Raw genomic sequence first — 56807 nt, forward strand, 5'->3', positions numbered from 1 at the left:
TCATCCGTGGGCGTCAGGGGGAATGCAGAGAGGCCGGTGAACAGGCTCATCGAACAGCTTTCCTATTCTGGCAAATGGCAGTTCTGCACACCGTCCTGCCATCTGGCATGATGTGCAATCACTGCCGCTAGCACGAGGGGATCTGATCAGGCATCGTCACGAAAGTCCCGCCGGCTTACTGCACAGCGGTCAGCACCGGTCTTCCCTCCTCGCGCCACTCCGGCAAACCGCCCTCCAGCCGCCGCGCGTTGAGGCCGTGGCGGCGCAGGGTGGCGACGGCCTGGTGGGCGTAGACGCAGTACGGACCGCGGCAATAGGCGACGATCTCGGCGTCCGGCGCGAGCGTCGAGAGGAGCCGGTCCAGCTCCGTCGGGGTGGCGTTCAGCGCGCCGGGAATGTGGCCCGCCGCGTATTCGTCGGCAGGCCGGACATCGAGCACGGTGACGGAGCCTTCCGCGAGCCGCGCGGCGAGCTCCGCGCGGCTGACGGGTTCGGGGGCGTCCTCGCCGCCTGAAAGCCCGCGCAGGATGCGCTCGACCTGCGCGAGGTTCCGTTCGGCGACGACGCGGAGCAGGTCCATCAACGTGAGCGTCCTGGCGTCGGTCAGACGATAGATCACTGCCTTGCCATCGCGGCGGCTGGTGACGAGGCCCGAGCGACGCAACTGCTGCAGGTGCTGCGAGCAATTGGCGACGGTGAGGCCGGTCTTTTCGGCCAGCGCCTCCACGCCGCGTTCACCCTGCGCGAGCTGTTCGAGGAGCGACAGCCGGGCCGGAGCCGACAGGGCACGGGCGACGAGGGCGTACTCCTCGAGGAGGAATGTCTTCGGGCTGATTGACACGGAGCGTCTCCGGACGAAAGATCATTCAAGGGAAAGATTGAAGGATAGTGATTCTGTCATGGTCCACAACCCGCAAGCCATGTCCGAGACGATCCTGGCAACCGAAACAGACGTTCAGACTTGCCGCGTTCCGATGTCTTACCGGGGGACCGCGCCGCTGCACAGGCGGACAAAGAATGGCCTGGCCGGTCGTCACCGGACAACTCAACGGAGGAACATCATGAAACACATCTACGCCACAGCACTTTCTGCCTTATGGCCAGCACCGCCTGGGCCGTGGACCTGCCGGGTCCGCTGGTCAGCACCGACTGGCTGGCGGAACATCAGGAAGAGGTGCTGGTCCTCGACGTGCGCAACGATGACGCCAGCTTCCTCGAATCCGGCCACATCATCGGCGCGATCCCCCTGGACTTCCGCAAGGCGCGCGGCAGCGAAGACGAAGGCGGCGTCACGCTCGACAGCATGAACCTGCCACCGGAAGAGTTCTCGGCGCTGATGCAATCGGTGGGCCTCGATCAGGACGAGCCGGTCGTGCTCACCCACCGCGGACGCGGGCCCGACGATGTCGGCTACGCGGCCTACGTCTATTGGCAGCTGAAATACTACGGCCACGACAATGTGGCGCTGCTGGATGGCGGCACCGACCGCTGGATTGCCGAGGACCGCGAGTTCTGGGGTGAAGAGGAAGAGCCGGAGCCCGGCGACTTCGTTGCGGCCGAAGCGGATGACGCCGTCCACGCCACCACCGAGGACGTCAAGGCGATGGTGGATGACCCCGGCCAGGACGTGCTGGATGCGCGGTTCTTCAGTTTCTACGTCGGCATGGACAAGCGTGACACCATCCCGAAGGCCGGCCATATCCCCACTGCCGCGCTGTTCCCCTTCGACGGCGTCTTCACGGCGGATCTGACGTTCCGCCCGACGGAACAACTTGACGCCGCGGCGACCGCCGTGGGGCTGGCAGCGGATCGTCCGGTCGCCGCCTATTGCAACACCGGCCATGTTTCCGCGATCTCCTGGTTCGTGCTCAGCGAATTGCTCGGTTATCAGGGCGCCTCGCTCTATGACGGCTCGATGCTGGCCTGGGCCAAGCACGATCTTCCGACCGAGACCGCGCTGAAATAGCCGATGGCGGATACCCCTGACAGCGGCCGGTCGAACCCCCCGCTGCGTCGTGGCATCCGCGAGAACTGGCAACAGGTGGCCCACCAACTCGTCCAGGTGCTGCTGGTGGGCTTCGCCATCGGCATGACGCGCACGGTGGTGCCGGCGATGGCCGAAAGCGAGTTCGGGCTGGAGCGCGGCTCGTTCCTGCTGCTGGCCTCCTTCGTGGTGGCGTTCGGTGCGGTGAAGGCGGTGATGAACTTCGTCGCCGGCCGCTGGTCCGAGCGGGTCGGACGCAAGCGGGTGCTGTTCTGGGGCTGGATCGTGGCGCTGCCGATCCCGGTGATGATCTGGTACGCGCCGGACTGGAGCTGGATCGTCGGCGACCGTGCTGCTCGGCGTCAACCAGGGCCTCTGCTGGTCGATGACGCAGACCGCGAAGCTCGACATCACGAAAGCCGAGGAACGCGGCCTGACCATGGGGCTCAACGAGTTCTCGGGTTATGTCGGCGTCGCGATCGCGGGCATCCTCACCGCCTACGCCGCCGAATGGCTGGGGGCGCGGACCGGGCTTCTTGTGTTCGGCATGGCCGTGGTCCTGCTGGCGCTGCTGCTCACTGTGGTTTGGGTCAAGGACACGCTGCCCTGGGCCAAGGCCGAGACGGCCGCCCACAAGGCCGCCCCGCCCAAGAACCCGCCGCGCTACCCGCAGGGCGTGTCCGAACACCCCGGCACGGGCGAGGTGTTCGCGCTGATGAGCTGGCGCGACCGGCGTCTCTTCGCAATATCCCAGGCGGGGCTCGTCGAGAAGTTCGTCGATGCCCTCGTCTGGGCGCTGTTCCCCGTCTTTCTCGTGGGCCAGGGCGCGAGCCTGACCGAGGTCGGCTGGATCGTCGGCGTCTACGGCTTCGTCTGGGGCGGCGCGCAGCTCGCCACGGGGCGGCTCTCGGACCATGTCGGCCGGTTCTGGCCCAACGTGCTCGGCATGTGGATCTGCGGCGCAGGCGTGGCGATGGCGGTGCTGGGCGCCGGCACGCTCTGGTGGTCGGTCTCGGCCGGGGTGGCGGGCTTCGGCATGGCGCTGCTCTACCCGAACCTTTCGGCGGCGGTGGCCGACATCACCCCGCCCGCCTGGCGCGGCTCGGCGATCGGCATCTACCGCTTCTGGCGCGACCTCGGCTACGCGATCGGCGCGCTGGGCCTTGGTCTCGCCGCGACCATGACGGGCGCGGCCGAAGCTGCCTTCTGGTTCGTCGCGATCGCGATGTTCCTGTCCGGCGCCGTGCTGTTCTGGCTCGGCGAGGAAACCCATCCGCGCCTCAACCCGGTCCGCGAAAGAGCACCCGCATGAAACACCTGATCCTGCTGAACGACCCGCCCTATGGCACCGACCGCAGCTTCAACGGCCTGCGCATGGCCCACGCGCTGGCCAAGCACGACCCGGAGGCCGAGATCACCGTCTTCCTGATATCCGATGCGGTGCTCTGCGCCAAGACGGGGCAGAAGACGCCGGACGGCTACTACAACCTCGAACGCATGGTCCGTCGCGTCCTGTCAGCAAACGGGCGGGTCCTGATGTGCGGGACGTGCATGGACGCGCGCGGTCTGACCGAGGCCGACATGCTCGAGGGGGCCACCCGCTCGACCATGGACGAACTCGCGCAAGCTGTGCTGGCAGCGGACAAGGTCCTGGTGTTCTGAGGACGGGAATGCTGAGGCTCGCCCGCCTTCGCGGCGCGCCAGGTAGTTCACACCTGACCGTGGTGCGCGACACCGGGCCTGATGACGTAAACGCACGGATCATGCCGGAAACGCCACGACAGGCGGGCGGCACGCTGAAAGGTGCCCTGCCGCCGATCGAGCGCCTCTGTCACGCCGCCGCTGCCGGACGTCGCCCCGGGCTCAGGGGCAGGTCACCTCCGGGAAGCCCAAGGCGCTTCACATTGGCAGTTCAGCCATGGGCGACGTGCCCGATCAGCACTTGTCGCTTACGCTCGGGCGGCTTGTCCCCGGGCTGCGGGAGAATGGCAGCAGCTGCTCGTCGGCCAGCAGAAGTGCCCGCCCATTCCGCGCTCGCGGTTTCGCGATCTGAAGCGCGCAGCAGGCATTGCGTTAAGCAGGTCGATCGGCCCTCGCGGAAGGCTGATCCGGGGCGCGCCCGTCTCCTAAAACGCGGTGGTAGATGCGCAGATCCGGAATGTCCCGCGCAGTTTCGACCTGCACGAGGCAACTGTGCGCAATCGGACCCTGCGCCAGTTTCGACGTACCCTTGTCGAGCGTCAGTGTGTTCGGATTGCCATGCAGGCAGGTTTCACCGTCCGGGTCATACCAAGCCCCCGTGGCAATCTGGATCACGCCGGGCCGGATTGAGTCACTGATCCGCAGGCCTGCGAGACAAGCGCCGCGGGCGTTGAAGATGCGAACGATCTGACCCTCTTTAAGGCCGCGGGCGCTTGCATCAGCGGGATGCATCAGGACCGGCTCACGATCCTGGATACGTTCGGCGCGACTTACCGGCCCATGATCCATCTGCGAGTGCAGCTTGGTCTTGGGCTGGTTGGAGATCATGTGCAGCATTGTGTGCGCTCCGGTCTTCCCAAGCCATTCTGCAGGCTCCAGCCAGACAGGGTGACCGGGGCAATCCTCATAGCCGAAGCCTGCAATCGTTTCGGAGAAGATCTCGATCTTGCCGCTCGGCGTCTTCAAGGGATGACGCTTAGGATACCCGCGGAATTGCTCCAGCAGAATCGTCCGTCGCTCGGGCGCAGGCACACGAGTCCAGCCTTTCTGCTGTAGTTCTTCGAAGGAAGGCAGATCTATGCCCTGCCCTGCGGCCTTCTCGCGCGACAGGTCGTAAAGCCGGCGCACCCAATCCTCGGCGCTGTGGCCTTCGGAGAAGGCCTCCTCCACGCCAAGATGGGCGGCGATGCCTTTGAGGATCGTGTGATCGTCGCGTGCTTCGCCCACGGGTTCGACAGCGCGGTCCATGATCGTTACGTATGGGTCCTTGGGCGACATCGCGATATCGTTGCGTTCCAGGGACGTGGTGCACGGCAGCACGATATCGGCATGCCGTGCCAGACTGTTCCAGCACCAGTCGTTCACGATCACCGTGTCCGGCTTTGCCCAGGCACGACGCAGCCGATTGAGGTCCTGGTGGTGATGGAAAGGATTCCCGCCAGCCCACCAGACCAAACGCACATCCGGATAAGTGAGTTTCTGCCCGTTGTAGTCGACGCTGCCTCCCGGATTTTCCAGCATGTCGGTGATGCGCGCTACAGGGATGAAGCTGCGTACGGGGTTCCGGCCCTGAGGGAGCGCGGCATAAGGCACGATGCGTCGCTCCAGCCCGTTGTTGTTCATGGCCGAATACCCGAAGCCGAAGCCGCCGCCGGGCAGGCCGATCTGGCCCAGCATCGCGGCCAGGGTGATTGCCGCCCAATAGGGCTGTTCCCCGTGATCCTGCCGGGTCAGGGAATAGGACATCGAAATCATCGTGCGCTTCCGTGCCATCTCGCGGGCAAGCGCACGCAGTCGCTCGGCCGGCACTTCGCATATCGCAGCCGTCCATTCGGCGGTCTTTGGCGTGCCATCCATCTCGCCGTGAAGGTAGTCGGCGAAGCGATCGAAGCCGACCGTGTGACTGTCGAGAAAGCCCCGGTCATGCAGGCCTTCCTCCAACAGCACATGCGCAAGACCCAGCATCATCGCCACGTCGGTCGACGGCCGCAGAGCCAGCCATTCTGCGTCCAACTCCTCGAGCATATCCGACCGCAACGGGGAAATGTTCACGAAGCGTGTTCCATTCGAATGCGCAGCCAGCATACCCCCGCGCTGCACATGCGCGCCTGTTCCTCCCTGACCGATCTGCCCGTTGGAGACGGGCAATCCGCCGAAGGCCACGAACAGCTCGCAGCTCTCGGCGAGCGCCTCCCAAGAGGTAGCGCGCTCCAGCTGTTCGAAGAAATCGCCCAGAACGTGCGGCACCACCACCTCAGCTGCGGCGAAGCTGTAGGTATTGACCGAATAGGAAAAGCCGCCGATGCAGTTGAGGAACCGCTTCAACTGGCTTTGCGCGTGATGGAACCGTCCAGCGCTCGCCCAGCCGTAGCTACCGGCAAATATGGCCTCGTTGCCGTACTCGGCGCGGACCCGGACCAATTCGGCGGCGACGCGCCGTTTCGCCTCGTCCCAGCTGACCGGTACGAACTCATCCGACCCCCGTCGATCGCCATGGCTGCCGGGCCCATGTTCCAGCCAACTGCGCCGTATCGCAGGACGGGTGATCCGCAGGTCGTCGTCAAGCACGTCCACGATGCCGTGACCGATGGGCGACGGGTCGGCGTTCTCCTCGAAATCGCGCAGCCCCGTGACACGGCCGTCTTCCGTCTGCACCCAATAGGTACCCCAATGGCTGTTCGTCAGCAGGTCGCGGGTGTGATCTCTCATGTGAAAGCGCTCCTTGATGGGATCGGGTTTCAGGCCGTCGGGCTTGAATGTCTGGCAAGGTCTGCAGGTTCTGCCAGACAGGCTGACAGAACCATGTGCTGCACCGCGGCAACATAGGTGTCGATCGCCACCTGACGGCGGCGATACTTGGCACGCTTGACATACCAGTCCTGCAGCAGCGGCTTGATGAGGGCAGCCATCAGCGGAGAGGTGTCGGACCGGAACACGCCCCTGGCGATCCCCTCATTGATCGCGGCGGCAAGGTAGCTTTCGGTCAGTTCCTCACTCCTGATGGCCTTGCGCCGTTCAGCCGGTGGGAAGTTCTTGGCTTCCATGAACGCGAAGACGAACCAGGGCTGCATCGCCTCGGTCATGCGCACATGCGCCTCGATCAGCCAGCGTAGATGCGCGGCGGGATCGGTGCCCAACGCCGCGGGAGGAGCGGACAGAACGCGCTCGACCTTCGCCGTGACCTCGGACAGGATCATTTCCAGCAGCGAGTTCTTGCTGTCGAAATAGGCATACAGCCCACCCATCGACACACCCGATGCCCGCGACAGATCGCGCAGCGACATCCTTTGAAAGCCCTTGCTGTTCGACAATTCAAGCGCCGCGAGGATGATGACGCTCAGCTTGCGGAGGGCCACCTCGGTTTTCTGCACGCGAACCGTGTCACGGTGGCGGTCGAGCATGGACCGGCAGAGTGACTCGGTCGTCAGATCCTCGTAGTTCAGCACCTGAGCGGTTCCTTCTGCCTTGCGGTGATGGACCTGGGACAATGACACAGGGAGTGCTTGCCCGAGTTCACTTTCCACTCTAGCCTATCTAACGAGCACTCGCTCGAAAATAGGTTCTGAAGTAGCGGAGGGCTTTGACGACCCTGACAACTCCACCACGCCGGGCGCATTTCACGATCTGCGCCAGAGCCAAGGCCCCCTCCCGGTGTTCCTTTCTGCAACATTCTCCCTCGGCCACCCGGCTTGGCACCGCGTCGCCAGCGTCGTGCCTCGTGACACCATAGCTTCGGCAGGCGCGTCGCGTTCGCGCCCGGCCCGAAGGCCCGTCGATCGCGCGAGCAACAAACCACGGAACAGGACATGATCTTCTTGAGGCTGATTGACCGGATCAACATCGCCATCGGAAAGGGGGTCAGCTATCTGATCTGGGCCGGTATCGTCGTGCTGTGCTACGAGGTTGTGGCTCGCTACGTTTTTGGCCAGCCCACGCTCTGGGCGCATGGGTACACGCAACGCATCTTCGGCGCGTATTTCGTGCTCGTCGGCGCCTATACGCTGATCAAGCGCGATCACGTGCGGGTGGACATCCTGCTCAACACCCGCTCGCCGCGCGTGAACGCCGGGCTCGACCTGTTCAACTACGCCTTCCTGATCCTCTGGGGCGTGATCCTGACACGAGAGGGCTGGCTGTTCTTCGACGACGCCTGGTCCTTCAACGAACGTGACGACAGCGCGCTCGGCCATCCGATGTGGCCCATCAAGCTGGCGCTGTTCCTGGGGGCGGCGCTCATCACCATGCAGGGGATCGCCGAAGCTGTCCGGTCTCTTGTCCTGCTCATCAATCCCCAAGCCGACGTGAAGCGGAGCGAAGCTGCATGAGCCCTGAACTTCTGACCATCGGCATGTTCGGCCTCGTGCTGTTCGCGATCATCACCGGCGTATCCCTGTCCTTCGCGATGGGCGGCACGGCCGTTATCTTCGGCGCGCTCATGTTCGGGCCGAACGGGATGTATTCCATCGTGACCACGCTGTTCGGCAACATGTGGTCCATCCTGCTGTCGGCGGTGCCGCTTTTCGTCTTCATCGGAGTCGCGTTGGCCAAGTCGCGCATCGCCAACGATCTCTACCACGCCTTCTATCTCTGGTCCGGTCGCACGCCCGGCGGGCTTCTGCTCGGCACCTCGGGCTTTGCCGCGACGCTTTCTGCAATGACGGGCAGTTGCGCGGCCTCCACTGTGACGACTGGGCTCGTGGGCATGCCCGCGATGGAGCAGCGCCATTACGATCGTGGCTTCGTTCTGGGCACGATCGGCGCCTCCGGCACGCTCGGGATCATGATTCCGCCCTCGATCACGCTGATCCTGATCGGGATGCAAACGGGTCAGTCAGTGGGGCGCCTTTTCATGGGCGGGCTGATCGCGGGCCTGCTGCTGCTCGCAATTTTCCTGCTTTACATCGGGATTCGTGCGCGGATCCACCCCGAACTGGCCCCGGGTGCCGACGTGCGCGCGCCGCTGTCCGAGCGCATGAGTGCACTGCGCTCCGTCATCCTGCCGCTCATGATCATCCTGTCGGTCCTGATCTCGATCTTCGGAGGCATCGCGACACCCACCGAGGCCGCCGCGCTGGGCGCTGCCGCGGTGGTCTTTTCCGTCGCCGTGCGCGGCGAATTGAACCTGCAATACATCCGCGATGTCAGCCACGCGACGGCCACGATGACAGGCATGGTGATCTGGATCGTCTTCGGGGCTTCTGCCTTCATTGCGATCTATGGCGGTGGCGGCGGAACGGCCTTCATGACAGGTCTGCTGGCGGGCATGGACGTGCATCCGCTGGTGATGATCCTGATCATGCAGGCGATCACCCTGGTGCTGGGCATGTTCCTGGACCCGATCGGGATCATCCTGCTGGTGCTGCCGATCTTCTATCCCATTGTGGTGCAACTGGGCTTCGATCCGATCTGGTTCTGCATCCTGTTCCAGCTGAACCTCTGCATCGGCTACATCTCGCCGCCTTTCGGCTACAACCTGTTCTATCTGAAAAGCCTCAGCCCCGAGACGCCGATCACGGATATCTACCGCGCGGTGATGCCCTTCCTGTTGCTGATGCTTCTGACCGGCGCGCTGATCTTCACGTTCCCTGCCACAATCACCGCTTTCACGGCGATCTGACCCAAGGGCCCGGGAAACCCAAAAATACAGAGGAGGAAACGATCATGACGACCAAGACTGCGAAATCCGCAACACTCTCACGCCGCAAGTTCTTCGCCGCATCCGCAGGAGCGGCGGCCGCGACGACCCTGGCCGCGCCGCCTGCAATCGCGCAGGGAAACGTCACGTGGAGGATGCAGACCCACTGGCCGACCGGTAACTGGTATTACGAAGGTGTCTTCGTCAAATTCTGCAACCGCATAACCGAGGCCACGGGCGGAGAACTGACCATCCAGCCTGTGCAGAACGACGGCATCGTTCCGACAGGCGAGGTGTTGAACGCGGTGCGTCGCGGCCTGCTTGAAAGCGCCTTCATCTACCCGGCCTACTGGATCGGACGCATGCCCGTCGCGGCCCACCTGAACGGACATATCGGCGCTTGGGATCGACATGAGGAGATGCACGCCTTCTTCTACGAGATGGGTGCCCTTGACGTGATCCGCGAAGCGTATGCCGAGCAAGGGGTCTATCAGGCGGGTCCCGTTTCCTATGCGGGTCTGACGATCTATTCGAACCGGCCGCTGCGCACGACATCCGATTTCTCGGGCTGGCGCGTTCGCTCGACGGGGGCGGCGGCGCTCGTTTTCACCAAGATGGGAGCGACGCCCGTGTCGATCCCGGGCGGCGAGCTATATCAGGCACTGCAGACCGGCGTCGTAGAGGGCGCTCACTGGGGCTCGACCTCGACCGGTTGGGGCATGAACTTCCAGGAGGTAAACAAGTACATCATCGAACCGGACCTGCTGGGCCATCTGAACGGCGAGGTCATGGTCGGCATGGAACAGTGGAACGCGATCGGCGACGATCTGAAGGCCACCTTCAACGAAATCGTACGCGCCACTTCGGCCGATGCATCGGCCCATTTCGTGCACCGTGACCTGCTGCGCAAGCAGGACTTCGTGGCCATGGGCGGCGAACTGGTGCAGCTGGACGAGGAGGCCCAGAACAACCTTCGCCGGTATTCGCTGGAAGTGGTGGATGATTTCTCCAAGCAGGACCCGAAGTACAGCGGCCGCGTGGGCGAGATGCTGCACGAGTTCCTCAGGATCACTGGGCGCACCTGATCTCCAAGATCGTGACAAGGCCAGCGCCGCCCCGCGGCGCTGGCCCACCAGAAACAGAACTCTGAAAGTGAGCTTGGATGCAGATCCCCTCCAGCATGACCGCCGTCGAAATCTCTGCCTACGGCGGACCGGAAGTTCTGAAACCAGTAACGGTTCCTGTGCCGCAGCCCGGACCAGGGCAGATCCTGATCCGCATCGCATATGCCGGGGTGAATCGCCCCGATGCTCTGCAGCGCGCAGGAAGTTACGCGCCCCCACCTGATGCCTCGCCGCTTCCGGGTCTGGAAGCCGCAGGACATGTCGCTGCGGTCGGAGTCGGCGTGACCCGTTGGCAGCCAGGCGATGCCGTGACCGCCCTGCTGCCCGGCGGCGGCTATGCCGAATATGCATTGACCGATGCCGAACATGCCCTGCCTGTGCCCGAAGGCATGGCGATGGACCGTGCCGCCGCTCTCTGCGAGACATTCTTTACCGTGTGGACCAATGTCTTCGAGCGGGGCGGGCTGAAGGCAGGGGAGAAATTCCTGGTCCATGGCGGATCATCCGGCATCGGCACCACCGCGATCCAGCTGGCCGCCCTGCACGGCGCCCGCGTCTTTGCCACTGCCGGCGCGGACGAAAAATCCCAGGTCTGCACGGATCTCGGAGCCGAGGCGGCCTTCAACTATCGCGATGTCGATTTTGTCCAGGAGATGAAGGCCCGGGGCGGCGCCGATCTGATCATCGACATGGTTGGTGGATCGTATATTTCCCGCAATCTGGACGCGCTGGCCAATGACGGCCGGCTGGTGCAGATCGCCTTTCTGCAAGGGGCGGACGTGGAACTGAACCTGATGCAGGTGATGACACGTCGTCTGACCATGACGGGGTCCACCCTGCGCCCCCAATCCCCGGCAGCCAAGGCCGCCATCGCCCGAGCGTTGGAGTCACAAGTCTGGCCCCATCTGAGCGATGGATCCATCGGCCCGGTGATGGACAGCGAATTCCCGCTTGTCGATGCGGCGAAGGCGCATGCTCGGATGGAGAGCTCAGTTCACATTGAAAAAGTCGTCCTGAAGGTAGCCTGAGACATGGAGGACGGCCGTGACCTGGATACCTCCGAAAGCCATCTGATCTCATCAACCAGGACGCCCGATCTGAAGCTGCACCTGCGGTCACGAGACGCGGGGAACGGCAGACCGGTGCTGTTCGTGCATGGGGCGACCTTTTCCAGCCGGCTTTTCGATATACCGCATGCGGGCGTGAATTGGCTTGCGGCCGCTGCAGCTGCTGGATTGTCGCCCTATGCGCTGGACATTCGCGGCTACGGTCGTTCGAAACCCGCCGAGTTGTCCGTCGATGCGCCACCTTATGCCACGGGTGATGAGGCCATCTGCGATATTGCAGATGCCGTGGACTGGATTACCGCGCGTCACGGAGGCGCAGCCATAGCGCTGGTCGGCTGGTCCTGGGGCAGCATCACCACGGCGCGCTACATCACCGAACTCCGGTCGGATAAGGTGGCCGCGCTGGTGCTCTACGCCCCGATCTTTGCCGAACGAAACGCCGAGTGGCTCGGAATGCTGGCCGATCCGGCCGATCCTGCACGTATTTCCACCCTGCGCGCATTTCGCCGGGTGGACTTGGCCGCGACACGCACGCGCTGGGACGCTCAGATCCCTGCAGGTGCCGGGGACTGGCGGCAGGAAGCGGTACTTCAAGCCCTTGTTGCGGCTTCTCTGGAGGACGACCCCGCCAGCGACGCCACCGATCCCCCATCCTTCCGGGTACCCAACGGCGCCTTTGTGGATCTGTGGGAGTCGTTCAACGCGCGCGAACCCTACGATCCCTTCCGGCTGACCTGCCCGGTGATGCTCGTGCGCGGCGCACAGGACCCGACCTCAACCCGCACCGATGCGCTGGCTCTTTTCGATCGACTGAGCGCGACCAGACGACAATATGTCGAAATCGCCAATGGCACCCACTTCATCAATGCCGAGGCACAGGCGGGTCGGTTGTTCACCAGCGTGCATGGCTTCCTGCGCGATGTATGATGCCGGCGCGCGCCGCAGCTGCGTGCGGCATCGACCCGGTGCACTTCGGGATTTCTGTGGTCATCAACATCAGGACGGGTCTGCTCACACGTCGCTTGCGGCCAATCCACACGCGGCGTCGTTGACAAACGAATTCCAGTCACGGCTTTGGTGCGCCAGATCGGATTGTTCCCCGTGACCTGCCTGTTGATGCTGGCGGCGATCAGCTATGTGCCCGCCAATGCGCTCTTTCACGACATCCTGCCGGGATAAGGACATGACAAAGGAAGTGCAGATACTCCCCAGAACAATCCTCGTGACCGGTGCATCGAGCGGTCTCGGGGCGCATTTCGCGCAGCTGCTGGCCGCGGACGGCGCGCAAGTGGTCCTGGCCGCACGCAGCGCGGGCAAGACCGCCGGGCAGGTCGAGGCGATCCGGGCCGCGGGCGGAACCGCGCAGGCGGTGGCGATGGACGTGGCCGATCCCGCCTCGGTCGCGCGCGGCTTCGACCAGATCGACGGAGCGATCGACGTGGTGGTCAACAATGCCGGGATCACCGCGACGTCGCCCGCCCTCGACACCGACCCGGCCGAGTTCGGCGCCGTCGTGGACACCAACCTCAAGGGCGTCTTTCATGTCGCCCAGGCGGCGGCGCGGCGGATGCGCGACACCGGCGGGGGCGCGATCGTCAACGTCGCCTCGATCCTGGGCTTTCGGGTCGCGGGCAACGTCGCGGCCTATGCTGCGTCCAAGGCCGCGGTCGTGCAGCTGACGCAGGCGCTGGCGCTGGAATGGGCGCGCTACGGCATCCGCGTGAACGCGCTCTGCCCCGGTTATATCGAGACGCCGCTGAACCGCGACTTCTTCGCGACCGAGGCCGGTCAGGCATTGATCCGGCGCATCCCCAAGCGCAGACTCGGGCAGTTGGCGGATCTCGATGCGCCGCTGCGGCTGCTGTGCTCGGACGAGGCGCGCTACATGACCGGCTCATCCGTCGTCGTCGATGGCGGCCATCTCTGTTCCAGCCTGTGAGGGGTTTCATGGATTTCACCATTTCGCCGCGCATCGAGGATTACCGCCGCCGGATCGCCCGCTTCGTGGAGGACGAGCTGCTGCCGCTGGAGGCGGATCGCGCCAATTACGATCCGCATGAGAACATCCGCCTGGATGTGCTGGAGACCATCCGGGACAAGGCGCGCGCCGAGGGGTTGTGGTGCCTGCAGCTGAAGCGGGAAACCGGCGGCCAGGGCCTGGGCAAGGTCGGCATGGCGGTCTGCTACGAGGAGATGAACCGCTCGATCTTCGGCCCCGTGGTGTTCAATTCGGCCGCGCCGGACGACGGCAACATGATGGTCTTGGAAAAGGCCGGCACGCCCGAACAGAGGGAGCGCTGGCTCGAGCCCATCGTCGAGGGCCGGGTCCGGTCCGCCTTCGTGATGACCGAACCGCATCCCGGCTCGGGCTCGGATCCCGCCGGGATGATGCTGACCACCGCGACACGCGCGGGCGACAAGTACCTGATCCGCGGCCGCAAGTGGTTCATCACCGGGGCCGAGGACGCGCAGCACTTCATGCTGATCGCGCGGACTTCGGACGACCCGCGCAAGGGGCTCAGCGCATTCATGTTCGACCGCGACACCCCGGGCTGGCGGATCGACCGGCGCATCCCGATCATGGGCCCCGAGGAACATGGCGGCCATTGCGAGCTGGTCTTCGAGGACATGGAGATCCCGGCCGAGAACCTGCTGCTGACCGAGGGCGACGGGCTGAAGCTGACCCAGATGCGCTTGGGGCCGGCGCGCCTGACCCACTGCATGCGCTGGCTCGGGCTGTCCAAGCGCTGCGTCGAGATCGCCACCACCTATGCCCATGAGCGCTTCGCCTTCGGCGAGCGGCTGTCGAAGCGCGAGAGCATCCAGATCATGCTGGGCGACCTCGCCATGCAGATCGAGGTCGGCCGCCTGCTGGTGATGAAGGCCGCCTGGGCGCTGGACCAGGGCAGCTATGCCCGCAAGGAGGTGTCCATGGCCAAGGTCCATGTCGCCAACGTGCTGCACAAGGCCGCCGACACCGCGATCCAGATCAACGGCGCGCGGGGCTATTCCAAGGACACGCCGCTGGAATGGATCTACCGCTACGCCCGGCAGGCGCGGCTGGTCGATGGCGCCGACGAGGTCCACAAGATGGTGCTGAGCCGCAACCTGGAAGCCGAGGGCCGGGCCTTCTGGTCCTGGCCGGTCAGCGGAGAACAGGCATGAGCGACGTCACGCCCGAACGGCTCAACCCCTTCCTGGTGGAGCATTTCGGGCCCGGCGCGACGCGCCTGACGCGCATCGGCGGCGGGCAGTCGAACCCGACCTTCATCGTCGATCACGGCGACCGCCGGATGGTGCTGCGAAAGCAGCCCGCGGGCGAGATCCTGAAAGGCGCCCACGCCGTCGACCGCGAATTCCGGGTGATGCGCGCGCTGCAGGGCACCGATGTGCCCGTGCCCCGCACCTTGCTGTTCCATCAGGACAGGGACCTGCTGGGCACGCCCTTCTACCTGATGGACTTCGTCGAGGGCCGGGTCTTCTCCGACTGCCGCCTGCCCGACCTCTCCCCGGCCGAGCGGCGCGCGGTCTATCTGTCGATGGTCCGCACCCTTGCCCGGATGCACCGGATCCGGCCCGACGAGATCGGTCTGGCGGACTTCGGCCGCCCTGGCGACTATTTCGCCCGACAGATCCACCGCTGGACGAGCCAGCTCAGGGCGTCGAGCTTCGCGAATGATAGGGTGCTGCTCGCGCTTTCGGAACGGCTGGCCGAGCTGCAGCCGCCGGATGACGGGCTCTCCTCGATCGCGCATGGCGACTTCCGCCTGGGCAACATGCTCATCCACCCGACCGAGCCGCGGGTGATTGCCGTGCTGGACTGGGAGCTGTCGACGATCGGCCATCCGCTCGCGGATCTCGGCTTCGCCGCGATGCCCTTCCACACCAGTCCCGACGAATATGGCGGCATCCTCGGCGCCCAGACCAAGGGCATCCCCACCGAGGCCGAGTTCTTCGCCGCCTATCGTGAGGTCTACCCCGAGGTCCCACCGCCACAACCATTCCACATCGCTTTCGCGCTGTTCCGGTTCGCGGTGATCTTCGTCGGCATCGCGGACCGCGCCGCCTCCGGCACCGCCGCGGACCCCGACGCTGCCCGCTACGCCCCCCTCGCCGGTCGCTTCGCGGAGAGGGCAGGATGCGCTTGGCGGGTTATTCATTACCGCGAAGGATCGGGGATTGAACGGTGAGTGCCCGGCTATCCATTGGCAGAAAACCCCGTCACGGCGCGACGGCGTAAACCTGCACGGGGCGGCACGGCCACCAGTCAGGCCGAATGGCCCGCGGAACGGCAGATGACACGCGGAATGCTGGCAGCAGCAGGGCCTCGACATCGGCATGATGCCGGGGCCATGCCAGCGTCAGACTGTGGCACGACTTTGGTTTGCTGTTGAAACTGAAGGCGGGCCATAATGCGATTCGACAGCCGCTTCATTCAATCGGTGCATAAGTTAAGCTGCCATCTTCCGCAGCAAAGCCGTCTCCATTCGCAACCAGCGTAATGCACAGTTCGTCGTTCTCACCCGCATTGACGCAGAACGTGCCGTCGCTAAACGTCCATCTGGCATCCCTGACAACGCCGTCGCTATCGTAGGTCATCGTTCCGTCGGCATTATGTATTGTCTCGCCGCCCACACCGGCGACGTGTTTCCATTGGAACCGCTCCCCAAGGAAGCCGTCCCGCAGTTCCGAGCTTGTGATCCCCTGGGCCGCTGCGCTTGTGGTGGCGGCAAGCAAAAATAGTGTGACTATTTTGAACATCTGATTCCCCCCTGAGAGCTAACTTGTAACCTGAAAGTGGTGAAACGCTAAGTGACAACCTGAGTGCGGCCCACATCGGGGAAGCTCTCACATGGGCCTCTGACAAAAAGGGTTCTCGGCATCGAGAGGATGCCGGCGCCACTTGTCGGCGGCAAGAGTCCGCTCATTTCCCCGTGCGTTCCATGCGCGCGGCGCGCCGACCGGCTTCCTTCGGACAGGTGCTGCGCAGGCTGACTGCGAAATGTCCGGGTGCTCCGATCCGGGTGTCGCCGGTCTCCGTGCCGGTCATGTCAGTGCCACGGGAAACTTGCGGAAGCGTTAAGACGGGCCTGCGCCGGCGCCAGAAGAACATGTTTCCGCGCTTCACCAGGTAGGGTGATCTGGGCGTTGTCGTGCGTCTCCGGGCACAGCCGCGGGCACAGCAATGGGCACAGAGGACGATTAGAGTTGAGTCGCAGTGACCCCGGATAACTCTAAGAATTCGCAGGATTTTCTTGAGTATTGGCTCCGGCGGTAGGGATCGAACCTACGACCAATTGATTAACAGTCAACTGCTCTACCGCTGAGCTACGCCGGAACACGGGGGCGATGTAGCATCCGGGATTCCGGGCGTCCAGTCCCCCGGAGGGGAAAATGACGGTCCCGCGCGGTCAGCCGTGCTGCCAGCGCACGTCGCTGTGCAGCGCGCCGAGCGGCAGCACGGCGCCGAGGTCCTGAAGGGCCAGCAGATGTGCCAGGACGTTCCGCGTGGCGGCGGGCATCAGCCCCGGTGCCACGTCGTAGATGCGGGCGGCCAGGTCGGCGGCGCTGCCGGGGCGGTCGCGCAGGGCGGCCAGGATCTGTCCGGTCCGGGCCCGGCGGTGGGCCGCCAGCTCGGCCAGCCGGGGCGCCACCGCCTCGACTGCGTCCCCGTGCGCGGGCCGCAGCCGGGTCGCGCCGGTCGCCGCCAGCCGGTCCAGGGTGCGGAAGTAGTCGGCCAGATCCCCGTCGGGGGGCGAGATCAGGGTGGTCGACCATCCCATCACGACGTCGCCGCAATAGATCGTGTCGTCCGCCTGGAAACTCAGATGGTTGCCCATGTGGCCGGGGGTGTGGATCGCGGTCAGGCGCCAGTCCGGGCCCTCGACCACCGCCCCGTCGGCCAGGGTAATGTCGGGGGCAAAGTCGTGGTCAACCCCCTCGCCCCCCTGCAGACCCTGCCCGGCCAGCCGGGCCATGGTCGCGGATCGTCCGGCCGCGGCGGGGCCGAAGCCCAGCACCGGCGCCCCGGTCATCCGGGCCAGGCGGCGCGCGCCCGGACTGTGATCCAGATGGGCATGGGTGACCAGGATATGGGTGATGCGGCCCCCGGCCTCGGCCGCCGCGGCCATGATCGCGTCCAGGTGGCCGGGGATGTCGGGCCCGGGGTCGATGACCGCCATCTCGCGCGTGCCCAGCAGGAAGCTGTTGGTTCCGGGGCCGGTCAATGCCGAAGGGTTCGGGGCCAGGACGACCCGCTCTTTCACCGCGCTGCTCATCCCACTAGGCTAGCGGCTCGTCACCGGGGGTGCCACGGGAATTGACCGGCATGGATTTTTCCTGGCTCAAGCGGATCATGCCCCGCGGGCTCTATGGCCGCGCCGCGCTGATCCTGTTCCTGCCGGTCACAGTGGTGTCGGTGGTCGTCACGATCATGTTCCTGCAGCGCCATTTCGAGGACGTGACCCGGCAGATGACCGACAACATGGCGCGCGAGCTGGCGCTGGTCGCCGACCGGATGGCCGGGCCGTCGCCGCAGGCGATCGATGCCGCGCGGGCGCTGGCCGTGCCGCTGGGGATCGAGCTGACGGTGCCTGCGCCGCCGGTGGCCGATCGGCGGGTGTTCATCGACTTCTCCGGCCGGGTGGTCATCGCCCGCCTGCACGAACAGCTGCCTGCGGTCACCGGCGTGGACCTGTCGAACCTGCGCGAGGTCCGGGTGGCGATGATCGGCACGCCCCCCTTCGCGATGAGCTTTCCGCGGTCGCGGGTCAGCGCGTCGAACCCGCACCAGCTGCTGGTGCTGCTGCTGGCGACGTCGCTGCTGATCACGGCGATCGCCGCCGTCTTCCTGCGCAACCAGCTGCGGCCGATCTCGCGGCTGGCGCGGGCGGCCGAGGCGTATGGCCGCGGCCGGATCGTGCCCTATCGCCCGGCCGGCGCGGCCGAGGTGCGCAGCGCCGGGAACGCGTTTCTCGACATGCGCAACCGGCTGGAACGGCACAACGACCAGCGCAAGCTGATGCTGTCCGGGGTGGGCCACGACCTGCGCACGCCGCTGACCCGGCTCAGGCTGGGGCTGTCGATGCTGTCCCCCGACCTGCCGCCGGACCCGGCCGAGATCGACGACATGCATCGCGACGTCGCCGAGCTGGGGCGTCTGGTGGACGCGTTCATGGATCACGCCCGCGACGCCGCCCATGACGCGCCGGTGCAGCTGCAGCCGGCCCTGCCCTTCGTCCAGGCGATCGTCGCCGACGCGGTGCGGGCGGGGCAGGACGTTCGGCTGGCGGAGCTGCAGGGCGCCCCGACCGACCAGGTCGCGTTCCGGGCCCAAGCGCTGCGCCGGGCGGTCGAGAACCTGATCGGCAATGCGGTGCGCTACGGGACCCGCGCCGAGGTCGAGGCCGCGGTCGGGCCGAAGAGCTTTCGCATCTCGGTGGAGGATGACGGCCCCGGTATCCCGGCCGAACGCCGGGACGAGGCGCAGCGGCCGTTCACCCGCCTCGACCCCGCCCGCAACCAGGACCGGGGTGGCGGGGTCGGGCTGGGACTGGCCATCGCCGCCGATGTCGCCCGGGCACATGGCGGGCAGCTGCGTCTCGGGGACGGCCAGCACCTGCTCGGCCTGCGGGCCGAGATCGTCATTCCCCGGTGATGGTCGCGGCCATGCGCGGACCCCAGCTGCCGCGGGCGACCTGACCCGGGGAGCGCTCCTCGGCGCTCAGCCGACCGTGACGACCTTGACCGCGCCACCATGCGCAGACAGCGCGATCCGCCCCTCGGCCAGGCGCAGCGCGTCGTTGCCGAACACCTCGGCCCGCCAGCCGGTCAGCGCCGGCACGTCGCGCGCGCCCGCGGCGATGGCGTCCAGATCGGCGGCCGAGGCGATCAGCTTGGCCGCCACTCCTTCCGCCTCGGACCGCGCCTTCAGCAGGACCCGCAGCAGATCCGACACCGCGGCATTGCCCGGCTTGCCGGCGACCTCGGGCGGCGGCACCGGCAGGTCGGTGCTCTCCATCCCCGCCCTGACCGCTTCCAGGATGCCCTGGGCGATGTCGCCGCGCCGCGCCTCGCGCAGCAGCAGCCGCGACCGGCCCAGATCCTCCTCGGTCAGCGGCTTGGTCGAGGCCAGCTCGATCAGCGCGTCGTCCTTCATCACCCGGCTGCGCGGCACGTCGCGGGCTTGCGCATAGCTTTCCCGGAACCGAGCCAGCTCGCGCACCACCGCCAGGAAGCGCGGCGAGTTCGACCGCGTGCGCACCCGCTCCCATGCCTCGTCGGGGCGGGTCACATAGGTGCGCGGGTCCAGCAGCACCGCCGCCTCTTCCGCGACCCAGCTTTCGCGCCCGGTCTTCTGCAGCTGCGCCGCCAGATATTCGTAGATGACCCGCAGATGGGTGACGTCGGCCAGCGCGTAGACGGCCTGCGCGTCCGACAGGGGCCGGCGCGACCAGTCGGTGAACCGCGACGACTTGTCCAGCGGCTGCCGGGCGATCTTCTTGACCAGCGTCTCGTAGCCGGCCTGTTCGCCGAACCCGCAGACCATCGCCGCCACCTGGGTGTCGAACAGCGGGTCGGGCAGCACCCCCGCGTCGTGGTAGAAGATCTCCAGGTCCTGACGCGCGGCGTGAAAGACCTTGACCGTCGCCTGGTGGCGGAACAGGTCGTACAGCGGCTCCAGCGACAGGCCGTCGGCCAGGGGATCGACCAGCACCGCGGGGCCGCCCGCCACTTTCGGGGTCGAGGCCGGCGGCAGCGCCATCTGGATCAGGCACAGCTTGGAGTAGTAGGTGCGCTCGCGCAGGAATTCCGTGTCCAGCGTCACGTAGGGGTGGGTCTGCGCCAGCTCGCAGAACGCGGCGAGATCCTGGGTGGTGGTGATCGTGCGGATGTCGGGGGTCGCCATGTCGGCCTTTCGCAGCGGCGTGTCGTTTGCCATTGCTCCTGCCCTTAATCGCAAAGCCGCTGCATCGCCACCCCGAACGGAAACCCCGTGATTACAGGTCGGTTCGCGCAGAACCCCGCCCGCCGCGCGACCGGGCGACAGGATTGCGGCCCTCACAACGGCTCCAGATCGCCCTGGGCCCGGCTCGCCTCGAACGCCGCGACCCAGTCGGCCAGCCCGCCGGCCGCGATCGCCGCGCGCATCCCGGCCATCAGGTCCTGGTAATAGCGCAGGTTGTGCCACGTCATCAGCATCGACGCGATGATCTCACCCGAGCGATAGACGTGGTGCAGATAGGCGCGGGAATAGCCGCTGCAGGCCGGGCAGCCGCAGTCGGGGTCCAGGGGGCGCGGATCGTCGGAGTGGCGGGCGTTCTTGATGTTGACCACGCCGCGAAGGGTGAAGGCCTGCCCGGTCCGCCCCGACCGCGACGGCAGCACGCAATCCATCATGTCCACGCCGCGCAGCACCGCGCCCACGATGTCGTCGGGCTTGCCGACCCCCATCAGATAGCGCGGCCGGTCGGCGGGCAGCAGCTCCACGGCATAGTCCAGCACCCCGAACATTGCCGCCTGCCCCTCACCCACCGCCAGCCCGCCCAGCGCATAGCCGTCGAACCCGATGGCCCGCAGCGCCGCGGCCGATTCCTCGCGCAGGTCACGTTCCACGCCGCCCTGCATGATCCCGAACAGCGCGTGTCCGGGGCGGTCGCCAAAGGCGTCGCGGGACCGCTGCGCCCAGCGCATCGACAGCCGCATCGCCTCGGCCTGGCGGTCGTGGGTGGCCGGCAGGGCCGGACATTCGTCGAACGCCATCACGATGTCCGATCCCAGCAGCCGCTGGATCTCCATGCTGGTTTCCGGCGACAGGACGTGGCGCGACCCGTCCACATGGCTGGCGAAGGTCACGCCGTCCTCGGTCACCTTGCGCAGATCGGCCAGGCTCATCACCTGAAAACCGCCCGAATCGGTCAGGATCGGCCGGTCCCAGTTCATGAACCGGTGCAGCCCGCCCAGCCGCGCGATCCGCTCGGCCCCGGGCCGCAGCATCAGGTGATAGGTGTTGCCCAGCAGGATGTCGGCGCCGGTCGCGCGCACCGATTCCGGCAGCATCGCCTTGACCGTCGCCGCCGTGCCGACCGGCATGAAGGCGGGGGTGCGGATCTCGCCCCGCGGGGTGCGGATCACGCCGGTCCGGGCACGCCCGTCGGTCGCGCTCACGTCGAAGGAAAAGCCGGTCATCGGGTCCGTGGATTGCGTCAGCCGTGCAGGAACGCCGCTTCTATCGGCGCGTCATCGCGGCCGCAACGTCCCGCGGCGGCCGTCACCTCCGCCGTCACCGCCGCCGTCACCTCCGGCGGTCGCGCCAGGATCGGTCCCGCGTCGATACCGCCTGCGCGCAGCAGCCGGGCGCGGCCCGGCGGGATGGACCGGACCTCGACCCCGGTGAACACGTGCAGGGTGTTCATCTGGCGATCCACCACCGCATGGTCGCTGACCCAGCCGCCCATCAGCAGATAGGACCGCAGCAGCGGCGGCATCTCGGCCATCGCCGCCCGCGCGTCGGGGGCGCGGCGGCGCAGCAGCCGCGCAAAGCGGAACACGTCGGGCGCCTTGACCCGCGGCAGCCAGCGGCGCGGCGCCAGGTGCCGGGCCCGCAGCATCGCAAAGGCATCCTGATAGCCGGCCACGTCGGTCCCGGTGAAAGAGGTGCAGCCGAACAGCATCTCGGCGCCGCGATCGTCCACGATCCGGGCCAACGCCGCCCAGGCTTCGCGCAGGATGGCCGGATCGACGACATCGGGGTGGACGCAGAACCGGCCCACCTCGATCATCGGCCCGGCGAACCGGCGCAACGCCGACAGGTGATAGTAGCGGGCCGAATAGCTGCGCCCGATCTCGGCGCCGCTGGCCAGGGGCAGGATCCGGAAACAGCCGACCAGCGCGCCGCTGCGCGTGTCCTCGATCAACAGGTGGCTGCAGATCGCATCGTGGTCATCCCTCTCCAGCCGCTCCGACCCCGGCAGGTCGTCCGCAAGACAGGCGGGGTGGCCGACAAAGGCACGCAAGCGCAGCCGCTGGGCTGCCCGCAGATCGTCCTCGGTCGTGGCCAGGCGGACTCGATATCGACCGGTCGGCATCGCCCGCATGGTGGTCTGTTCCCCTGCCCCGGACCGCGTCCGACATGGAACCCGGCCTGCGCACCCGACTGTGGACATCTTGTCGCCGCCTGCACCAGCCCTATGTTGTGACGTCAACAGTACAGCAGGTGCCCGATGTCAGAAAAGCTTGTCCGCACGGATGCCGAGTGGCGCGACCTTCTCGACGCCGAAACCTATCGCGTCACGCGACAGGCCGGGACCGAACGCCCGTTCTCGCATCCGGGCTTCCCGAACGGGCCGGGGCACTATGTCTGCGCCTGCTGCGGGGAAAAGCTGTTCGACGGCGACCAGAAATTCGAAAGCCATTGCGGCTGGCCCAGCTTCTCGGCCCCCGGCGGGGCGATCGACGAACATCGCGACGCGAGCCACGGCATGGTCCGGACCGAGGTCACCTGCCATCGCTGCGACGCGCATCTGGGCCATGTCTTTCCCGACGGCCCGCCGCCCACCGGGCTGCGCTACTGCATCAACGGCGTGTCGCTGCGCTTCGTCCCCGAGGGCTGACCCGCCGCGACGCCACGGCGCCCGACGCGCGGGTGCCCGCAGCGGTTATTCCTGGTCGATGAACCCGCCCGGGTCGAACTGGCCGATATTGCGCAGCAGCTGCCCGATGAGGTTCGAACCCTGGACGCCGGTGTCCGTCACCCGGCGCGACAGGGTCACGACACGCCCGCGTTCCAGCCCGAACCGCTCGACATTCGCCACCAGACCCGACGGATCGAAGCTGATCGCGACGACCTCGCGCCGGATCTCGCGCGGGGCGCGGGCGCCGTAATGCTCCCAGCGCGACCCGACATAGTACCATCCGGAACCGGTCAGCACGCCCTGGGCGCTCGGCCGTCCGATCAGCCCCTCAAGATCGTCCCGGGTGGTCTGCCCGACCACGACCTGGACCAGCTCGTCATCCGACGGAACGTAGCCGTGGTTGCGGTAAATCGGGGTGCAGCCCGCCAGCACGGCGCTTGCAGGCACGGCCAGCGCCCCCAGGATCAGCCGTCGGCGTGTCGTCGTCATCCGGTTCCTCGTCCCACGTCGCTGCAACGGTGTCGCTGCAACGGTCCTGTCACGGCGCCGCGCCCAGGCGCTGCCGCGTCGCAGCATCGTGTTGACTGCGCCCCGCACGCTTAGCAAACTCGGCGGGTTGCCTCAAGGAACTCGCTTGCGCGGCGGTGCGGGGTCTTCGGAATGCCGCCGCGCCGCCCTGCGGGCCCGCCAGACAGCTGCCAGACAGACAGGCGGCCTGCCCGCCGGAAAGGACCCCATGTCCGTGACCACCGCCTTTTCCCACCGCCTGCGCGTGGCCCATCTGAACGGGCGCGGCCCGACCGACCTGACGCTGGAACCCGACGCGGCGCAGCGTGCGGCCATCGCGGCACAGCTGCAGATCCAGGCGCTGCCGCAGCTGCGGATGACGGCCCGGCTGGCGCCCGCCCCACAGGACGCCTGGGAGTTGCAGGGCCGGTTGCAGGCCCGCGTCGTGCAGCCCTGCGTGGTCACGTTGGACCCCGTCGAGACGGCGCTGGACGAACCCGTGCACCGCGTCTTTTCCCCGCATGCGGCCGACCCCGCGGCCGAGGATGTCGAAATGCCCGATCCCGACATCGAACCGCTGGACCAGACCATCGACGTGGGTGCGGTCATGGTCGAGGCGCTGGCGCTGGCCCTGCCGGAATATCCGCGGGCCCCCGGCGCCGATCTCGACGCGGTGACGGGCGATCAGGGCGGCGACGAGGCGGACGACACCCGCCGCCCCTTTGCCGGGCTGGCCGACCTGCTGGCCCGCAAGCCCGACAGCTGATCCGTCTGCTGATCCGTCCGGGCGGAGACCGGGGCCGCGGCACCGCCGTCAGCCGGTCAGCCCCCGCGGGGTGAGAACGATGCATGAAAACTGCATGAACCATGCGTGAACATCACATGAAAATTGCAGGCGTCGCGGCGGCGCTGCGGCCGCATCAACTCGGCCGGTTCTTGCCGGTCAGCCGGTCCATGATCGCGGGCGCCGTCAGCCCGTGCAGCACCACCGAAACCGCCACGATCAGCGCCGTGACGCCCCACAGGATCTGTCCCGTCTCGATGGAAAAGGGCCCGTGGGAAAGGCCATAGGCAAGGTAGTAGAACCCGCCAACCCCCCGGATTCCCAGCACCGACACTGCAAACCGTTCGTCCCGCGGCATCCCGTTCCCGATCAGTCCGATCCACCCGGCGACCGGACGGATCACCGCCAGGAACAGCCCCACGACGACCAGCCCCGGCGTGCGGATCGGGATCAGCAACCCCTGCGCCAGCGCCACGCCGGTCGCGAAGATCACCCCGATCAGGAACAGCTGTTCGACCTGTTCCACGAAATGGTGCAGCTCGACATGAAACTTGTGATTGCGCTCGTAGCGCCGGAACGTCAGCGCCGCGACAAAGACCGACAGGAAACCATAGCCGTTCGCCACCTCGCCCAGGCTGTAGGACACGAAGGTCAGCCCGATGGCCAGGAACGCATCGGCGATCCCGTTGGGCGGCGCCACCCGGAAGGCCAGCCACGCAATGCCACGTCCCACCAGCCAACCCACTGCCGTGCCCGCCACGATCTTCCACGCCACGTCGATCACAAGCCAGTTCCGGATCACCTCGTCGCTGAACCGGCCCTCGTCACCGGGGGCACCGCTGCTGCCCGACATCGCGGCCGCCGCCGCCAGTGCCAGGTAGATGAACGGAAAGGCCAGCCCGTCGTTCAGCCCCGCCTCCGACGTCAGGGCAAAGCGTGCCTCGGCTTCCTCCTCCTCGCCCGGCGGGCCGACCTGCACGGACGAGGCCAGCACCGGGTCCGTCGGGGCGGTCGCGGCGGCCAGCAGCAGCGCGGCGGCCAGCGGCAACCCCAGGATCGACCAGCTGGCAAGCGTCATGGCCGCGATGCACAGCGGCATCGTGATCCCCAGCAGCCGCCATGTCGACCCCCAGCTGCGCAACCCCAGCGGCCGGTCGAGCTTCAGCCCGCACCCGGTCAGCGACAGGATGACCGCCATTTCCGTGACCCGCTGGATGACGGGCCCCTGCCCCAGGACGTCGATGCGCGGCACGTCGAACAGAAGCCCGGTGCCGATCCCGCCCAGCAGGCAGGCGATCGGCAGCGAGATGAGCATCGGCCATCGCAGCTTCTGCGTCACCGCCGGCATGATCGTGGCGCCCAGGATCCCGGCGCCCAGCAGCAGCAGGAAATGTTCGTAGCTCAAGGGGAACATTCCCGCTATTCTCCCGTCGGTCGGCCCGGCACTGCGCGGACCGGCGGCTGGGCTTCGGCCCGTCTGGCGCCCGCAAACCCTTCCCAGCGGGCCGGCGGGAAAGCCCTTGGGCCTTGCGGGTCCGATCGTTGTGCCGTATTGCCGCGGTTCGATCCGAAACACCAGCGGGGCCGGATCCGCGCGCCCCACATCATGATCAAAGGTACGAGATGGCCGTCCCACAGAACCGAGTCACGCGGTCCCGCCGCAACATGCGGCGCGCCCACGACTCGCTGTCCGCCGCGAACCCGAACGAATGTTCCAACTGCGGTGAGCTGAAGCGCCCCCACCACGTCTGCCCGTCCTGCGGACATTACGCGGACCGCGAAGTCGTGGCGCAGCCCACCGTCGACCTGGACGACGACGCGGCCTGATCCGATTCGATCAGCGACCATCGAGCACGGGACATCAGACTGGCGGCGGGTGAAGATGGCCACTTCCGGGCAGGCGGATTCGACTGACGGGGCGGCCGGTCCGGCCAACGTCGTGATTTCCGTCGACGCGATGGGGGGTGACAACGGTCCCGCGACGGTGGTGGCCGGCATCGCGAAAAGCGCCGAGAAGAACCCCGACATCCGCTTCATCGTCCACGGGCCGGAGCGCGAGCTGCGGCGCCTGATCGGCCGCCGCAGGGAACTGGCCGCCCGCTGCGACATCCGCCACGCCGACGGCGTGGTGACGATGCACGACAAGCCCAGCCAAGTGATCCGCAGCGCCCAGGACACGTCGATGTGGTCGGCCGTCGACTCGGTGCGCGCCGGCGAAGCCACGGTTGCGGTCAGCTGCGGCAATACCGGGGCGCTGATGGCGCTGTCGATGATGCGGCTGCGCAAGCTGCCGGGCGTCAACCGGCCGGCGATTGCCTGCCTGTGGCCGTCGCGCAATCCGCAGGGGTTCAACGTCCTGCTGGATTGCGGGGCCGACATCCGCGCGGACGCGCCCGACCTGCTGCAATACGCGATGATGGGCGCCAGCTATGCCCGCAACGGCCTGGGACTGGAACGCCCCCGGGTCGGCCTGCTGAATGTCGGCACCGAAGAGCACAAGGGCCGCGCCGAACTTAAGCTTGCCCATGACCTGATCGAGCCGGCCGCGGAGCATGGCGCGTTCGAGTATGTCGGGTTCGTCGAGGGCGGTGACATCATGGGGGCGCGCGTGGATGTGATCGTCACGGACGGCTTTACCGGCAACATCGCATTGAAGACCGGGGAAGGCACGGCCAAGCTGGTCGGAGACTTCCTCAAGCAGGCTTTCGCCAACTCCGTCATGTCCAAGTTCGCCGCCGTCCTTGCGATGACCTCGCTCAAGCGATTGCAGAAGCGCATCGATCCGCGCCGGGTCAATGGCGGCGTGTTCCTCGGGCTGAACGGAACCGTGGTCAAGTCGCACGGGTCGGCTGACGCCACGGGCGTGTCGGCAGCGATAAAGCTGGCCTTCCAGCTTGCCCAGTCAGGGTTCCACGACCGGCTGGCCGCACGGGTGGCGCAGGCCATGCGCGAGCAGAAACAGCCCGACGAAGCAGCCGCAAGCAGCAGCGCCGTCACCGGGGCCGCATCGTGACCGCGCCCGCCGCACCCTCCGGTCCAGGCCAAGCCGCGACCGTCCGCCGCTCGGTCATCCGCGGCACCGGCCACTACTTGCCCGAGCGGGTGGTTACGAACGATCACTTCACGGAGTCGCTGGACACCTCGGACGAATGGATCCGCGGTCGCACCGGGATCGAACGGCGCCATTTCGCGGCCGACGACCAGTGCACCAGCGATTTGGCCATCGCCGCGGCCCGCGCGGCGCTGACCTCGGCCGGGATGCAGCCGGACGATATCGACGCGATCGTTGTCGCCACCTCCACGCCGGATTTCACCTTTCCCGCGGTCGCCACCATGGTGCAGGCCGGGCTGGGAATGACCCGCGGCTTTGCCTTCGACGTCCAGGCGGTCTGCGCCGGCTTCGTCTTTGCCCTGGCGAACGCCGACGGCCTGATCCGGGCCGGCCAGGCCGACCGGGTGCTGGTGATCGGCGCGGAGACCTTCAGCCGGATCATGGACTGGACCGACCGCGGCACCTGTGTCCTGTTCGGCGACGGGGCCGGTGCGGTCGTGCTGGAAGCCGAGGACGGTGACGGCACCAGCGACGACCGGGGGATCCTTGCCACCGACCTGAACAGCGACGGGCGGTTGAAGGATCTGCTGCACGTGGACGGCGGCGTCAGTTCCACCGGCACTGCGGGACAGCTGCGGATGCAGGGCAATCTGGTGTTCCGGCATGCCGTCGAGAAACTGGCGGCAACCGCGCATCGTGCCCTGGACAAGGCCGGACTGTCCGCCGGTGATGTCGACTGGCTCGTCCCGCATCAGGCCAATCTGCGGATCATCACGGCCACTGCGCAGAAGATGCAGTTGCCACTGGACAAGGTCGTCCTGACCGTGGCCGATCATGGCAATACCTCGGCAGCCTCCATCCCCCTGGCCCTGTCCGTGGCGAACAGCCAGGGCCGCTTTGCCAAGGGCGACGTGATCGTAACCGAGGCGATCGGCGGCGGTCTGAGCTGGGGCAGCGTCGTCCTGCGCTGGTAGGCCCGGCACGGTCCACCGCACCGGATCGTCGTTCTGCCCGGATTACCTGAGCTGGCTGTCTTTCGAGGCGCGCCGGTTGATGCCGCCGGCGGGCTTCCACGCCCTGTCCCGGGCCGTCTGGCAGTCGATGCACAGCTTCACCCCGGGCAGGGCGACACGGCGCGGTTCGGGTATGAGCTCGCCGCATTCGGCGCAGTCGCGCAGGCTTTCGCCCGCCGGCTGTCTGCGCCGGGCGCGGGCCAGCGCCTCCTGCGTGCTCACCTCGATCTGTTCGTTCACGGCACCGTCCTGCGCCCAACCTCCGGCCATGATCTCGTCCTTTCCTTCCACCCTGCGCGGCGGTGAGTATAACATCGGTGGATGGCTTCCATGGAAATCACAATCAAATCAAGCAAAGCGGGGAACGATGCGGCACAGCCGCCGTTGACTTGCATTCCGCAAGACCCCACCCTGCCCGCATTCGAAAGGCACCGTTGATGAGCGACAAGACCGTCACCCGCATGGATCTCGCCGAAGCCGTGTTCCGCGACGTCGGGCTGTCGCGGCAGGAATCGGCGCAGATGGTCGAGAGCGTCCTCGATCACATCTCGAGCGCGCTGGTCCGGGGCGAACAGGTCAAGATCTCGTCCTTCGGCACGTTCTCCGTGCGCGACAAGAACGAAAGGATCGGGCGCAATCCCAAGACCGGGGAAGAGGTCCCGATCACGCCGCGGCGCGTGCTGTCGTTCCGCCCGTCGAACCTGATGAAGGACCGGGTGGCAGCGGGGAACAAGCGCTGACCATGCACAAGTCGCCTGACGCCTTCCGCTCGATCGGCGAGGTCGCCCAACTGATCGGCGTGGCCCCGCACGTCCTGCGCTACTGGGAGGCGCAGTTCGACGAACTGTCGCCTGTCAAGCGCGCCGACGGGCGACGCTATTATCGTCTGGACGACGTGCACTTGGCGGCAGGGCTGTGCGAGGTCCTGCGCGAGGACGGGCTGACCATCCGGGGTGCCAAGCGGCTGATCGCCGCTGATCGTGGCCACGGACTGCGCACCCGGGGGGCAGAGCGGCTCTCCGGCGTGCTGGGCCGTCACAAGGATGATCCGGACACCGCCCGACCGTCTGCAGCGGCCGCCGCGCCACGGGAAAACGCGGCGGCTATCTGCGCAAGCAAGTCCACCGGGACTCAAGGACCCGCCGGATCGGCCGGTCCCTCTACCGGCGCATCGCGGTCGAGCGAAACGAAAGATGATCGGGATTGGTCCGCATCCTGGCTGACGCGGCTGACGACCACGGCGAACCATCTGCGCAGCCGCACCGAGCCGCTGCCCGACGAGGCCGGCGCACTGGTCCATGCACTGCACGAGGCGTGTGCCGAAGCGTGACGGCACCCGAGGGCCGGTTTTTGAGGACCATGCTCTTGTGCTGTCAGACGCCTTGGCTCTATATGGCCGGCGTCGGGCCGTGGCGCAGTCTGGTTAGCGCGTCCGTCTGGGGGGCGGAAGGCCGCGAGTTCGAATCTCGCCGGCCCGACCATTTCGGAAACGCCCGCCCTGACAGGGCGGGCGTTCGTCACTGGGCTGATCGCGCGCCTCGGCCTGCAATCCGCCGCCACAAGGAGGCGTGATGGCCGGCGTCCTTCCCGATCGCGACCTGCGGCGACTGATCGCCGACGACCACATCACCGCCGACGACCCGATCGATCCCGATCAGGTGCAGCCTGCCAGCCTTGACCTGCGGCTGGGCAGCAGCGCCGCGCGGCTGCGTGCCTCGTTCCTGCCGGGAAAGGGACGGCGGGTGGCCGACCGGCTTTCGGATTTCGAGATGCACCGGATGGACCTGACCGACGGCGCGGTTCTCGAGAAGGGGTGCGTGTATCTGGTCCCCTTGGCCGAACGGGTCCGCCTGCCCGCGGGGGTCGAGGCGGTCGCGAATGCGAAGTCGTCGACCGGCCGTCTGGACCTGCTGACCCGGTTGATCACCGATGACGGGACCGAATTCGACCGCCTGCCCGATGGCTATGACGGCCCGCTGTTCGCCGAGATCTGCCCGCGCAGCTTCTCGGTGCTGGTGCGTCCGGGCATGCGGCTGAACCAGATGCGGCTGCGTGCCGGTCACGCGGTGCTGGACGATGCCGAACTGGCGGCGCTGCACGACCGGACTCCACTGGTCAGCGGCGGCGCGCCCGTGATCGACGGCGGCCTCGGGTTCTCGGTCGATCTGCAGCCGGCCTCGGGCGACCTCGTCGGCTACCGCGCCCGCCCCCATGCCGGCGTCGTCGATCTGGACCGCGTCGGGCATTATGACGCGCGCGAATTCTGGGACGAGCTGCGGACCTCTGATCGCCACCTGATCCTGGATCCCGGGGCGTTCTACATCCTCGTGAGCCGCGAAGCCGTGACCATCCCGCCCGATCATGCGGCCGAAATGTCGCCCTACCTGGCGATGGTGGGCGAGTTCCGGGTCCACTACGCCGGTTTCTTCGATCCGGGTTTCGGCTATGGAACCGCGGGCCAGGGCGCGCGGGGGGTGCTCGAGGTTCGCTGCCACGAGGCGCCGTTTGCGCTGGAACACGGCCAGATGATGGGCCGACTGCTGTACGAGCGGATGCAGGGGACGCCAGACCGGCTGTACGGTGCCGGCATCGCCTCCAACTACCAGGGACAGGGGCTGAAGCTCGCCAAGCAGTTCCGCACGCCCGGCTGATGAATCCCGACGATCCCTTGCTGCAGGATCCGGCCCTCGCCCCTCTGCGTCCGTGGGAGCGCTCGCCTTGAGCGACATCCGGTCCTCTGGCCCGCGCGCGCCTATCGATAGCGCCGGGGACCGGCCGGATATTGCCGTGTCCGCCGCGGATCTGGTGAAGTCGTTCCAGACCCCCGCGGGCGAGGTGCCGGTGCTGCGCGGCGTCGACCTGTCCCTGGTTCGGGGCGAAAGCGTCGCGATCACCGGCGAATCCGGCAGCGGGAAAAGCACGCTGCTGCATCTGATCGGGGGCCTGGATGTGGCGGACGCGGGTACGCTGACCGTACTGGGCACCGACCTGAGGCGGGCGGACGACCGAACTCGTGCGTCCCTGCGGCGGACCGGCGTGGGCATGATCTTTCAGCAGTTCAACCTGATCCCTTCGTTGACGGTGTCAGCCAATCTGGCGTTTCAGGCGCGTCTGGCCGTGCGGTACGACCCTGGCCGGGTGGCCCGACTGGCCGCGGATCTGGGACTGGCCGCACTGATGGACCGCTATCCCGAACAGCTGTCGGGCGGGCAGCAGCAGCGGGTGGCGATCGGACGCGCGCTCGCCGCAAATCCGCCGCTGGTGCTGGCGGACGAACCCACCGGTAACCTGGACGAGGAGACCGGCGACGCGGTTGCCGGGCTGCTGCTGTCCCTGGTGCGGCAGCAGGGGACGACGCTGGCGCTGGTGACCCATTCGCCCCGGCTGGCCGGATTGTGCGACCGGCGGGTGCACCTGCGGGCAGGGCGGCTGGCGTGATCGGGCGCGCGCGCCTGGTGCTGTGGGCGCTGCTGTCACACTGGCGCCGGCATCCGCTGCAACTCGCCATGTTGCTGTCGGGATTGATGCTGGCGACCGCCCTGTGGTCCGGCGTCCAGGCCGTCAACGCCGAGGCGCGGGCCAGCTATGCCGCCGCGTCCGACCGCCTCGGCGCTGGCAGCCTGTCCCGTCTGGAGCCTGCACCCGGACAGGCACTGACCACCGCCGACCACGTCGCGCTGCGCCGCGCCGGGTGGCTGGTGTCCCCGGTCGTCGAAGGGCGCCTGAGGGCCGGGTCCGCCCGCGTCGCGGTGCTGGGCATCGAGCCGCTGACGCGGATCGGCCTGACCCCCGAGGCCGACGGCCCGGGGCCGGATCCGACCGGCGATCTGCACGGCTTCATCACCGCGCCGGGAATCGGGTATTCCGACGCATCGACCGCGGCGATCCTCGAAGGTGTCGACCTTGGCGGACTGGTGCTCCGGGTCGATCCCGAAACCCCGCCGAACACGCTCATCGTGGATGTGGGCATCGCGCAGCGGCTGCTGGGCCTTGGCGATCAGCTGACCGCCCTGACTCTTGCGCCGGATCAGCCCGCCGGGCTGCCCGCCTTGGCGCGGATCGCCCCCGACCTGGTGGTCGTCGATCCGGGCCAGGGTGGAGCCGACCCGGCGGCGCTGACCGACAGCTTTCACCTGAATCTGACCGCATTCGCGCTTCTCAGCTTCATCGTCGGCCTGTTCATCACCCAGTCTGCCGTGGGCCTGGCCTTTGAACAGCGTCGCCCGATGGTGCGCACCCTGCGTGCCCTTGGCGTCCCGCGGTCCGAGGTTCTGGGCGTGATCGCGGCCGAACTCGTGCTGGCGGCATTGCTGGCCGGGGCGGCCGGGATCGTGCTGGGCTGGGTCATGGCCGCGGCGCTGATGCCCGGGGTGGCGGCAACGCTGGCAGGACTTTACGGCGCCGACGTCGCCGGAACGCTGGCGCTGCGCCCGGTCTGGATCCTGTCAGGGCTGGGCATGGCGCTGGCCGGAACGGCGCTGGCGGGGGCACAGGGGTTGATCCGGACCGCACGAATGCCGCTGCTGGCCGCAGGCCAGTCGACCGCCTGGGCGGATGCGACCAGCCGGTCGCTGCGGCGCCAGGCGGCCGCAGCCATGGTGCTCGCGTTGGGGGTGCCGCTGTGCCTTGTGATCGGCGGGCTGGTGGGGGGCTTTGCGGCGTTGGCCTGCGGGCTGCTCGCCGCGGCCCTGCTGCTGCCGGTGGCGCTGGACGGCGCACTGCGACTGGCGCGCCGCCGCGTCACCGGGGTGCTGGGGTCCTGGTTCGTCGCCGATACCCGGCAGCAGCTCGGGGGGCTGTCGCTCGCGTTGATGGCGCTGATGCTGGCGCTGGCGGCAAATATCGGGGTCGGTACGATGGTCGGCAGCTTTCGGGGCACGTTCACCGGCTGGCTGGACCAGCGGCTCGCCTCCGAACTCTACGTCACGGCGCGGACCGAGGATGAGGCAGCGGCGCTGCGCCGCTGGCTGGCGCCACGGGTCGATGCGATACTGCCGATCTGGAACGCGGACGCGCCGCTGATGGGGCAACCGGGCAAGGTGTACGGCGTGGCAGACCACCAAACCTATCGCGAGCACTGGCCACTGCTGTCAGCCCGGCCCGACGTCTGGGATGAGCTCGCGCAAGGTCGTGTCGTCCTGATCAACGAGCAGCTGGCACGACGGCATGATCTGACGCTGGGCGACGATCTGCAGCTCCCGGGCGGCGCCCTGCCGATCGCCGGGATCTATTCGGATTACGGCAATCCCAGCCCGCAGGCGATTGTCGGGCTGGACGACTTCACCCGCCGCTTTCCCGACACGCCGCGCCTGTACCAAGCCGTGCGGGTTGCGCCCGACCGGGCGGCACCCCTGGCCGAGGCGCTGCGGGACCGGTTCGACCTGCCAGCCAGCGCTGTCGTGGACCAGCATCAGGCCAAGCAGGTCTCGCTGCAGATCTTCGACCGCACCTTTGCGGTGACTGCGGCGCTGAATGTTCTGACCCTGGGCGTCGCCGGGATCGCGCTGCTGACCGGGCTGCTGACGCTCGCCTCGATGCGGCTGCCCCAGTTGGCACCCGTCTGGGCTGCGGGGCTGCCGCGCGCGCGGCTGGCACGTCTGGACCTGCTGCGGACCCTGCTGCTGGCCGCGGCGACGGCGATCTACGCGGTCCCGGTGGGGCTGGGCTTGGCATGGATGCTGCTGACCGTGGTCAATGTCGAGGCGTTCGGCTGGCGCCTGCCGATGCAGGTCGCACCCGGGCTGCTGGCGCGGCTGGGGCTGGCGGCGCTGCTGACGGCGTTGGCGGCGGGCGCCCTGCCGGCGTGGCGTCTGGCCAGGATCACCCCCAGCCGGTTGCTCAGGGTGTTTGCCGATGAGCGCTAGGTGGATCATCGCGGTGCTGCTGGTGGCGGCCCTGCCCGGATGGGCACAGAATCGGGGCTTTGCCGGTCTGGGCAGCGACAGCAGCGGGTTTGCGCTCGCCGATCCCGGGTATCGGTTCGACTTTCCGCGTGACCACGGTACCCACGACGCGTTCCGGATCGAATGGTGGTACCTGACGGCAAATCTGCGCGACGCTGCCGGGCGCGACTACGGCGCGCAATGGACCCTGTTCCGGTCTGCCCTTGCGCCCGACAAACCGTCCGACGGCTGGACCAGCCCGCAGCTATGGATGGCCCACGCCGCGGTCACCACGCCGGACGCGCATTACCTGGCGGAACGGTTCGCCCGCGACGGCATCGGCCAGGCCGGCGTCACGGCGGCCCCCTTCGATGCCACCATTGACGACTGGCGAATGCGGGCACGTCCCGGTTCGAGCGGACTCGAGGACCTCGAGATCACGGCGCGGGGCAATGATTTCGCGTATGAGCTGAGCGCAACTGCCGAGGGCCCGCTTGTCGCACATGGCGAGAACGGCTTCTCGACCAAGGGCGCTGCCGGGCAGGCCAGCCACTACTACAGCCAGCCCTTCTACAACGTCAGCGGACGGCTGGCCCTGCCGGAAGGCGAGGTGGAGGTGAGCGGGCAGGCGTGGCTGGACCGGGAATGGTCATCGCAACCGCTGGATCGCACCCAGACCGGATGGGACTGGATGGCCCTGCATCTGGATGACGGCCGCAAGCTGATGGCGGCGCGGGTCAGGGGCGCAACGCCGTTCGTGTTCGGCAGCCTGATCACGCCCGATGGGCAGGTGCAGACGCTGACCGACGACGACCTGTCTCTGCGACCCGGGTCGGCGAGCCCGCCCGTGTCATGGGCCGTCGCCGTTCCCGCCGCGGGGCTGGACCTGAGCATCGAGGCGGTGAATCCCGACAGCCGAATGACGACAACGGTACCCTATTGGGAAGGCCCGGTCCGGATCAGCGGATCGGACGCGGGCCGCGGGTATCTGGAGATGACGGGTTACGGACGCTGACCGCCCTGACCGAACTCTGCGGGTTCAGCGTCCCAGCCGCCTTGTGACCCGCGCCGCCTGACGTGCCCGCTTCACGGCCTTTCGCATGTCGGCGTCCCGCTTTGCCGCGGCGGGCGTCACCTTGCCTCGGGGCTGCGTCTTGGCTGCCCCGGACATGCGAGCCATGCCCTTGCGCACGCCCCAGTTCACCGCGCGCCGGGTCAGCATGCGCGCAATCATCGAGAAGATCTGACCGCCGATCATCCGCTGTCCTCCTGTCCTAGTCGCGCCGGATCTGCCCTCACTCGTCCTCGAACAGGTCCTCGGCCGGGAGCGCGTCCCGTTCGTCCATATCAGCGTCGCCCGGCGCGGGCGCAAGGGGCAGCCCCGCACCTGATGGCTGCGCGTCCAGCAGTCCCGCCGCGCGCAATTCGGCAAGACCCGGCAGGTCGCGGGTGTGGTGCAGACCGAAGTGATCCAGAAACGCCTCGGTCACCACGAAGGTGACGGGTCGGCCCGGCGTCTGCCGACGCTTTCCGACCCGCACCCAGCCGATCTCGATCAGCAGATCCAGCGTGCCGCGGCTGACCGCGACGCCGCGGATCTCCTCGATCTCGGCCCGGGTCACCGGCTGGTGATAGGCGACGATCGCCAGCGTCTCGGTGGCGGCGCGCGAGAGCTTGCGCTGTTCGACCACGTGCTCGTGCAGCAGAAAGCCCAGATCGCCCGCGGTTCGGAACGCCCAGGCGTCGCCCACCCGTACCAGTTCGACCCCGCGGCCCGCATAGCGGCGCCGCAGTCCGGCCAGCGCCTCGGCCGGGTCGCTTCCGGCAGGCAGCCGCGCCGCCAGATCGGCCACCCGCATCGGGCCGGCAGACCCGAACAGCAGCGCCTCGACCATGCGTTCCTGCTGATCCAGCGCAGGCGGGCGCAGCGCCGAGACGCTATGGTCACCTTCATCATCAGGTTCGGGCATCAGGCCGTCCCCGGATCGAAATGGGCGCAAAGCAGTCATGCTGCCGGATCTGCGCCTGCCCCTGCTTGACCAGTTCCAGCGAAGCGGCAAAGGTCGCGGCCGTGGCGGATCGCCGTCGCTCCGCCGAGGTGCCCCAGCCATCCGGCAGGAACGCGGCCAGTTCCGTCCAGCCGCCCGCGAACCCGATCATTGCGCGCATCCGGTCCAGCGCCTGTTCCATCGTGTAGACGTCGCGCCGGTCGAAGGCATAGGGGCGGAACTCGTCGCGGGTCCGCAGCCGGGCATAGGCGCGCATCAGGTCGATCAGCCCCGTCTGCCATTCCACGTGCCGCACCCGTGTGGCGGCCTCGGGTGAGCCGCGCGCGAAGCGGTTCACGCCCAGCCGGTCGCGCGCCATCAGCTGCGCCGCCGCCCGGCGCATCGCCTGCAGCCGTTCCAGCTGAAACGCAAGATGCGCAGCCATGTCCTGGGCCGATGGTCCCTCGGTTTCGGGGTCCGGTGGCAACAGCAGCCGCGACTTGAGGAACGCGAGCCATGCCGCCATCACCAGATAGTCGGCCGCGAGTTCCATGCGCAGGTTGCGCGCCTCGTCGACGAAGGCCAGGTACTGTTCCGCCAGTGCCAGAACGCTGATCTGCATCAGGTCGACCTTCTGGGTCCGCGCCAGTGTCAGCAGCAGGTCCAGCGGCCCGTCATAGCCCGGCACGTCCACGATCAGCGCCACGCCCCCGGGGACCGCCTCGTCCGGCATGGCCCTAGGATCAGCTGCGGGCGGGGCGGTCGGAACCGCAGAGAGATGGGGGACACGCGTCATGGCCAGAGCGTCGGGGACACCTGCCCGCCTGTCAACGCCCGGCATGCAAAAGGGGCCGCCCCCACGGACGGCCCCCTTGATCGGACAGGCGGCAGATCAGTTCTGCGCGTAGTATTCGACGACCAGGTTCGGTTCCATCTGCACGGCATAGGGCACATCCCCCAGCGCCGGCGTGCGGACAAAGGTCGCGGTCATCTTGTTGTGGTCGGCCTCGATGTAATCGGGCACGTCACGCTCCGGCAGGCCCACTGCCTCCAGAACGATGGTCAGCTGCCGCGACTTGTCGCGAACCGAGATCACGTCGCCTTCCTTGACGCGGTAGGACGCGATGTTCACCCGCTGCCCGTTCACCTGCACATGGCCGTGATTCACGAACTGCCGTGCGGCAAAGATCGTCGGCACGAACTTGGCACGATAGACGACGGCGTCCAGACGACGCTCCAGCAGGCCGACCAGGTTCTCGCCGGTGTCGCCCTTGACGCGTTCGGCCTCGGCATAGATGCGGCGGAACTGCTTTTCGGTCAGGTCGCCGTAATACCCCTTCAGCTTCTGCTTGGCGCGCAGCTGGGTGCCGAAATCGGACAGCTTCTGCTTGCGGCGCTGGCCGTGCTGGCCGGGTCCGTATTCGCGGCGGTTGACCGGGGACTTGGCGCGGCCCCAGATGTTCTGGCCCATGCGGCGGTCCAGCTTGTACTTGGCAGCGGTGCGTTTGGTCATCGCTGATCTCCTTTCACGATGTCGAAAGGGCGTTGTCCTTTCCCCGGATCGATCCGACGCGGGGCGACAGGGTTCCCCTTGCGGGGTCCACCAACACCAATGGAAGCGGCGCTTATACCCCCGCGTCAGTCGGTGTCAACCGGACCCGCGCGGCCCGAAAGGTCACCGGCGCATCCGCCCCATGACCAGCCAGCCCAGCCCGGAACACACCAGCGTGGCAAGGGCCACGGGCACCGGACTGCCATCATAGGCCAGCCCGACCGGCGCCGCGATCAGGACCGCGCCGGTGGTCGACAGCGCCGACACCACGGATGCCGTCATTCCGGCCATGTGCCCCATGCGCTGCATCGCCATGGCGTTCAGGTTGCCGAAGGTGAGGCCCGCCATCGTGAAGACGCCAACCGTCCACATGAAGAAGACGGCGAACCGCAGGGTCAGCGGCCAGCCGTCGTCGATGGTCATCAGCACCAGGAACAGCGCCGACGAGGCGACCTGAAGCGCGTAGGCCGTGCGGGCGATGCGATACATGCCGACCCGCATGACCAGCCGCGCGTTGATGATCGTCCCGGTCGACGACAGCAGCGCCACGGCCGCGAACCACAGGGGAAAGCCCGCGCCCCTGTCGAACGTCTCGGCGAACAGCTGCTGCGACGACGCGAGCAACGCGAACATCTGGCCGAACCCCAGCGCGATGGTGATCGTGCACAGCACCACCTCGCGATTGGACAGCACCTCGCGCACCCCGGCCCACAGGCGTCCCGGGTTCAACGGCCGCCGGCGGGACGGGGGCAGCGTCTCGGGCTGGCGCAAGCCGAACCAGACCAGCGCGATCAGGGCAAAGCCGATGAAGGCGCCGAAGATTCCCCGCCAGCCGCCCAGCCAGATGAATCCCTGCCCCAGCGACGGGGCCAGCGCCGGGACCAGCATGAACACCATCATCACGAAGCTGGTGATCCGCGCCATCTCGCGGCCCTCGTACTGGTCGCGGATCAGCGCCATGCTGGCGATGCGCGGCCCGGCGGCGCCCAGCCCCTGCACGAAACGTGCGATCAGCAGAGCGTCCAGCGTGCCGGCGAACAGCGCCGCCACCGCGGCCAGCAGATAGATGCCGAACCCCGCCGCAATCGTCCATTTCCGTCCGATCGCGTCGGACAGCGGTCCCGCAAACAGCGTGCCGACCCCCATTCCCGCGACAAAGCTGATCAGGATCAGCTGTGCCCGGTTTACATCCTGCGGGACCAGCTCTGCCGCGATCTGGGGCAGAGCCGGCAGCATCGCATCGATCGAAAACGCCACCGTTGCGGTCAGGAACGCCATCAGCGCCACGAACTCGGGCAGCGGAAGCGCGCCCCGCGAGGGTGCAGTCGTCACCGAGCGCCCCGACCCGGGTCCGGCGCCCTGCGGGTCGGCCGGGGCCGCCCCGGCTGCGGGCAGCGGCACCGTCGTGTCGCGCATCTGCGTCGTCCGGCGCTGGTCTTCCATGGCTTGCATCCTCTGGGTCAGCCTCGTGCCGTATGCCCGTCGCCCCCGCGCCGCAAGTCCCGCGCCTGGCAGACACCCACCGTCGGTTGACCGCGCGGACACTTGGCCTATATCCGCGACATGCCTGACAACGCGCCCGCCTCCGCACCCATGCTGCACCTGATGAAGCTGTGCGTCGGCGCCGCCAGCCCCGAGGTCCTGGAGCGCTGGCAGCGCGAGCGGTTCGGGGCCGACCCGGCGCAGCACGTCACCCGCATGTGGCCCAAGCGCGAGTCAGAGCTTCTGGCCGGCGGATCGATCTACTGGGTGTTCAAGGGCACGATGCTGGCCCGGCAGCGGCTGCTGGGGCTCGAGGAGCGGATCGGTCCGGACGGGATCCGTCGATGCGCCCTGATCCTTGATCCCGAGGTAATCCGGGTGGCCGCGCTGCCCCGCCGCGCATTCCAAGGCTGGCGCTACCTGGATCCCGGCGATGCACCCCGCGACGTTCCGCGGGGACGCGAGGCCGAGCCCGCCCTGCCCCCGGCCCTGGCGCGTGAGCTGGCCGAGATGGGACTGCGCTGACACACGGCCTGCCTGCCGCGAGCGCCGTTCAGCCATCGACGTGATGAGTGTCGGTCCAGCGCGATCGATGAGGCGGAAGTGGAGCGGGTAGCGGGAATCGAACCCGCGCGTTCAGCTTGGGAAGCTGACAGGCTACCATTACATCATACCCGCGCGCCGGACTGACTACCGGCGAACCGGATCGGGTGCAAGGATGTTCAGGCGCCGGGATCGGTCAGCGGAACCTGAACCATGGCACGAGGCAGAGATCGAACCGGCTGACATCGCGGAGAGCCTAGCCGGCGAAAGATCGGACGTATCCATTCAAGGATGTTCTGCCGCGTGGTGCCGCGTCATGCGCCGACCAGTGCCTCGATCCGGGCCCCGGCAAATGCGGCCGCAGCGCGCTCGATCGATTGGCGGTCCGGCAGCACGCACCCGGCCGTGGACAGCGCGTCGGCGACCGCCGCACGGGGCGCCGAGACCGTAACCTGCCGCCAGGGCGAGATCGCCGGCCGCCCGCTGCGCGGATCGATGATGTGCCCGACCTTACCCGTCTGGTCAAAGCTCGTGCCCAGCGGCGCGGAGGTGGCAAGCGCACGGTTTCTCAGCCCCAGTCGATCACCCGTTGGCAGTTCCACCGACCAGTCCCCGTCCGGCGCCCCCCCGAGGGCGCGGGTTTCACCGGTATCGATCAGCACGTCCCTCAGGCCCCGCGATTGCAGCAGCGCGACGACGCTGTCCGCGACATAGCCCTGGGCGATGCCGTTCAGGGTCAGCGCCATGCCCGGACGCAGCGTGATGTCGCTGCCTCGCACAGCCACCCGGTCCCACCCGACGCGCGTCAGGGAGGTGGCAATCTCCTCCTCTGATGGGACCCTGCCGGCGCTGAACCGCGCGGCATACAGCGCCCAGATCGGCTGGATGGTCGGGTCGAAACGGCCATCGGTCGCATCATGCGTCAGCCCGACAAGGGAAAGGCAGTCCAGAAGCTCGGGCGGCGCGGCGGTCAACGACCCGGTCCGGTTCAGGCGCGACAGGGCGGAGTCGGCGCGGTAAAGGCTGAAGATATCCTCCAGCCGGTCGATCTCCCGCGCCGCGGCCGCACAAAGGGCCGGCGCATCGGGGTGGTCCAGCGCTATTGTCGCTGCCGCGCCCATCGCTACGCCGCGCCAGACATGTACTGCTCCCGCGGCATCCCGAGCTCTGCCCAGTCCCGGCAGCATGGCACCGACGGTCGCCCCGGCGCTGATCGCCAGGAAACGGCGGCGTGTGGTTGTGCTCATGGTCTTGTGCACGGCATTCATCATGGCTTCGCTCCGGTGGTCTCGCCCAGCGCCCTGAGCCGCGCGGCGTAGTCATCCTGGTGATCCGCAGGTGCAGCGTCCTGGCTCGTGTCGGACACGGCGGCCAGCACCTCAGCGTCCGAGATCTCGGCCAGGGTGACGACCGTGCCGCCGTTCTGACCTGCAAACGCCTCGGCCTTGCCGTGATCGGAAAACGGCACCAGTTCCGGGGCGCCCATTCCGCCGACGCGGCGCGAGCCGGTTACGTAGACGGCGTCCTCGGCCCTGATCCAGTTGGTCGTGCCCGGCTCGGCCCGACTGACCCCGTCGGCCCCCATGTCGTTGACATAGATGCCGAGGATCTCGTGGCTTTGTTCGGGCATGCGCTGGTAGGCGACGGCGTCGCGCACCTGGCTGAAGAACAGCGGTGCAAGCACATCCTGCAGATGCACCTGCGCCTTGGGGCCGTCATGTTCCATCAGGTTCATCTGACAGAAATGGCCCACCGACGCCTCGGTCAGTGGCATGGGATCGGGCAGCAGGGTGGGCTCGGGCTTGCAGCCCGGCAGGCCCGAGAGTGCCAGGCACAGGACGGTCACACGAGGCATCATGGCGTCACCCTGCGAAAAGCAATTATCGCCAGTCCCAACGCCACGGCCGGCCAGATCAGCAGGGAACCGAGCGCGTAGACGGGCGGAATGGTGGACGCGGCCCCGGCCAGCCCCGCCGCGGCAGCCGTCGCTTCGGAGGCGGCCAGGTTGAACAGCCGGAACGCATCGGCCGGGTTCCCGATCAGCGCCGGAGCCAGAACGCGAGACGTCAGCCCTCCGCCCTCGTCCGCCACCACCATCGCCAGCAAGCCCAGGTCGTACAGGACGATCAGCACCAGCCATACCCCGATTGCAAGCCCGGCAGCCCCGGATGGCCGGCGGGATAGCGACGATACCAGGTAGCCGATCCCGATGAACGTCGCACCCAGCGCCAGCGACGTCCAGAACAGGCGGACCAGGGCCGGCAGACCTGACAGCGCCGCGCCATCGAGCCCGATGGTGACCGCGGCCGCCAGCCCATATCCGATCCCGACCGCCAGTTCCAGGATGCCCAGATGGGCGAGGAACTTGCCCAGCACGATCTCGGCGCGGCTCGCCGGATAGGTCAGCAGCAACGGCAGGGTACCGCGTTCGACCTCGCCCGCGATGGCATCGAACGACATGAGCAGCGCGACCAGCGGCACCAGATAGACCGCCAGCGACGTCAGCGAGGCCACGGTCACGGACAGCCGGTCCGTTCCCAGCGCGCCCGTCGGCGCCGACCCCGCTGCCGCGAGCACCAGCGAGAACACCGCCATCATGAGAATCGCGATGGCGACCCAACGGTTGCGCAGTGCGATCCGGAATTCGGATTGGCTCACGGCAAGCACACGGTTCATGCCGCAACCTCCTGCGCCGAGTGATGCGCATAGATGTCTTCGAGAGACGGCGGCAGCACATCCAGATCGGCGAGCTGCGGCAACGCGGTGATCCGCGCCAGGGTCGCCAGCTTGTCGCCCTGCGGCACGGTGAGGATCAGGAACCTGCCGTCCGGCCGCGCATCGGGCAGCGCCGTCGCAAGGGCACTGATGGCCCCGTTCCGCGGGGTCAGGACCAGAGTCACCGGCAGATTGGCCCCGGCGCGCAGATCGGCCAGCGTTCCGTGCGCGACCGGATTGCCCCGCGACAGGATCAGGATCCGGTCGGTCCGCGCCTCGACCTCGGTCAGCGCGTGGGACGACAGCAGGATCGCCGCACCTTCAGCGGCTAGATTGTCCAGGATCGAATAGAACTCGCGGCGCGACACCGGGTCCAGCCCGGATGTCGGTTCGTCCAGCACCAGCAACTGCGGCTGGCCGATCAGTGCCTGGGCCAGCCCGACACGCTGCCGCATGCCCTTGGAATAGGTGCCGATGCGGCGGTCGGCGGCGTCGGACAGCCCCACTCGGCCAAGCAGCCCCGCCGCTTCGGCGACGGGTCGTCCGCGCAGGCGCAGATAGTGGGTGATCATCTCGTGGCCGGTGAGCGCCGGGTGGAACGCCACGTTCTCGGGCAGATAGGCGGTGACCCGGCGGGCCGACGGACTGCCCGGCACCGCGCCGGCGACTCGGATCTCGCCGCTCGTGGGCGGAATCAGCCCCAGCACGATCTTCATCAGCGTGGACTTGCCCGCGCCATTGTGCCCCAGCAACGCCACGCGCTCGCCCGGCTCGACCCGCAGGCTTACGCCATTCAGCGCAACCACGCCGTCGAAGCGCTTAGTGAGCTGCGAGAGGGTCAAAGTCATCAATCTGCTCGTTCTGCCAGGCGGGTGTCGTGGTGGCGGCGATCTCGGCGATCTCGGCAGGAACCGCGATCTCTACCGGGCGGGTCTGCGGATGGCTGTCCACAACGCCGCCCGGCAGCACCGCGGGAAAGGACGCCTGCGCCCAGCGGATCAGTTGCACGGCGGGCGACCCGGTCAGCAGCCCGGCGGCCGGCTGTGACCACAGGATGTGGTCCATCAGGTCGTTGGGGCGATAGCGGGCATCGGCGATGCCGTCGGTGTTCAGATCGTAGGCAGGGTGGTCGGACCAGTAGTTGCCCTGCTCCTCCACGCTCCATTCCACATCGCGCGTCCCGACATACTTGACCTGCTCACGATTGCCGAGGAAGGCATTGCCGCTCAATCCGTTGCGCTCGGAACCTGCGGTGAAATGGATGCCGATGCCGCAGCCCTCGAAGCGGTTGCCGGCCAGCAGGTTCTTGTGGGCGTTGTAGATGAAGACGCATTTTGCGGCGCCACGCACCAGATTCCCGGTGACGTCCGAACTGTTGGCATAGTTCAGCATCAGCCCATGGTCGCGGTCGGCCAGGCTGATGTTGCCCCGCACCATCAGCCGGTCGGAATACATCAGCGCAAATCCAAGGTGATTGCCGACCGAGATGTTGTCCGACACCTCGCTGTCATGGGTGTTCATGTAATGGACGGCAAAGCGCAGGCGGGTGAACCGGTTTTCGATGAAGCGGGCATCGCGTGATAGCACCACGTAAATGCCGTCCCGGCCCATGCGGATGTCGTTGCCCTGAACGACCAGGCCGCGGGTGTTCCAGGAATAGACGCCATTGCCGCGGTCGTTCATCCGGCGGTCCTGCCGACCCTCGATCAGGTTGCTCCGGATCACCGTGTCGCGGCTGCCATGCGCATCGACGCCGTGCAGGTTGCCGAGAATCCGGTTGCCCTCGATCACCGCGCCGCTTGACGTCTTCGTCAACTGCACGCCCGAATCGATCGTCTCGTGCTCGGATCCCGAGCCGGTGATGACGAGGCCGCGGACAACCGCGCCCTCGCCGGTGATGGTGATCACGCTGCCGTGCCCGCCGCCGTCGATCCGCGCCTCGCCCCGCCCGTCGAGCGTCAGGGGCTTGTCGATGACGACGGGCCCCTGGTGCTGCCCGGGGGCCAGGATCAGTACGTCGCCGGGCGCCGCCGCAGCAACTGCTGCGGCCAGCTCCCCGGCCCCTGGCCGCACCAGCCGCTCGGCCGCCGTTGCGCCTGATGCGGGCAGCATCAGAGCGACAAGCAGCAGCAGAAAGGCAGCAGTGCGATGCATCGACTCAGACGCTCTTCGGCTCGACGAACATGCGGCCGCGCATCTCCATGTGCAGCGCATGGCAGAACCATTGGCAGTAATACCAGTAGACCCCCGGCTGCGCCGCCGTGAACGTCGCCGAGGCGGTGGCCTGCGGCGAGATCTCGAACGCGACCCCATGGTTGCCCATCGTGAACCCGTGCGTGAGGTCGTCGAGATCGTCGAGGTTGGTTACGATCACCGTGACCTCGTCGCCTTCCTTCACGGTGAAGCTTTCCAGACTGAAGTTCGGGGCCTGGCTGGACATGTAGACCCGCACCTTGTTGCCGTCGCGGATCACCGTGTCGGCCCAGTCGTCGATGTCGACCCCGTCAGCCTCGGCCTGCTTGCGGGTGTCGGCCCAGAACGGGTCGTTGCGCTCCCAGACCGACTTGATGACGTTGCTCATCTTGTCGGCCGTTACTGCGATCGCATCATGCGGCTCGGCGAAGTTCGGGCCATCATGGACCAGAACCATGCGATCGCCGGAGATGTCGATCAGCTGATCGTTTTCGGGCTTCAGCGGGCCGACATTGAGGAACCGGTCCTTCGAGAACTTCGAGAGACAGACAAGCCAGCGGCCATCCGCCTCCAGCGTTTCGCCCATCGACGATTTCAGGTGGCCGGGCTGATAGTGGACATCGATCTTTTCGCGGATCGGGTCCACGCTGTCGCCGTTATGGGCGCGAACCGCGTCCTCGATGTTCCACTTCACCACCTGGCTGTCCAGGAACAGCGTGGTGAACGCGTTGCCCTTGCCGTCGAACGCGCTGTGAAGTGGCCCGAGACCCAGTTCAGGCTGGGCCACGATGACGGACGCGGGTTCGGCCTGGTCGTTGAACACCCCCTCAAGCCGGGTCACATCGATCACCGACACGGTCGGCGACAGCTTGCCGGCCACGCACAGGTGCTTCTTGTCGGGCGCCATGTTGCATCCGTGCGGGTTGTTGGCGATCGGGACATAGCGGGTGTATTTCTTGGCCGCGTTTTCCTTGCGCCCGTCCAGAACCTTGACGCCGTTCAGCTCCTGAAAGTCGCCGGCGGCGATGCCTGCCTCGATGTTGGCGATGTTGAAGACCACGACATGGTCGAGTTCGGCCTCCATCATCTCGGCCGAGGTCACCCCCATCTCGGAGTTGTAGGAGGTCGAGAAGGCATACTTGCCCTCGTAGTCGGCCTCGCAGTTGTCGAGATTGCCGCTGACGATCACCTGCCATGCGACGGTCATCTCGTCGGCATTCACCGCGGTGAAGAAGTTCACGTATTGCGACTTGTCGTCCAGCACCGTGCCGTCATTGACGACCGGCGTCTCGTCCTCGCCATTCGCGAAGATGTAGTTGGTGCGCGGCACCTTCTGCAGGCGCAGGCCGTGGATGGCCTTGGCATTCGGGATCTCGACGATCTTGTCGCACTTCATCACGTCGCAGCGCACGCGGGCGACGCGGGTGTTGGCCTTGTCGTTCATGAACAGGAAGCGGCCGTCATAGGTGCCGTCCGTATAGCTCATGTGCAGGTGGTGCAGGTCGCCGTTGTCGTGGATCTTCTTGCCCTGGGCTGCGAGGTAGTTGCGCGTCTTCTCGGTCATGTTCTCGGTCAGGACCTTGAGGGACTCGTTGGTCTGGCCCCAGCCGGTGGCCGAGCAGCGGTTGAAGACCGGGATCCGCATCAGTTCGCGCATCGAGGGAATGCCCAGGATCCGCACCTCGCCGGTCTGCCCCGAGGACCAGAATCCGTAGTAGCTGTCGAGTTCGCCGGGCTTGAGATGCCACGAATTCCCCTCGTCCGCCTGCGCCGCGGCGGGTCCGGTCGAGGTCGCCAGCGCGGCGACGCCGGCACCGCCCATCAGGCCCATGCGCGCCATGCCGGCGCCGCCGAGCGCGGCGACGCCGCCCACGGTCGCCGTCGCACCCAGAAGGCCACGCCGGCTGATGCCGTGATTGATCTTGTCACTCATATCGCTGTCTCCCTGCGATTTGGATGGTTGGCGAGGTTCCGGTCCAGTATCGGCGCCGCGCCGACCGAGGCACGCCGTTTCAGCTGCTTGATGACCACCGGACACTTCGTTGTGGAATGGTAGAGAACCTGGCAATGCATGCAGTTCAGGCACTCGTTCGGGTTGATCTCACCCGTCGGGTGGATCGCCTGCACCATGCATTCGTTGCCGCAAGTCTGGCACGGGTTGCCGCATTCCCGATAGCGCTCGAGCCAGTCGAACATGCGGATCCGGGCGGGGATCGCCAGCGCAGCGCCCAGCGGACACAGATAGCGGCAATAGAACCGCTCGACGAACAGGCCGATGACCAGCAATCCGATCGCGAAGGTCACGAACGGCCAGGCGCGATCGAACTTCAGAATGATCGCCGTCTTGAACGGCTCGACCTCGGCGAGCTTTTCGGCCAGCTCCATCGACGCCATCGAGGTGCCGAACAACACCAGGAAGATGATGTACTTGATCGGCCACAGCCGTTCATGCACCAGTCACGGCACCTGGACCTGCGGAACACGCAGTTTGCGAGCGACGCGGTTGGTCAGCTCCTGCAGTGCGCCGAACGGGCACAACCAGCCGCAGAACGCCCCGCGTCCCCAGAAGATCAACGCGGCAGCGACCGAGAACCACAAGATGAAGGTCAGCGGATCCAGCAGGAACGCCTGCCACGTGAACCCGTCGACCAGCGAATGGGCCAGCGCCATCAGGTTGACGACCGACAGTTGCGCGTTGGCGTACCAGCCCAGATAGACCAGCGTCAGCAGCAGAAAGCCGGTGCGGAACCAGCTGACCGCACGTTCCGAGCGCGACAGCCACTCCTGCCCAAAAAAGGCGATGGTCAGCGCAAACAGCATGGTCAGAAGGGCGGCGATCTCGATCCGTTTCCCCTCCCAGATGCGCTTCCACAGGGCGGCCTGTGCCTCGGATTCGGTGCGGTTCAGGTCGTCAACCGCGGCCGTGGCCACATCGGGCGCCGGCTCGACTGCAGGCGGCGGGGCGACGATGGTCAGGTATTGCTCGGGCAGTTCGTAGGCCAGGTCATAGGTCAGGAACGCCTTCTCGATCGCCGCGACCTCGCGCTGCACCAGAAGTTGCAGCCGGAACGGCTTGGCCGGATCGAACCCTGAATCGGCGGGAATGCGGAACAGGTCCATCTCGGTCAGCGGCGGGGCATCCGCCGCTGCGACCGTGGCGCGGCGGTGGTCGCGATCATGGAACCGGATCGAGACGTCGTCCTGGATCAGCACGACCCGGTCGAAGATTCCGCCGCGGACATAGCCGGACCCCTTGAAGCTGTAGAGCCCGCTGGCGGCGAGCAGGATCGCGTGATCGCCCTCGCCCAGCCACTCCTGCAGATTGGTTGCCTGGTTCTCGCCCAGCAGGCTGCGGGCGATGTTCGGCTGGCTGACCAGCGCCATGTAGAGATCGATGAACCGGGTCTCCGGCGCATCAGGCAGCGGCCGGCTGGCTGCCCGGGTGTCGGCATGCGCTGCGAAGTCGGCGTTCACATCGGCCACGTCCAGCGACAGCCGGCGCAGCGTGCCGTCGCCTTCCAGGGTCGGCCAGTCCCCGGCTGCGGGGGCATCGGGATCCATCGTGGCGACCGGGCCGGTCGGCGCCGCCTCGATCGCCAGCCCGCCCAGCCCCAGCGACCGGGCGACCTTCAATCCAACGGACGATGGAATCGTCGATCACCATCACCGTTACGGTCGCGCCGGAAATGATGTTCAGATCGTGCGTCGTCCCGCCCGAAGCGGCCTCGGCCGCCAGATCCATGCCGGCATAATCGGCGGCCAGCTGCTTCATCTTTGCGTCGGGGATGCCGATCAGCACGATCGGCTCCGAATGCTTCACCAGCTGCACGGCCAACACCTTGGCCTCGGGGCTGACCGCGACGATGGTGTGGATGGGCTTGCCCGAATAGCCGGTGGTGCCCACGAAATCGGAGGTGATGAAGGCGTACCCGAGCGTCTCGTCGCCGTTCAGGACGGGGACGACGGGAACGTCGGACCGGATCGGGCCATAGCTGTCCGCGCCCTCAATCAGGTCGGATGCAGCAATGTCGGGCAGGAATTGTTCGAGTACCGAGGCCGCGGCGGCAGGCAGGGGCAGCAGGGCAAGCAGAACGCACAGGAGTCGAAGAAATCGCATCAGATGATCCCGGATGGGGGGCCGCGGGCGAGGCGGTTCGGCTGGATGACGGTGCGGACCCGCCAGTTCCGCTGCGGCGCGCGCAGCCGCAGCTCCACCTGCGCGGGCCGCTCCAGGCGGAAGCCGGCGGGCAGCGCCGCCAGCGGCGTGATGACGCAGTCCGGACAGTGGGTGCCCGCCTGGCTCTCCGCCGGTCTGCCAGCGTCGTCGACGGCGACGACGACCTCGATTCCGTCCGCGCAGAGGATGACCACACCCGACGCACCGGCGCGCACTGGCAGCAGCGGCGCGGTGGCGATCAGGATCGACAGAAAGAGGGCGAGCAGCCGGGTCATGGCGCGTGTATGTCGCCGAACCACCTCGCCTGCTTTGACGCTAATCAAGACCGGTCGGACCCGTGCTGCTTTCGGCGAGCGAAGCCACCAACCCGTGGCTGGCGAAGCACGGCACCCCGGCCCGACGCCTAGTACCCGTTCAGCTGTGCCAGTCGGTCTGCGAGCCGGTTCGTGTCGCCGAACAGTTCCTCGAGCACCCGGCCGCGCTTCATGTAAAGGCCGATGTCATAGTCATCAGTCATGCCGACGCCGCCGTGCATCTGCACGCCCTCCCGGGCCGCAAGTGACGCAGCCAGACCGGCCATGGCCTTGGCCACCAGCACATCGCGTCCGGCCCCCGGCGCCTTGGCATCCAGTCGCTGCTGGGCCTTGAGGACCGCCGCCCGCGCAACCTCGATCTCGCTGTAGAGATGCGCAGCGCGATGCTGCAGGGCCTGGAAGCTGCCGACCGGAACGCCGAACTGCCTGCGCTCGCGGATATAGGCCAGCGTGATCGCCATGGCGGCATCGGCGACACCGACCAGCTCGGCCGCGGCCGCCGCCCGGCATGCATCGAGAATGCCGGACAGCGTGTCCCAGCCACCATCCACCTCGCCGATCACCGCATCGGCTTCGACCTCGACCCCTTCCAGCGTCAGCCGACTGGCCAGGCTCGCATCCAGCAGCCGCTGCGGCGTTGCGGTCAAGCCTGCCGCATTGCCGTCGACAGCGAACAGCGTGACGCCGGATCTTTCGTCCACGTCGCCCCCCGTGCGGGCCGAAACGATGACCACGTCGGCGACATGCCCGTGCTGTACGAAGCGCTTTTCACCGCTGAGCCGGAAGCCCTTGCCGGATCGCTCGGCCTTCAGCGCAATCCGCTCCGGATGGTGTTTTGTACCCTCGTCGATTGCGAGCGTGCCGATCGCCCGCCCGGTCAGGATGGCCGGATACCACCGTTCCCGCAGCATCGGCGTTGCGGATCCCAGCGCCGTCACGACGCCTACCCCGGTCGACAGGAACGGCGATGGAGTCAGGTTTCGGCCGATTTCCTCCAGCACGATCCCCGCCTCTACATGGCCAAGCCCCATGCCACCGTCCGCTTCGGGAATGAGGATGCCGCTGAACCCCATCTCGACGAAACGTTTCCACAGATCAGTGGAAAATCCGGTCGGATCGGCGGCATCGCGCAGCGACCGCAGATGCGCGACCGACGCCTGGTCGGCCATGAAGCTTCGCGCGCTGTCCCGCATAATGATCTGGTCGTCGTCAAGGTAGAGCGGCATGGTTCTGGTCTTTCCCGTCAGGCCGTCGGCAGGCCGAGGATGTGCTTGGCGATGATGTTCAGCTGGATTTCGCTGGTGCCACCCTCAATGGAGTTGGCCTTGCTCCGCAGCCAGGCTCGTGCGGCGGCCCCGCCGCCGGATCGTGTGCTGTCCCACTCCAGCGCATCCGACCCGCCCGCCGACATCAGCAGCGTGTGGCGGATCTTGTTCAGTTCGGTCCCGTAGTATTTCATCATCGACGGCTGGGCCGGATGCGCCCTCCCCGCCTTCAACTCGTCGATGAACCGTTCGGTCATCGCCCGGAATGCGGCGGCGCGCACGTCGAACACGGCCATCTGTGCCCGCAGAAGCGGATCGTCCAGCCGCTCGTCGGGCGCGGTCTCCGCCGCCTGGCGCGCCGCCTTGCCGATCGAGCTCTGGCCGTCGCCCAGGCCAAACCCGCTGATCATCTCGCGTTCGTGGCCCAGCAGGTATTTGGCGACTTCCCAGCCGCGGTTCAGTTCCCCGACGAGGTTTTCCTTCGGTACCTTCACATCGTCGAAGAAGGTTTCGCAGAACGGCGACTGGCCCGAGATCAGCTGGATGGGACGCGTCGAAATGCCATTAGACTCCATGTCGAAAAGCAGAAAGCTGATGCCCTTGTGCTTTTCCTTCGGGTCGGTGCGCACAAGGCAGAAGATCCAGTCCGCCTTGTCCGCATAGCTCGTCCAGACCTTCTGGCCGTTCACCAGGAAATGGTCGCCCCGGTCTTCGGCGCGGGTGGAAAGGGCCGCCAGATCGGACCCGGCCCCGGGCTCGGAGTAACCTTGGCACCAGCGGATCTCGCCGCGCGCGATCCTGGGCAGATGCTCGCGCTTCTGCGCCTCGGTCCCGTATTTCAGGAGCGCCGGGCCCAGCATCGATATGCCGAAGGACTTCAGCGGCTGGCGCGCCCCCAGCGCCGCTATCTCCTCGCGCAGCACCTTGGTCTCGGCCGCAGACAGGCCGCCGCCGCCATAGGCGGTGGGCCAGTCTGGCACGGTCCAGCCACGTTCGGCCATCCGCTGCAGCCACTGCTGCTGTGCCGGGGATGAAAAGACGGCGCGGCGTCCGCCCCAGCAGTAATCGGCATCCGATCGCACCGGCTCGCGCATTTCGGCCGGGCAGTTCGCCTGCAGCCATGCGCGAGTCTCGGTTCGAAACTTCTCCAGGTCCATGTTCGACCTCCTTGTCGCGGCGACCGCGCTTGGCCCGCAGGAATGGGTCAGGTGCGGCCAAGACGGGGGGCGTTGCGCGCCGGGTTACATCAGCCGGGATGGCAGCCAGGTGGCGATCGCCGGAAAGGCCATGACGATCGCCAGCGCCAGCAGGCAGACCGCCGTGTAGGGCACCACCGACTTGTAGATGTCGCCCATCGTGATCTCGGGCGGCGTGATGCCCTTGAGGTAGAACAGGTTGAAGCCGAACGGCGGCGTCATGTAGCCGATTTCCATGTTGATGATGAACAGGATGCCGAACCAGACCGGATCGAAGCCGAGGCTGACCACCACAGGGGCCGCCACCGGCAGGACGATCAGCATGATCCCCAGCGGGTCGAGCACCATGGCCATCAGGAACACGATCAGCTGGATCACGATCACGACCGCCCAAGGCCCGCCGGGTATGGCCATGATCGAGTCGCGGATCAGGTCCTGTGCGCCCATCCCCTGATAGGCCGAGCTGAAGGCGTGGGCCGCGAACAGGATCCACATGATCATGCCCGTCAGCCGGAAGGTGCGGATCGAGGCGTCCTTCAGAAGGCTCCAGGTGAACTGACGATAGACCACCGCGGAAATCAGCGATCCCGCGACGCCCATGGCGGCGGCCTCGGTCGGGGTCGCGATACCCGCGATGATCGAGCCGAGCACCATGACGACGATCAGCATCGGCAGCAGCACCGCGCGCAGCGCCGCGAATTTCGGGCCCCAACCGACGTCGCGTTCCTCGCGCGGCAGGGCGGGACCCATCTGCGGCTGGAAATAGCACCGAATCGCAATGTAGACACAGATCAGCGCCGTGAGCAGAAGGCCCGGCAGGATCCCCGCCACGAAAAGCTTTCCGACAGACACGCCGGTGATCAGCGAGTACAGGATCATCAGGACACTGGGGGGGATCAGGACGCCAAGCCCGCCGCCCGCGTTGATGCAGCCCAGCGCCATCCTGCGATCATAGCCGCGCTCCAGCATGTTCGGCAGGGCGATGGTTCCCATCGCCACCACAGCCGCGCCGCTGATGCCGCACATGGCAGCAAAGACCGCGCAGATCAGCACCGTGCCGATCGCCAGGCCGCCGCGTACGCCGCCCCACCACAGATGCATGGCGTTGTACAGCGCCCGGGCCACGCCGGTTCGTTCCAGCACCATCGCCATGAACACGAAGAGGGGGATCGCCACCAGCGTGAAGCTGTTCATCGATCCCCAGATCTGTGACGGCAGCAGGTAGAAGGCAATCGGCCCCCAGGTGAAGTACAGGAAGATCACCGATACGCCGCCAAGGACGAAGACCAGCGGCAGCCCCAGCAGCAGGAACAGCAGAAGCGATCCGAAGAACAGGACGGTGAGGAGTTCGATGCTCAAATCTCTCTCTCCTCGATGCGGGTGACCGGACGATCCTCGAGCGCCGTGGCGTTGTGCGGCAGGGTCGGCGGGCGGCCCATGACGATCCGAATGTCGTCGATCAGCTTGGCAATTGCTTGCAGCAGCAGCAGCAGGGCGCTGATGGGGATCAGCAGCTTGACCGGCCAGATCGGCGGATTCCACGCCGACATGGACGTTTCCATACGGCTCAGCGATTCCCACCCCATCGACACGCCGAAATAGAGGAACGCGAGCAGAAAGATGAAGGTCAGGACCGAGGTGGCGATGTCGACCGCGGCCCGCACCCGCGGCGACAGCGCCGAGTGAAGGATGTCCACGTTGGCGTGGCCGGAATGAAGGATAAGGTATCCGCCGGCCAGCAGCGCGTAGGACCCGAACAGCAACTGTGACAGTTCGTTCGTCCAGACGGTGGGGGAGCCCGCGACATAGCGCAGTCCCACCTCCAGCAGCAGTAGCGCGAAGATCGGCAGGATCAGCAGCGCTGCGATCCGCCCCACGCGCTCATTCACATAGGACACGCCCCTGATGAACCAGTCCGCTGGTCGCATGGGTGATCCTTTCGCCTGCAGGAACCGGAACAGGGTGAAAAAAGGCTCCGGACAGCGAGTCCGGAGCCTTTTTGCCTTATTGTGTGGCGGGCTCCGCGCCAGCGCCGCCGTCCGCTGCTGCTGCGGCCTCGGGCTGCAGATGACCAAGATCGGTCAGAAAGCTCTTGAGACTGCTCAGAGCCTCGGCCGCCTTCTCGCTCTTTTCGCCTTCCTTGTCCCAGGTGCTCAGCGCCACCTCGACAAGGTGCGTCCGCACCTCCTCGGGCAGTTCGATGACGGTGACGCCCTGCTCCTTCACGGCGTTCGCGAGCGCGATCCGTTCCTGATACTGGTATTCGTTCGTCCGGAACCAGAATTGTTCTTCCAGCGTGCTCATGAGGGTCTGGCGCACATCCTCGGGCAGTGCGTCGATCGCGGCCTGGTTGATCACGAACGCGTCGGTCCCCGCGATGTTGAGCGGCGGGAGGATGTGGTACTTCGCGACCTCGTACAGGCCCATGCTGGACGCGCCCTGTGACGCCCCCCAGTGGGCTCCATCGACCACGCCGGTGGACAGGGCGGTGTAAAGCTCGGGTCCCGGCAGATACGTGCCCGCGGCGCCGGCCGCGGTCAGGAATTCCGACAGCGCACCCGATGACCGGATCTTCAGCCCCTGGAAGTCGCTCAGCTTCTCGATCGGCTTGGTCACCACCATTTCGGTCGGATAGACCTTGTCGGTCGAGTAATACACGCCGTGTTCAGCCGCTTCTTCGCGCAGCATGTCCTCGAGGCCAAGGCTCTTGTGGAAATAGGCCGCTTCCCAGACGTTCTGGAATGCGAAGGCCAAACCCGAGGCGATCCCGGCGGTGGACACCTGATCGCGGATATAGGCAGGTGAGATCGTGCCCATCTGGACCACACCCCGGCTTACCGCCGGAAAGATCTCCTCGGCGGGGATCAGCGCACCGGCCTCGAAAAGCTCCAGAACCAGCCGGCCATCGGTCCGTTCCTCCAGTGTCTGTTTCAGATGCTCGAGGCTGTCGGAATAGGATGAGCTGGAGCTCGGCCAGTGGCTCTGCACGCGCCAGCGGGTCACGTCCTGCGCACTGGCGGCGACGGCGGTCAGGACCGCGGCAGCGGCCACCAGCCCCGCGGATGCGCGGCCTGCCCATTTCAGAAGCTTCATGGTTCTCCTCCCAAAGACATGAGTGCTGCGATACGGGGCGGACAAATCCGCCCGCCGATCTGGTCAGTTCCGCCCCAGCAGCTCGCGGCGGATCGGGCGGGGAGCGCACCGGAATTGTCGACCGGGCCCCGTCACGTTAGAAAAATCGTAGGTAAGGGATCTGGGCCTGTCAACCGGACGAAGCCAGCGCAAGGATCGCTGTCGGTGGGCCGTATTGCGACCGTGGAAGGGTAGAACGCTGTGACCGAAACTGAACCGCTCATCCCCCGCTTGCAGCCCGCCGACTATCCGGATCACACCCCGGTAGCATTCACCGAACAACTCCGCCGTGCAGCCGGGGCGCGGCCCGAGCACGTGGCCCTGATCGACGGCGATCAGGCAACCACGTGGGCGGAACTGTTCGCGCGCGTAGATCGGCTTCGCATCAAGCTTGCAGCCGCCGGGATCGGGCGTGGCAGCATGGTGGCGAGCCTTGCCGAGAATTCGGCGGCCCACGTGGTCGTCTATCTCGCCGTGGTGGGGATCGGCGCCTGCATGGTGCCGCTGCCGGGCGGGGCCCATCCGGACACATTGGGAACCATGCTGCGCGACAGTGGGGCGGCGCTGCTGTTCCATTCACCCGCGCTGGCGGCGGCCGCACAGGCCACGGCCACGCAGACGGGCGAAGTCGAACTCGTCGAAATGGACAGGCTGGACGGCTGGCGGAACGAGCGCCTACCCGCGCCCGCCGATCGCTCGACCGCAAATCTCGATGACCCGTTCGACATGATCTACAGTTCCGGCACGACCGGCGATCCGAAGGGCATCCTGCACGACCACCGCTTCCGGCTGCGCCAGATCCTGAGGATGAGCAGCTATGGCCTCGACCAGGACGCGATCCTGACCATGTCGACGCCGTTTTATTCCAACACTACGCTGGTTGCCGTGCTGCCGGTGCTGCTGAACGGCGGCACCGTCGTGGTGATGAGGAAGTTCGACGCAAGCGGCTTTCTGGCGCTGTGCGCGCGGCACCGTGTCAGCCATGCGATGCTTGTTCCGGTGCAGTACGACCGGATTCTCGACGCGGCCGATTTCGATCGCTTCGACCTGTCTGCCTTCCGGGTCAAGCTTTCGACCAGCGCCCCGTTTCCCGCCCGACTCAAGCGCGAGGTCCTGCGGCGCTGGCCGGGCAAGCTGTTCGAAATCTACGGAATGACCGAGGGGGGCGTTTCGACGGTGCTGGATTGTGGGCGCTTTCCGGACAAGCTGGACAGCGTCGGCCGACCGGTCGAAGGCGCCGAGGTCCGCATCCTCGATGACCAGGGTCACGAACTGCCCCGCGGCGAGATCGGCGAGGTGGTTGGCCGGTCCCCGACGATGATGCCCGGCTATCACAATGCGCCGGCCAAGACGTCGGAAATTCTTTGGAAAAGTCCGCAGGGCGAGGACTTCATCCGCACCGGCGACATGGGCCGCCTGGATGCGGATGGCTTTCTGTACCTGCTGGATCGGCGCAAGGACATGATCCTGTCCGGCGGTTTCAACATCTATGCGGCGGATCTGGAGCAGGTGCTGACGCGCCACGATGCGGTGGCAGAGGCGGCGGTGATCGCCATTCCCAGCGACGCCTGGGGTGAAACGCCGCTCGGGTTGGTGGTCTTGAAGCCGGACGCCCAGGTCGAGGCCGAGGCGCTGCGGGATTTCGCCAACCGGCAACTGGGCAAGACACAGCGCCTGTCCGCTGTCGAGATTCGTACCGCCCTGCCCCGCAGCGACATCGGCAAGATCCTGAAACGCGAATTGCGCGCGCCCTACTGGGAACATGCGGACAGGACGGCCGAATGACGCGATCCACGCGCTCCGCCTTTTTGATCAGGCGATCGTCACGCCCCCATCGGCCACGATCGTCTGACCGGTGATGAAGCTCG

The 56807-nt window shown here is 67.1% G+C and carries 53 protein-coding genes, 3 tRNA genes and 3 pseudogenes (1 of these 59 running past the window's edge); 27 read left to right on the top strand and 32 right to left on the bottom strand.

Annotation, left to right across the window (positions count from 1 at the left end):
* Positions 1–175: 175 nt before the first annotated feature.
* Complete coding sequence (locus Q0938_RS11840; protein WP_299362512.1) at positions 176–841, bottom strand: metalloregulator ArsR/SmtB family transcription factor; 666 nt, start codon at positions 839–841, stop codon at positions 176–178.
* A 255-nt stretch (positions 842–1096) separates the two neighbouring features.
* On the opposite strand from Q0938_RS11840, the gene Q0938_RS11845 reads away from it, so the two are divergent.
* The 4 genes and pseudogenes from Q0938_RS11845 (at position 1097) to Q0938_RS11855 (ending at position 3646) form a co-directional block, all read left to right on the top strand.
* On the top strand, positions 1097–1966 hold the full coding sequence (locus Q0938_RS11845; protein WP_299362514.1) for a sulfurtransferase: 870 nt from the start codon (positions 1097–1099) through the stop codon (positions 1964–1966).
* A 147-nt stretch (positions 1967–2113) separates the two neighbouring features.
* Positions 2114–2269 (top strand): annotated as a pseudogene (locus Q0938_RS19415) (MFS transporter); the annotation flags it as partial.
* Positions 2270–2369: 100 nt separating this feature from the next.
* Complete coding sequence (locus tag Q0938_RS11850; RefSeq protein WP_299362517.1) at positions 2370–3296, top strand: MFS transporter; 927 nt, start codon at positions 2370–2372, stop codon at positions 3294–3296.
* On the top strand, positions 3293–3646 hold the full coding sequence (locus Q0938_RS11855) for a DsrE family protein (RefSeq protein ID WP_299362520.1): 354 nt from the start codon (positions 3293–3295) through the stop codon (positions 3644–3646). The genes Q0938_RS11850 and Q0938_RS11855 overlap by 4 nt, the downstream gene beginning before the upstream one ends.
* Before the next feature lie 411 nt (positions 3647–4057).
* Here the strand turns inward: Q0938_RS11855 and Q0938_RS11860 are convergent, their stop codons facing one another.
* The gene (locus Q0938_RS11860; RefSeq protein ID WP_299362523.1) at positions 4058–6394 is read right to left on the bottom strand and encodes a molybdopterin guanine dinucleotide-containing S/N-oxide reductase; all 2337 of its coding nucleotides are present in this window, start codon (positions 6392–6394) and stop codon (positions 4058–4060) included.
* Positions 6395–6423: 29 nt separating this feature from the next.
* Positions 6424–7131 (bottom strand): TetR/AcrR family transcriptional regulator, encoded by a 708-nt coding sequence (locus Q0938_RS11865; protein ID WP_299362526.1) that lies wholly within the window; start codon positions 7129–7131, stop codon positions 6424–6426.
* A gap of 360 nt (positions 7132–7491) precedes the next feature.
* Between Q0938_RS11865 and Q0938_RS11870 the strand changes: the two genes are divergently transcribed.
* The 8 genes from Q0938_RS11870 to Q0938_RS11905 all read left to right on the top strand — a co-directional run bounded on the left by Q0938_RS11870 (position 7492) and on the right by Q0938_RS11905 (position 15701).
* On the top strand, positions 7492–8010 hold the full coding sequence (locus Q0938_RS11870; RefSeq protein ID WP_299362528.1) for a TRAP transporter small permease subunit: 519 nt from the start codon (positions 7492–7494) through the stop codon (positions 8008–8010).
* Entirely contained in the window at positions 8007–9302 is a 1296-nt protein-coding gene (locus Q0938_RS11875) for a TRAP transporter large permease subunit (protein WP_299362530.1), read from the top strand. The genes Q0938_RS11870 and Q0938_RS11875 overlap by 4 nt, the downstream gene beginning before the upstream one ends.
* Positions 9303–9346: 44 nt before the next feature.
* Positions 9347–10405, top strand: a complete 1059-nt coding sequence (locus Q0938_RS11880; protein ID WP_299362533.1) for a TRAP transporter substrate-binding protein — start codon at positions 9347–9349, stop codon at positions 10403–10405.
* 77 nt (positions 10406–10482) lie between these two features.
* Positions 10483–11472: an NAD(P)H-quinone oxidoreductase gene (locus Q0938_RS11885; protein ID WP_299362536.1), complete on the top strand. Its 990-nt coding sequence runs from the start codon at positions 10483–10485 to the stop codon at positions 11470–11472.
* A 3-nt stretch (positions 11473–11475) separates the two neighbouring features.
* On the top strand, positions 11476–12438 hold the full coding sequence (locus Q0938_RS11890; protein WP_299362538.1) for an alpha/beta fold hydrolase: 963 nt from the start codon (positions 11476–11478) through the stop codon (positions 12436–12438).
* Positions 12439–12694: 256 nt separating this feature from the next.
* Complete coding sequence (locus Q0938_RS11895) at positions 12695–13450, top strand: glucose 1-dehydrogenase (protein WP_299362539.1); 756 nt, start codon at positions 12695–12697, stop codon at positions 13448–13450.
* An 8-nt stretch (positions 13451–13458) separates the two neighbouring features.
* Entirely contained in the window at positions 13459–14676 is a 1218-nt protein-coding gene (locus Q0938_RS11900) for an acyl-CoA dehydrogenase family protein (RefSeq protein WP_299362541.1), read from the top strand.
* Positions 14673–15701 carry a phosphotransferase family protein gene (locus Q0938_RS11905; RefSeq protein WP_299362543.1) on the top strand — a complete coding sequence of 343 codons (1029 nt, stop codon included), beginning with the start codon at positions 14673–14675 and terminating at the stop codon, positions 15699–15701. Before Q0938_RS11900 ends, Q0938_RS11905 begins: the two co-directional genes overlap by 4 nt.
* 241 nt (positions 15702–15942) lie before the next feature.
* Here Q0938_RS11905 and Q0938_RS11910 read toward each other — a convergent pair whose 3' ends face one another.
* From Q0938_RS11910 to Q0938_RS11920, 3 genes are all read right to left on the bottom strand, one after another.
* Entirely contained in the window at positions 15943–16272 is a 330-nt protein-coding gene (locus tag Q0938_RS11910; RefSeq protein ID WP_299362544.1) for a hypothetical protein, read from the bottom strand.
* A gap of 502 nt (positions 16273–16774) precedes the next feature.
* Positions 16775–16849 (bottom strand) — tRNA-Asn (locus Q0938_RS11915).
* Positions 16850–16922: 73 nt separating this feature from the next.
* Complete coding sequence (locus Q0938_RS11920) at positions 16923–17777, bottom strand: MBL fold metallo-hydrolase (RefSeq protein ID WP_299362545.1); 855 nt, start codon at positions 17775–17777, stop codon at positions 16923–16925.
* A gap of 62 nt (positions 17778–17839) precedes the next feature.
* Between Q0938_RS11920 and Q0938_RS11925 the strand changes: the two genes are divergently transcribed.
* Positions 17840–19168: an ATP-binding protein gene (locus tag Q0938_RS11925; protein ID WP_299362546.1), complete on the top strand. Its 1329-nt coding sequence runs from the start codon at positions 17840–17842 to the stop codon at positions 19166–19168.
* Positions 19169–19234: 66 nt separating this feature from the next.
* Here the strand turns inward: Q0938_RS11925 and rnd are convergent, their stop codons facing one another.
* From rnd to Q0938_RS11940, 3 genes and pseudogenes are all read right to left on the bottom strand, one after another.
* Entirely contained in the window at positions 19235–20404 is a 1170-nt protein-coding gene (gene rnd / locus Q0938_RS11930) for a ribonuclease D (protein ID WP_299362840.1), read from the bottom strand.
* 167 nt (positions 20405–20571) lie between these two features.
* Positions 20572–21699, bottom strand: coding sequence for a tRNA guanosine(34) transglycosylase Tgt (gene tgt, locus Q0938_RS11935; protein ID WP_299362548.1), 1128 nt, complete (start codon positions 21697–21699; stop codon positions 20572–20574).
* A gap of 152 nt (positions 21700–21851) precedes the next feature.
* Positions 21852–22607, bottom strand: a pseudogene (locus tag Q0938_RS11940) (GNAT family N-acyltransferase); the annotation flags it as partial.
* A gap of 126 nt (positions 22608–22733) precedes the next feature.
* Here Q0938_RS11940 and msrB point away from each other — a divergent pair.
* Entirely contained in the window at positions 22734–23123 is a 390-nt protein-coding gene (msrB, locus tag Q0938_RS11945; RefSeq protein WP_299362550.1) for a peptide-methionine (R)-S-oxide reductase MsrB, read from the top strand.
* Positions 23124–23168: 45 nt separating this feature from the next.
* Here msrB and bamE read toward each other — a convergent pair whose 3' ends face one another.
* Positions 23169–23633, bottom strand: a complete 465-nt coding sequence (gene bamE / locus Q0938_RS11950) for an outer membrane protein assembly factor BamE (RefSeq protein WP_299362552.1) — start codon at positions 23631–23633, stop codon at positions 23169–23171.
* Positions 23634–23880: 247 nt separating this feature from the next.
* On the opposite strand from bamE, the gene Q0938_RS11955 reads away from it, so the two are divergent.
* Positions 23881–24417, top strand: coding sequence for a DUF177 domain-containing protein (locus Q0938_RS11955; protein WP_299362554.1), 537 nt, complete (start codon positions 23881–23883; stop codon positions 24415–24417).
* Between the two features lie 154 nt (positions 24418–24571).
* Here Q0938_RS11955 and Q0938_RS11960 read toward each other — a convergent pair whose 3' ends face one another.
* The gene (locus tag Q0938_RS11960; RefSeq protein ID WP_299362557.1) at positions 24572–25840 is read right to left on the bottom strand and encodes a cation:proton antiporter; all 1269 of its coding nucleotides are present in this window, start codon (positions 25838–25840) and stop codon (positions 24572–24574) included.
* Between the two features lie 218 nt (positions 25841–26058).
* Between Q0938_RS11960 and rpmF the strand changes: the two genes are divergently transcribed.
* From rpmF to Q0938_RS11975, 3 genes are read left to right on the top strand one after another with little or no spacing between them, the layout of a single operon-like run.
* Entirely contained in the window at positions 26059–26262 is a 204-nt protein-coding gene (gene rpmF / locus Q0938_RS11965) for a 50S ribosomal protein L32 (RefSeq protein ID WP_299362559.1), read from the top strand.
* 55 nt (positions 26263–26317) lie between these two features.
* Positions 26318–27448: a phosphate acyltransferase PlsX gene (gene plsX / locus Q0938_RS11970; protein ID WP_299362561.1), complete on the top strand. Its 1131-nt coding sequence runs from the start codon at positions 26318–26320 to the stop codon at positions 27446–27448.
* Positions 27445–28461 (top strand): beta-ketoacyl-ACP synthase III, encoded by a 1017-nt coding sequence (locus Q0938_RS11975; protein ID WP_299362564.1) that lies wholly within the window; start codon positions 27445–27447, stop codon positions 28459–28461. The genes plsX and Q0938_RS11975 overlap by 4 nt, the downstream gene beginning before the upstream one ends.
* A 42-nt stretch (positions 28462–28503) precedes the next feature.
* Here the strand turns inward: Q0938_RS11975 and Q0938_RS11980 are convergent, their stop codons facing one another.
* Positions 28504–28770, bottom strand: coding sequence for a DksA/TraR family C4-type zinc finger protein (locus Q0938_RS11980; protein WP_299362566.1), 267 nt, complete (start codon positions 28768–28770; stop codon positions 28504–28506).
* A 167-nt stretch (positions 28771–28937) separates the two neighbouring features.
* Here Q0938_RS11980 and ihfA point away from each other — a divergent pair, with 167 nt between their 5' ends.
* The 7 genes from ihfA to Q0938_RS12015 all read left to right on the top strand — a co-directional run bounded on the left by ihfA (position 28938) and on the right by Q0938_RS12015 (position 35397).
* Complete coding sequence (gene ihfA, locus Q0938_RS11985) at positions 28938–29240, top strand: integration host factor subunit alpha (RefSeq protein ID WP_299362568.1); 303 nt, start codon at positions 28938–28940, stop codon at positions 29238–29240.
* Between the two features lie 2 nt (positions 29241–29242).
* Positions 29243–29830 carry a MerR family transcriptional regulator gene (locus Q0938_RS11990; protein ID WP_299362571.1) on the top strand — a complete coding sequence of 196 codons (588 nt, stop codon included), beginning with the start codon at positions 29243–29245 and terminating at the stop codon, positions 29828–29830.
* 73 nt (positions 29831–29903) lie between these two features.
* Positions 29904–29981: transfer RNA gene (locus tag Q0938_RS11995), tRNA-Pro, on the top strand.
* A 90-nt stretch (positions 29982–30071) separates the two neighbouring features.
* On the top strand, positions 30072–31151 hold the full coding sequence (locus Q0938_RS12000) for a 2'-deoxycytidine 5'-triphosphate deaminase (RefSeq protein WP_299362574.1): 1080 nt from the start codon (positions 30072–30074) through the stop codon (positions 31149–31151).
* Between the two features lie 136 nt (positions 31152–31287).
* Entirely contained in the window at positions 31288–31938 is a 651-nt protein-coding gene (locus Q0938_RS12005) for an ABC transporter ATP-binding protein (RefSeq protein WP_299362577.1), read from the top strand.
* Between the two features lie 68 nt (positions 31939–32006).
* Entirely contained in the window at positions 32007–34364 is a 2358-nt protein-coding gene (locus tag Q0938_RS12010) for an FtsX-like permease family protein (RefSeq protein WP_299362842.1), read from the top strand.
* Positions 34354–35397 carry a lipocalin-like domain-containing protein gene (locus Q0938_RS12015; RefSeq protein WP_299362579.1) on the top strand — a complete coding sequence of 348 codons (1044 nt, stop codon included), beginning with the start codon at positions 34354–34356 and terminating at the stop codon, positions 35395–35397. Before Q0938_RS12010 ends, Q0938_RS12015 begins: the two co-directional genes overlap by 11 nt.
* A 24-nt stretch (positions 35398–35421) precedes the next feature.
* Here the strand turns inward: Q0938_RS12015 and Q0938_RS12020 are convergent, their stop codons facing one another.
* The 5 genes from Q0938_RS12020 to Q0938_RS12040 all read right to left on the bottom strand — a co-directional run bounded on the left by Q0938_RS12020 (position 35422) and on the right by Q0938_RS12040 (position 39200).
* Complete coding sequence (locus tag Q0938_RS12020; protein WP_299362581.1) at positions 35422–35640, bottom strand: hypothetical protein; 219 nt, start codon at positions 35638–35640, stop codon at positions 35422–35424.
* Between the two features lie 37 nt (positions 35641–35677).
* Positions 35678–36352, bottom strand: coding sequence for an SMC-Scp complex subunit ScpB (gene scpB / locus Q0938_RS12025; RefSeq protein WP_299362583.1), 675 nt, complete (start codon positions 36350–36352; stop codon positions 35678–35680).
* A complete protein-coding gene (locus tag Q0938_RS12030) occupies positions 36339–37166 on the bottom strand; it encodes a ScpA family protein (protein ID WP_299362586.1) in 828 nt (275 codons plus the stop codon). The genes scpB and Q0938_RS12030 overlap by 14 nt, the downstream gene beginning before the upstream one ends.
* Positions 37167–37262: 96 nt before the next feature.
* Positions 37263–37883, bottom strand: a complete 621-nt coding sequence (gene rpsD / locus Q0938_RS12035; RefSeq protein WP_299362588.1) for a 30S ribosomal protein S4 — start codon at positions 37881–37883, stop codon at positions 37263–37265.
* A gap of 162 nt (positions 37884–38045) precedes the next feature.
* Positions 38046–39200: a multidrug effflux MFS transporter gene (locus Q0938_RS12040; protein ID WP_299362844.1), complete on the bottom strand. Its 1155-nt coding sequence runs from the start codon at positions 39198–39200 to the stop codon at positions 38046–38048.
* 285 nt (positions 39201–39485) lie between these two features.
* Between Q0938_RS12040 and Q0938_RS12045 the strand changes: the two genes are divergently transcribed.
* Positions 39486–39929, top strand: a complete 444-nt coding sequence (locus Q0938_RS12045; RefSeq protein WP_299362590.1) for a DUF1489 domain-containing protein — start codon at positions 39486–39488, stop codon at positions 39927–39929.
* A gap of 79 nt (positions 39930–40008) precedes the next feature.
* On the opposite strand, the gene Q0938_RS12050 is transcribed toward Q0938_RS12045, so the two are convergent.
* The 14 genes and pseudogenes from Q0938_RS12050 to dctP form a co-directional block, all read right to left on the bottom strand.
* Positions 40009–40082 (bottom strand) — tRNA-Gly (locus tag Q0938_RS12050).
* A 179-nt stretch (positions 40083–40261) separates the two neighbouring features.
* Positions 40262–41194, bottom strand: a complete 933-nt coding sequence (locus tag Q0938_RS12055; protein WP_299362593.1) for an FAD:protein FMN transferase — start codon at positions 41192–41194, stop codon at positions 40262–40264.
* A 20-nt stretch (positions 41195–41214) separates the two neighbouring features.
* Positions 41215–41802: a nitrous oxide reductase accessory protein NosL gene (locus tag Q0938_RS12060; RefSeq protein WP_299362846.1), complete on the bottom strand. Its 588-nt coding sequence runs from the start codon at positions 41800–41802 to the stop codon at positions 41215–41217.
* Complete coding sequence (locus Q0938_RS12065; protein WP_299362595.1) at positions 41802–42623, bottom strand: ABC transporter permease subunit; 822 nt, start codon at positions 42621–42623, stop codon at positions 41802–41804. The genes Q0938_RS12060 and Q0938_RS12065 overlap by 1 nt, the downstream gene beginning before the upstream one ends.
* Positions 42620–43510, bottom strand: a complete 891-nt coding sequence (locus tag Q0938_RS12070; RefSeq protein WP_299362598.1) for an ABC transporter ATP-binding protein — start codon at positions 43508–43510, stop codon at positions 42620–42622. Before Q0938_RS12070 ends, Q0938_RS12065 begins: the two co-directional genes overlap by 4 nt.
* A complete protein-coding gene (locus Q0938_RS12075; RefSeq protein WP_299362600.1) occupies positions 43482–44816 on the bottom strand; it encodes a nitrous oxide reductase family maturation protein NosD in 1335 nt (444 codons plus the stop codon). The genes Q0938_RS12070 and Q0938_RS12075 overlap by 29 nt, the downstream gene beginning before the upstream one ends.
* 4 nt (positions 44817–44820) lie before the next feature.
* Positions 44821–46788 carry a TAT-dependent nitrous-oxide reductase gene (gene nosZ, locus Q0938_RS12080; RefSeq protein ID WP_299362603.1) on the bottom strand — a complete coding sequence of 656 codons (1968 nt, stop codon included), beginning with the start codon at positions 46786–46788 and terminating at the stop codon, positions 44821–44823.
* Positions 46785–48972 (bottom strand): annotated as a pseudogene (locus Q0938_RS12085) (4Fe-4S binding protein). Before Q0938_RS12085 ends, nosZ begins: the two are co-directional and overlap by 4 nt.
* On the bottom strand, positions 48972–49307 hold the full coding sequence (locus Q0938_RS12090; RefSeq protein ID WP_299362606.1) for a hypothetical protein: 336 nt from the start codon (positions 49305–49307) through the stop codon (positions 48972–48974). The pseudogene Q0938_RS12085 and the gene Q0938_RS12090 overlap by 1 nt, the downstream one beginning before the upstream one ends.
* Positions 49308–49435: 128 nt before the next feature.
* Positions 49436–50572 carry an acyl-CoA dehydrogenase family protein gene (locus Q0938_RS12095; RefSeq protein WP_299362609.1) on the bottom strand — a complete coding sequence of 379 codons (1137 nt, stop codon included), beginning with the start codon at positions 50570–50572 and terminating at the stop codon, positions 49436–49438.
* Positions 50573–50589: 17 nt separating this feature from the next.
* A complete protein-coding gene (locus Q0938_RS12100; protein WP_299362612.1) occupies positions 50590–51768 on the bottom strand; it encodes an acyl-CoA dehydrogenase family protein in 1179 nt (392 codons plus the stop codon).
* An 84-nt stretch (positions 51769–51852) separates the two neighbouring features.
* Positions 51853–53166, bottom strand: a complete 1314-nt coding sequence (locus Q0938_RS12105) for a TRAP transporter large permease subunit (protein ID WP_299362614.1) — start codon at positions 53164–53166, stop codon at positions 51853–51855.
* A complete protein-coding gene (locus tag Q0938_RS12110) occupies positions 53163–53735 on the bottom strand; it encodes a TRAP transporter small permease subunit (RefSeq protein ID WP_299362616.1) in 573 nt (190 codons plus the stop codon). The genes Q0938_RS12105 and Q0938_RS12110 overlap by 4 nt, the downstream gene beginning before the upstream one ends.
* Positions 53736–53811: 76 nt before the next feature.
* Positions 53812–54900 (bottom strand): TRAP transporter substrate-binding protein DctP, encoded by a 1089-nt coding sequence (dctP, locus tag Q0938_RS12115; protein ID WP_299362618.1) that lies wholly within the window; start codon positions 54898–54900, stop codon positions 53812–53814.
* A 240-nt stretch (positions 54901–55140) separates the two neighbouring features.
* On the opposite strand from dctP, the gene Q0938_RS12120 reads away from it, so the two are divergent.
* Entirely contained in the window at positions 55141–56724 is a 1584-nt protein-coding gene (locus tag Q0938_RS12120; RefSeq protein ID WP_299362620.1) for an AMP-binding protein, read from the top strand.
* A 27-nt stretch (positions 56725–56751) separates the two neighbouring features.
* On the opposite strand, the gene Q0938_RS12125 is transcribed toward Q0938_RS12120, so the two are convergent.
* Positions 56752–56807, bottom strand: the end of a protein-coding gene (locus tag Q0938_RS12125; RefSeq protein WP_299362622.1) for an SDR family NAD(P)-dependent oxidoreductase. Its footprint extends 709 nt past the window's final position; the window shows 56 of its 765 coding nt (coding positions 710–765); its start codon lies beyond the right edge, outside the window; its stop codon occupies positions 56752–56754.

It is taken from the genome of uncultured Paracoccus sp. (assembly GCF_947496875.1).
Taxonomy (GTDB): Bacteria; Pseudomonadota; Alphaproteobacteria; order Rhodobacterales; family Rhodobacteraceae; genus Paracoccus.

Coding starts and splice junctions, on each gene's coding strand:
- Q0938_RS11845 (WP_299362514.1), top strand. CDS start 1,097: ATGGCCAGCACCGCCTGGGCCGTGGACCTGCCGGGTCCGCTGGTCAGC.
- Q0938_RS11850 (WP_299362517.1), top strand. CDS start 2,370: ATGACGCAGACCGCGAAGCTCGACATCACGAAAGCCGAGGAACGCGGC.
- Q0938_RS11855 (WP_299362520.1), top strand. CDS start 3,293: ATGAAACACCTGATCCTGCTGAACGACCCGCCCTATGGCACCGACCGC.
- Q0938_RS11860 (WP_299362523.1), bottom strand. CDS start 6,394: ATGAGAGATCACACCCGCGACCTGCTGACGAACAGCCATTGGGGTACC.
- Q0938_RS11870 (WP_299362528.1), top strand. CDS start 7,492: ATGATCTTCTTGAGGCTGATTGACCGGATCAACATCGCCATCGGAAAG.
- Q0938_RS11875 (WP_299362530.1), top strand. CDS start 8,007: ATGAGCCCTGAACTTCTGACCATCGGCATGTTCGGCCTCGTGCTGTTC.
- Q0938_RS11880 (WP_299362533.1), top strand. CDS start 9,347: ATGACGACCAAGACTGCGAAATCCGCAACACTCTCACGCCGCAAGTTC.
- Q0938_RS11885 (WP_299362536.1), top strand. CDS start 10,483: ATGCAGATCCCCTCCAGCATGACCGCCGTCGAAATCTCTGCCTACGGC.
- Q0938_RS11890 (WP_299362538.1), top strand. CDS start 11,476: ATGGAGGACGGCCGTGACCTGGATACCTCCGAAAGCCATCTGATCTCA.
- Q0938_RS11895 (WP_299362539.1), top strand. CDS start 12,695: ATGACAAAGGAAGTGCAGATACTCCCCAGAACAATCCTCGTGACCGGT.
- Q0938_RS11900 (WP_299362541.1), top strand. CDS start 13,459: ATGGATTTCACCATTTCGCCGCGCATCGAGGATTACCGCCGCCGGATC.
- Q0938_RS11905 (WP_299362543.1), top strand. CDS start 14,673: ATGAGCGACGTCACGCCCGAACGGCTCAACCCCTTCCTGGTGGAGCAT.
- Q0938_RS11910 (WP_299362544.1), bottom strand. CDS start 16,272: ATGTTCAAAATAGTCACACTATTTTTGCTTGCCGCCACCACAAGCGCA.
- Q0938_RS11925 (WP_299362546.1), top strand. CDS start 17,840: ATGGATTTTTCCTGGCTCAAGCGGATCATGCCCCGCGGGCTCTATGGC.
- tgt (WP_299362548.1), bottom strand. CDS start 21,699: ATGACCGGCTTTTCCTTCGACGTGAGCGCGACCGACGGGCGTGCCCGG.
- msrB (WP_299362550.1), top strand. CDS start 22,734: ATGTCAGAAAAGCTTGTCCGCACGGATGCCGAGTGGCGCGACCTTCTC.
- bamE (WP_299362552.1), bottom strand. CDS start 23,633: ATGACGACGACACGCCGACGGCTGATCCTGGGGGCGCTGGCCGTGCCT.
- Q0938_RS11955 (WP_299362554.1), top strand. CDS start 23,881: ATGTCCGTGACCACCGCCTTTTCCCACCGCCTGCGCGTGGCCCATCTG.
- rpmF (WP_299362559.1), top strand. CDS start 26,059: ATGGCCGTCCCACAGAACCGAGTCACGCGGTCCCGCCGCAACATGCGG.
- plsX (WP_299362561.1), top strand. CDS start 26,318: ATGGCCACTTCCGGGCAGGCGGATTCGACTGACGGGGCGGCCGGTCCG.
- Q0938_RS11980 (WP_299362566.1), bottom strand. CDS start 28,770: ATGGCCGGAGGTTGGGCGCAGGACGGTGCCGTGAACGAACAGATCGAG.
- ihfA (WP_299362568.1), top strand. CDS start 28,938: ATGAGCGACAAGACCGTCACCCGCATGGATCTCGCCGAAGCCGTGTTC.
- Q0938_RS11990 (WP_299362571.1), top strand. CDS start 29,243: ATGCACAAGTCGCCTGACGCCTTCCGCTCGATCGGCGAGGTCGCCCAA.
- Q0938_RS12000 (WP_299362574.1), top strand. CDS start 30,072: ATGGCCGGCGTCCTTCCCGATCGCGACCTGCGGCGACTGATCGCCGAC.
- Q0938_RS12010 (WP_299362842.1), top strand. CDS start 32,007: ATGTTGCTGTCGGGATTGATGCTGGCGACCGCCCTGTGGTCCGGCGTC.
- Q0938_RS12015 (WP_299362579.1), top strand. CDS start 34,354: ATGAGCGCTAGGTGGATCATCGCGGTGCTGCTGGTGGCGGCCCTGCCC.
- Q0938_RS12020 (WP_299362581.1), bottom strand. CDS start 35,640: ATGATCGGCGGTCAGATCTTCTCGATGATTGCGCGCATGCTGACCCGG.
- scpB (WP_299362583.1), bottom strand. CDS start 36,352: ATGCCCGAACCTGATGATGAAGGTGACCATAGCGTCTCGGCGCTGCGC.
- Q0938_RS12030 (WP_299362586.1), bottom strand. CDS start 37,166: ATGACGCGTGTCCCCCATCTCTCTGCGGTTCCGACCGCCCCGCCCGCA.
- rpsD (WP_299362588.1), bottom strand. CDS start 37,883: ATGACCAAACGCACCGCTGCCAAGTACAAGCTGGACCGCCGCATGGGC.
- Q0938_RS12040 (WP_299362844.1), bottom strand. CDS start 39,200: ATGGCGTTCCTGACCGCAACGGTGGCGTTTTCGATCGATGCGATGCTG.
- Q0938_RS12045 (WP_299362590.1), top strand. CDS start 39,486: ATGCCTGACAACGCGCCCGCCTCCGCACCCATGCTGCACCTGATGAAG.
- Q0938_RS12055 (WP_299362593.1), bottom strand. CDS start 41,194: ATGAGCACAACCACACGCCGCCGTTTCCTGGCGATCAGCGCCGGGGCG.
- Q0938_RS12060 (WP_299362846.1), bottom strand. CDS start 41,802: ATGCCTCGTGTGACCGTCCTGTGCCTGGCACTCTCGGGCCTGCCGGGC.
- Q0938_RS12065 (WP_299362595.1), bottom strand. CDS start 42,623: ATGAACCGTGTGCTTGCCGTGAGCCAATCCGAATTCCGGATCGCACTG.
- Q0938_RS12070 (WP_299362598.1), bottom strand. CDS start 43,510: ATGACTTTGACCCTCTCGCAGCTCACTAAGCGCTTCGACGGCGTGGTT.
- Q0938_RS12075 (WP_299362600.1), bottom strand. CDS start 44,816: ATGCATCGCACTGCTGCCTTTCTGCTGCTGCTTGTCGCTCTGATGCTG.
- nosZ (WP_299362603.1), bottom strand. CDS start 46,788: ATGAGTGACAAGATCAATCACGGCATCAGCCGGCGTGGCCTTCTGGGT.
- Q0938_RS12090 (WP_299362606.1), bottom strand. CDS start 49,307: ATGACCCGGCTGCTCGCCCTCTTTCTGTCGATCCTGATCGCCACCGCG.
- Q0938_RS12095 (WP_299362609.1), bottom strand. CDS start 50,572: ATGCCGCTCTACCTTGACGACGACCAGATCATTATGCGGGACAGCGCG.
- Q0938_RS12100 (WP_299362612.1), bottom strand. CDS start 51,768: ATGGACCTGGAGAAGTTTCGAACCGAGACTCGCGCATGGCTGCAGGCG.
- Q0938_RS12110 (WP_299362616.1), bottom strand. CDS start 53,735: ATGCGACCAGCGGACTGGTTCATCAGGGGCGTGTCCTATGTGAATGAG.
- dctP (WP_299362618.1), bottom strand. CDS start 54,900: ATGAAGCTTCTGAAATGGGCAGGCCGCGCATCCGCGGGGCTGGTGGCC.